Genomic DNA, 56,209 nt, shown 5'->3' with positions numbered 1-56,209 from the left:
CGCTTCGGGTTCGAGTTGGCGGTCAAGCAGCAAGACGATCCGCTGGACCGAACTGTGCGAGTGAAGGCGACGCAGCAGCGGCAGCAAGTCTTCGCGCAGGGTGCAGGAGACGCAGCCGTGCGCGAGCTCGAGGATCGTCTCGCGTTCGGACACCGTGCCGGCAGACCCGGTGCCCCCGGTCATCGAGGTGACCGTCCGCCGGACCACCCCTTCACGGACGTGGCTCAGGTCGTGGTGAACCAGAACAGTTCCGGTTCGCAGCAACGCTCGTGCGGTGTGTGGAGTGGATTCGCTCATGCCGGCGACCAGGACCAGCGGAGTCCTGCCGTCCAGGATCGTGTTCACAGCGGGCCTTTCTGGGAATGATTGTCATTACCGAGGTTGAACGCTACATTGATCTCACCGCATTGTCGAAAACGATTGTCATCTGCAAGTTGAAAGGAACACCCATGTCGGCTCACTGCCAAGTGACCGGACGTGTGCCGGGGTTCGGAAAATCCGTCTCGCACTCCCACAAGCGTTCGAATCGTCGCTGGAACCCGAACATCCAGCGCAAGACATACGTATTGCCCAGCGAGGGTCGTCGAATCACGCTCACCCTCTCGGCCAAGGGCATCAAGACGATCGACCGCGACGGCATCGAATCCGTCGTCGCCCGGATCCGCGCGCGCGGCGAGAAGGTCTGAGCAGATGGCACGCAACGAGATCCGCCCGATCGTGAAACTCAAGTCCACGGCGGGCACCGGGTACACGTACGTGACCCGCAAGAACCGTCGCAACGACCCCGATCGACTCGTACTGAAGAAGTACGACCCCGTGGTGCGCAAGCACGTCGATTTCCGAGAAGAGAAGTAGGCATGGCCAAGAAGTCCAAGATCGCCAAGAACAACCAGCGACGGGTCATCGTCGAGCGATACGCGGAGCAGCGATCGGCGCTCAAGGAGGCAATCCGCTCCCCGAAAAGCTCACCCGAGGAGCGCGCGAAGGCCCAAGCGACCCTGCAACGTCTACCACGCGACGCCAGTCCGGTACGATTGCGCAATCGAGACGCTGCGGATGGACGTCCGCGCGGCCACCTGCGGAAGTTCGGGCTCTCCCGGATTCGCGTGCGAGAAATGGCGCACCGTGGGGAACTGCCTGGCGTACACAAGTCGAGCTGGTAAGGAAGTCGGATGGCAGTCAAGCGTTCACCGTCGAAGAAGCCACGCCCCGTAGAGGGTCGTAAGCCCAAGAAGAACCCGTTGTTCGCAGCGAAGATCACGCATGTCGATTACAAGGACATCAACTTGCTTCGCACGTTCATCTCGGACCGCGGCAAGATCCGCAGCCGTCGCGTCACGGGCCTGACCCCGCAGCAGCAGCGTCAGGTCGCCGTTGCAGTGAAGAACGCACGCGAAATGGCGTTGCTCCCCTTCACCGCCGCACGGTAGTCATACGTGCTCGGTAGTCACACGTAGAAGTACCGAAGAGGTCGCGCAGTCAATCGGCTGCGCGGCCTTTTTGTTGCCCGGACTAAGATTTCCCGAAGTTATTCATTCCAGTCGAGAGGTGCCCGCAGCGTGTCGGGAGTTGTTGCGGGTTTCACCGTCATTTTTGTTGTCATCGCGGTCGGGTATCTGCTCGGCCGTCTCGGCACCCTCGGTAGCCAAGGACAGTTCGTTCTCGGTCGACTCGTCTTCTTCGTCGCGACGCCTGCCCTGCTGTTCACCACCCTCGCGTCGTCCGATCTGTCGGTGATCTTCTCGCCGACGCTCGCGGTTGCGTCGGCTACTGCCTTTGCCGTCGGCGCTCTGTACGTCGTCGTTGCAAAGATCTGGCTCAACCGGCCGCTGCCCGAACTGACTATCGGCGCGCTGTCGGCGTCGTATGTGAATTCGGCCAACCTCGGAATACCGATCGCGGTGTTCGTGCTCGGCGATGCCACGTTCGTCGCGCCGCTCCTGCTCTTCCAGATCGTCGTGTACTCCCCGATCGCCTTGACGATCCTCGATCTCACGGCATTGCGGGGCGAAGCCGAAAAACTGTCACTGATCGACACTGTCACCGCTCCGTTCAAGAATCCGATCGTGCTCGCGGGCGCTGCAGGGTTGATCGTGGCGTTGATCGGTTGGGTACCGCCGAGACCCTTGATGCAGCCTTTCGAATTGATCGGCGCCACGTCGGTCCCCGGCGCACTGCTGGCATTCGGGCTCTCGTTGTACGGCGTACGAGTGCTCGAGAAGGGCTCCAGTCCGCGCCGCGACGTCGCGCTTGCGTCGACCCTCAAGATCGTCGTCCAACCGGTGCTGGCTTACCTGATGGCGCACTTCCTCCTCGGCATCGACGGCCATCAGTTGTTCGCCATAGTGGTCGTCTCGACGTTGCCGACGGCTCAGAACGTCTTCATCTATGCAAGCCGATATCGGCGCGGAATGGTCCTCGCCCGAGACAGCGCCTTTGTCACCACTTTGGCGTCGATACCGGCGATTGCGCTGGTCACGGCGCTACTCGCTTGAGCAGGGTTACGGTGGATTCATGCGTGTACTAACCCTCGCCGTTCTGGCCTGCCTTGCTGTGGCCGGATGCTCCGTCGGGGCCCAGACAACGGGGCCGGTTGCCGCGCCGAATCCGATGGCGGCCAACGAAGCAAGTCCCGCCGACTGGTCGCTCGGAACCCCCGTTCCCGACGAGGTCGACGACAGCGAGATGGGCACGGAGTTCGACAGCCGCACCGACATCGTGGGTGCGACGGCCACCATGTTCGAATCGTGGTCCGAGGTCGACGATCACACGGTGGCAGTCCACTTCGTGACCGGCACTCCGGAGTGCTACGGCGCGTACGCAACCGTCGAAGAGACTGATACGACGGTGATCGTCACGCTCCGAACCGGAGCATTGCCGGAGGCCGCGGACAAGATGTGCATCTTGGTTGCCGTGTTCGGCAGCCTGGACGTTCCGCTGAGCCGACCGCTCGGCGATCGCCACGTCATCAACGGCTAGCCGCGCCTAAACGGCACAAGATCACCGATCGAACACTCCGTTTCGTCAGGTGTGGTGTGCGTCTCGTCGGGACAGACTGAAAACCGACACCCGTTCACTCGCTCGTCGGCAGCTTTCGACTCGAGCGGTGCTCAACATGAAGGAGCTCGCAAAGTGCCTACTCTCCAGAGAGACGTTGCAATCGTCGGCGCCGGCCCCTCTGGCCTGGCAGCTGCAACCGCGCTGCGCAAGGCCGGTTTGACCGTCGCTGTGATCGAAGCGCGCGACCGCGTCGGCGGCCGCACGTGGACCGACACCATCGACGGAGCAGTTCTGGAAATCGGCGGCCAGTGGGTCTCCCCCGACCAGACCGCGCTGATCTCCTTGCTCGACGAACTCGGCCTGAAAACTTTCGAGCGCTACCGCGAGGGCGAGTCCGTCTACATCTCGTCGGCAGGTGAGCGGACGCAGTACACGGGTGATTCCTTCCCCACGAACGACACCACGAAGAAGGAGATGGACCGTCTCATCGACGAGATGGACGATCTCGCAGCACAGATCGGCGCCGAGGAACCGTGGGCACATCCCCTCGCCCGCGATCTCGACACAGTCTCCTTCAAGCAGTGGCTGATCAATCAGTCCGACGACGCCGAGGCACGTGACAACATCGGCCTCTTCATCGCCGGTGGCATGCTCACCAAGCCCGCCCACTCGTTCTCTGCCCTGCAGGCCGTACTCATGGCCGCTTCCGCAGGCTCGTTCTCCCACCTCGTCGACGAGGACTTCATCCTCGACAAGCGAGTGATCGGCGGAATGCAGCAGGTATCGATCCGCATGGCGGAGGCCCTCGGTGACGACGTCTTCCTCAACGCACCCGTGCGAACGGTGAAGTGGAACGAATCCGGTGCAACGGTGTTGGCGGACGGCGATGTTCGCGTCGAGGCAAGCCGAGTGATCCTGGCTGTACCGCCCAACCTCTACTCCCGGATCTCGTACGATCCCCCGCTGCCGCGTCGTCAGCACCAGATGCACCAACACCAGTCCCTCGGCCTCGTCATCAAGGTGCACGCGGTGTACGAGACGCCTTTCTGGCGCGAAGCCGGCCTCTCCGGCACCGGCTTCGGCGCGTCCGAGGTAGTGCAGGAGGTGTACGACAACACCAACCACGAGGACGATCGCGGCACCCTGGTCGCTTTCGTCTCCGACGAGAAGGCCGACGCGATGTTCGAGCTTTCCGTCAAGGAGCGTAAGGCCACGATTCTGGCCTCACTTGCCCGCTACCTGGGCCCGAAGGCCGAAGAACCGGTTGTGTACTACGAATCCGACTGGGGCTCGGAGGAATGGACCCGCGGTGCGTACGCGGCCAGCTTCGACCTCGGTGGCCTGCACCGATACGGCGCGGATTCCCGCACACCCGTCGGCCCGATCCACTTCTCGTGCTCCGACATCGCGGCCGAGGGGTACCAGCACGTCGACGGTGCTGTCCGGATGGGGCAGCGAACCGCCGCCGACATCATCGCCCGCAGCAAGGCCTGACGGCCACTTTGCCAAGTCTCGATCATTGCCCGGCAGTCACGACTGCCGGGCAATGATCGAGAGCAGCAGTTCCGCACGAACTCTCGCTACCTCGAGTCGACAGTCGATCAAGCTCTCCACCTTCGCCATTCGGCTTCGCAGCGTGTGCCGGTGGACGCCCATCGTGATGGCTGCCGCTTCCCAGTGCCCGTTGGCCTCGAGGAATGCCCGCAGCGACGCCAGCAGTTCGGTGCCGTTGTCACGGTCGTAGTCCTCGATCGGTGTGATCATCGTTTCCGCCAGCGTGTTGAGCACTTCACGCGTCGAATCGAAAGACAGCAGCACACTTCCGGTCAGCGCCGCGAATTCCAAAGGCTCGCCACCGATTTCCGCCGCAGACGCACACAGCTGGGACTGTTCGACGGCGACCGCCAGCGCTGCGACCACCCGCCGCGCGCTCAAGCCGACTCGAAGCGCGCGAAGATCCGACCTCGATACCCCGCCCAGTAGCTCTCGGGCGAACTCGACGTCGTCGGTTCCACGCAGCAGCACTGTGACGCGAGTGTCGTTGATCCGCGAAAACAACTGCCGCCCTGCCTTGTTCATGAACTCGGCAATCTCGATTCCGACGCGTCCCGCCACGTCGGACGTGTCGGCACGAACTGTCAATCCTCGGATCATTCCCTCGCCGTCGGCGGCCTGCCGGATCTGTTGCCACGCCGGTGCCGGGTCGCGGTCTTCGGTGAGCAGCAGCCCGAGGGCATGCGAATTCAACTGATCCTGAGTGGCGCGCAAGCGCGCAGGTTTCTCGAAGTCCAACGCCAGCAACGAGTTCGCGTGACCGAGCAGTATCTGATCGACGTAGCTGAGCGCCGAAGCACTGATCACCGCCAGGTATCCGTACGGCGTTCGCCCGACGCTGATCTGCTGCACCGCGATCGACGCTCCAGACCTTGCAAGCGTCACGCTGCTGGATGCGCCGCCCCCGAGAGTTGCTCGCAGTTCGTCGATCACGTCGTCCGTCGGCAGTTGAGGTGAGCTCTCGAGAACTCGTCCGGCGACGTCGAGAAGAAGCACCGTCGCCGAGGTTGCGATCGCCAGTTCACGCACGGTTGCGGCAGTTCCGCCGGAAATGACGGCACGCGTCATCCGCGGTTGCGCCCGCGACGCCCGGAGGACAGCTTCATATTCCTGCTCTGCCAACCGGCTCATAACGCGCTTGACGACGGCAGCAAACGGCGTCGGCAGCGGCACCTCGATCAGCGGGAGTCCGATCTCGTCGGCGACGGCCACCAGATCGGCCGGGACCTCGGGGTACGAGAGCCCGGTTCCGAATCCCACCGCCGCTACACCCGCCGCATCGAGCATCCGGAGATAGCGGCCGCGCTTTTGCTGAGTGGACGGCAATCGGATGCCGGTGGTGAGGATGAATTCGCCGCCGGTCAACCATCGAAACGGGTCGAGCAGCTCCGTGGCGTGCGCAAATGTGATTTCGCGACCGACACCCTGCGCCCCACCTTTGAGTTCCAGCGCGAGATCCGGCTGCGCCAACATCCACCGCACAGCGATCGTCATGGGCAGGACTGTACAACTCGGCGCGTCGGGGATCAAAGATTTCACCTTTTTGGCAGCTGCCTTTACTTGTGAGTCAGCGCACACTTGCTCACACACGCCCCACAAAGTGCGAGTTCCGTGCTGATCACCTCGGCCGGAACTCGTTCGACCTCGAGAGGAACCGGTACCGATGTCGATCGTCGTACTCGAGAACTACATCAACGGTGAATTCGTCGCCTCGGCCGCGACGGAAACACTCGACCTGATCAACCCCGTGGACGAGAGTGTGGTCGGGCGTACGCCGGTCTCCACCAAGGAAGACGTCGACGCCGCCGTCGAAGCAGCACAGCGCGCATTCGAGACCTGGGGTAAGACGACACCAAGCGTGCGGCAGGCCGCACTCCTCAAACTCGCCGACGCCATCGAAGCGCACAGCGACGAAATCGTCGCAGCCGAAAGCGCCAACACCGGCCAGGCCCACCAGATGATCGCCGACGAAGAGGTCAAGGTCGGAGCCGATCAGATGCGGTTCTTCGCCGGAGCCGCACGACTTCTCGAGGGCAAGGCGGCCGGAGAGTACATGGAGGGTTTCACCTCCTACGTCCGTCGTGAGCCGATCGGCGTCGTCGGTCAGGTCACTCCGTGGAACTACCCGTTCATGATGGCGCTGTGGAAGATCGGGCCCGCCCTCGCAGCCGGCAACACGATCGTCCTCAAGCCCAGCGACACCACACCAGGCAGCACGCTGGTCCTGGCGAAGCTCTCGAAGGGCATCCTGCCGGACGGCGTGTTCAACGTCGTGCTCGGCAACGGCGGAACCGGCGCGACGTTGGTGGAGAACCCGGCCCTCGGTCTCGTCTCGATCACCGGTTCGGTGCGGGCGGGCATCGCTGTCGCCGTGTCCGCAGCGCAGCAACTCAAGCGCGCGCACCTCGAACTGGGCGGCAAAGCGCCGGCGATCGTCTTCGGCGACGTCGACATCGAGAAGACCGCCACCGGCATCGCCGAGGCAGCGTTCTTCAACGGTGGCCAGGATTGCACCGCGGCCACTCGCGTGATCGTTCACGAGTCCATCCACGATCAGCTCGTCGAAGCCCTCGTCCGGAACGCCGAGAAGCTGCGCCCCGGCGCGCCTTCCGATCCTGACGCTTTCTACGGCCCGCTCAACAACATCAACCACTTCAACGCCGTGAGCGACAAGATCGCGAACCTGCCGGCGTCGGCCAAGATCGTTACCGGCGGAAAGCGTTCGGGCGAAACCGGATTCTTCTTCGAGCCGACCGTCATCACCGGCGTCGCGCAATCAGACGACATCGTGCAGGAAGAGACTTTCGGTCCCATCCTCACCGTCCAGAGCTTCTCCGACGAGAAGGAGGCGATCACGCTTGCCAACGACGTTCGGTTCGGCCTGGCCTCGAGCATCTGGACCAAGGATCACGGTGTCACGCAACGCGTCTCCGCCGCTCTCGACTTCGGTGCGGTGTGGATCAACTGCCACATCCCGCTCGTTGCCGAGATGCCGCACGGCGGCTTCAAGTACTCCGGCTACGGCAAAGATCTCTCGGCATACGGAGTCGAGGACTACACCCGTCTCAAGCACGTCATGAGCTCGCACGACTGAGTTGCCGCCCCTCTTGCTGTGCGCCTTTATTAACCCCCCGCGGTTAATAAAGGCGCACAGCAGATTCCTCCAATCCGGAAAAGAGCCACCATGCGCCTTATCGTCGGATACCTCGCCACACCCAGCGGTAAAGACGGGCTGGTCCTCGGGGCCCAGCTCGCGCGCAGTCTCGGCGCGCAACTCGACATCTGCATGGTCCTCCCACCGGATCGGACACTGCCGGCCAAGGTTCCCTCGGAAGCCTGCTACGACGACATTCTCGCCGCACGTGCACACGACTGGCTCGCCGAGGCGAAAGCATCGGTGCCCGAGGACATCCAGGTGGAAGTACACCTGAGCTTCCACGAGTCGTTTGCTCAGGGCCTGCTCGACGAGGTTGATCGACTGAGCGCGCTGGCGATCGTGGTGGGAGCTTCCGGCGACGGTCTGCTCGGCCGTCACGCGATAGGTTCGGTCTCGACCGAACTGCTGCACTCCGCCCACGTCCCGGTAGCACTGGCGCCTCGGGGAACGCGGCATTCGGCGGCTACCGCAATACGAGAGGTCACCTGCGCGCTCGGTACCCGCGTCGGCGCCGACGTCGTCTTGAACACCGCCGTACGTACCAGTGAACTGATGCAGGTTCCGCTGCGACTGGTCTCGCTCGTGGCACTCGACCCCCAGAACGATCTGCGCGATCACCGCGACACCGCCGAGTCCGCCAGGGAGCGTGCACGAAATCACGCTCAGGACACGCTTGACATCGCAAGAGCGGCGCTCCCCGCCGAGTTCCCCATCGAGGTCATCATCGCCGACGGTTCAACAGTGGAATCGGCAGTGCGTCAACTGGACTGGCAGGACGGCGACCTCGTGATGGTCGGTTCCAGCCGTCTCGCGCAGCCCCGAAAACTCTTCCTGGGCTCCACCGCCGCCAAGATGCTGCGCGTGCTGCCCGTTCCCATGGTCGTAGTGCCCAAGCACGAATTCACCCAGCCGGAGGCACTGTCATGACCAGCACCGAACTGAGTTCCAAAGGCCTCGCCACCGGCAAGATCGGCATGATCTCAGGCGCAGTACTCGGAATCTCCTCCGTGGCACCGGGTTACACCCTGACCGCCAGCATCGGATTGATCGTCGCAGCGGTCGGCCTCAAGATGCCCGCCATCTTCATCGCCGGCTTCATCCCGATGTTCCTCACCGCGTACGCGTACCGCGAGCTGAACTCCGACACACCTGACTGCGGCGCGTCATTCACTTGGTCCACCAAGGCATTCGGGCCGTACGTCGGTTGGATGTGCGGCTGGGGCATGGTGATCGCCACCATCATCGTGCTCTCGAACCTTGCTGCCATTGCCGTCGACTTCTTCTATCTGTTCATCGCGCGAGTGGTCGACAATCCGTCGATCGCCGATCTGCCGGGCAACAAATTTGTCAATGTCGGCACCACACTCGTCTTCATCGCCCTGGCCACATGGATAGCGAGTAGAGGAATCACTACCAGCGAGCGCGTGCAGTTCGCACTCGTCGGCTTCCAGATGGTGCTGCTGGTCGTCTTCGCCGTCGTTGCACTGGTTCACGTTGGCGCCGGCGATGCCCCGGCCGGATTGTCCTTCGACCTGAGTTGGTTCAACCCGTTCAGCGGACTCGCCATCGGTGCGTTTGTCATCGGACTCACCGGATCGATCTTCGCGTTCTGGGGCTGGGATACCTGTCTCACGCTGGGCGAGGAGTCGAAGAACCCCAAGAAGACCCCGGGCCGCGCCGGTTTGCTCTGTGTCGCAACCATTCTCCTGACCTACCTGCTGGTCGCCGTTGCCGCGATGATGTACGCCGGCGTCGGTGAGGAAGGCCTCGGCCTCGGCAATCCCGACAACTCCGAGAACGTCTTCGGCGCTCTGGCCGACCCGGTCCTGGGCAACTGGGGCGGAATGCTCCTCTTCCTCGCAGTCTTCGTGTCTTCCGTTGCGAGCCTGCAGACCACGTTCCTGCCCGCCGCCCGAACCATGCTCGCCATGGGCGCATACGGAGCTTTCCCCAAGAAGCTCGCCGAGGTCTCGCCTCGGTTCCTGGTGCCGTCGTACGCCACCGTCGTGGCCGGCGCGGTGACGGCAGTGTTCTACAGCGTCGTCACGTTCCTCTCCGAAAGTGCGCTGCTCGACACAATCGCCGCCCTCGGTATCATGATCTGCTGGTACTACGGCATCACGGCATTCGCGTGCGTGTGGTACTTCCGCAAGACGCTCTTCGAGAGCGTACGAAACTTCGTCTTCCGGCTCGCGTTCCCACTCATCGGTGGTCTCATGCTGCTTGCGGTGTTCGTCATTTCGGTTCAGGAGAGTATGAATCCGGACAACGCCAGCGGAGCATCCATCGGCGGAATCGGCCTGGTCTTCTTCCTCGGCTTCGGAATCCTCATCCTCGGCGCGGTACTGATGATGGTCATGCGAGTGCGCAATCCCGAGTTCTTCGAGGGCAAAACCCTCAACCGCGACACAGAGGCTCTGCGCGACGAGAACGACCTCAGCGTGTCTTAGGAGACAGTAGGTTCGGGGGCCTGAGCGATCAGGCCCGCCATCAATACGCGCAAGCCGAATTCGAAGGCGGCGTCGGCACGTTCGGGATTTTTCCCGGATGTTGCCAACGCCGCCTTCATCGCGTCGTTGGCCTCGGGCCCCGATGCCCACTGGACATCCGGCGCCGCCAGATCCAACGCCGAACCGAGAACAAAACTGTCGACGGTTGTGATTGCGTGCAGCGTTTGAGCCGGGTCGAAGCCACCATCGGCGAATGCCTGCGCCAACGCGTTGTACAGGGTGAACGCCACACCGGCCTGCACCGTCTGGGCGGTGAAGAGCGGAATCAGGCGAGGATGTGCTGCGTAGCTTCGCCGGTACTCGGCTGCCAGCGCAGAGACGGTCTCGCTCCAGGATCCCGAGGCCGACTCCACGTCGATTCCCGCCATCAGCTGAGCCCTCATCAGTTCGACGATCTCGGCCCGTCCGGAAACGTGGTTGTAGAGCGACGACGGTCGCACCTTCAGTCGTGCGGCGAGTCCCGGCATGGTGAAGTCGCCGGATTCGTCCACCGACTCGATCGCTGCCTCGGTGATGATCGCCGGTGAGAGCAGTCGTTGCGATGGCCGCGGCATATGTCCTCCTGTAGTGATCCACACCGTTCGGGGCGCCGCAAAAAACAATTCCTCGAAAGTCCTTGATCAATCAGCGCTCACCCACCATACTTAACGAATCACATTCGTTTTACGTTGAACGTCGAATACCCGAGCACCGAGGAAACCCCATGCTGACGATCACCGCCCTCACCCCACCCGAGTCTCTGGCCGCGACTACGCCGTCCACGTCCACACCTCTGCGTGTAGGTCTCGTGCAACATCGCTGGCACGAGGACCAAGACGACCTCTACACCGAATTGAGCGAGGGCATTGCGTCCGCAGCGAAGCTGGGCGCTTCCGTGGTCTTTCTTCCGGAGCTGACGCTCAGCCGCTACCCCGCCTCCACCCCGGCCGGCGACAATCCCGGACGCGAAGCGGAAGACCTGCTCACCGGACCCACTCTCGCCTTCGCCGCCAAAGCCGCCGCCGCGAACCAGGTCCTCGTCCACGCATCGCTGTACGAGCGCAGTGAGGCCGAGGACGGACTGGGATTCAACACCGCGATCCTCGTCTCGCCCGAAGGTGAGCTTCTCGCCAGAACCCGCAAGCTCCACATTCCGGTGACGGCCGGATACTACGAGGACACGTACTTCCGCGGCGGTCCGGCGCAGGACGCATACCCCGTCCACGAGGCACTCGGCGCGAAGTTCGGCCTCCCGACATGCTGGGACGAGTGGTTCCCGGAGGTCGCACGTGCATACTCCCTCGCCGGCGCCCAGGTTCTGGTGTACCCGACGGCGATCGGCTCCGAGCCCGATCATCCGAACTTCGACACCCAACCGCTGTGGCAGCAGGTGATCGTCGGAAACGGTATTGCCAACGGCACCTTCATGGTTGTTCCCAATCGCCACGGCAGTGAAGGTCTCATCACCTTCTACGGTTCTTCCTTCATCTCGGATCCGTACGGACGCATCCTCGTTCAGGCTCCCCGCGACGAATCAGCAGTGCTGGTCGCCGATCTCGATCTTCGGCAACGTGAAGACTGGCTTGCACTGTTCCCGTTCCTGGCCACTCGCCGACCCGACACCTACTCGGCTCTGACCGCACCGGTGAACACTGTGGGAGCCAACCGATGACCTGGCGAATGCCCGCGGAAAGTGAACCGCACGAACGCACCTGGATGGCGTACCCCAGCGCCGGATACTCCCTCGGCGGCACCGCCGAGGAACAGCACGAAGCGCGCTCGACGTGGGCGGCCGTCGCCCACGCCGTCGCCGAATTCGAGCCGGTCACCGTCGTCGTCGATCCCGCCGAAGTCGAAGAAGCACGAAAGTATCTGTCCGAGAAGGTCGACATCGTCGAGGCGCCTCTCAACGACGCGTGGATGCGCGACATCGGGCCGACGTTCGTCCTGTCCGACGAAGGCCGTCTCGGCGGAGTCGACTGGGTGTTCAACGGCTGGGGCGCACAGGAGTGGACGCAGTGGGACAAGGACTCGAAGATCGGCGCATTTGTCGTCGAACAATCCGGTGCCCAGTTGATCGACTCACCAATCGTCAACGAGGGCGGCGGTATTCAGGTCGACGGTCTCGGCACCGTCTTGGTCACCGAAACCGTCCAACTCGATCCGGGACGAAACCCCGACCTGACGAAGGCCGACATCGAGGCCGAACTCGCCCGCACCATCGGCGCCAAGCACGTGATCTGGCTTCCCCGCGGGTTGACTCGCGATCAGGAGACCTACGGAACGCGCGGACACGTCGACATCGTCGCTGCCATCTCTTCCCCCGGAGTGGTACTCGTCCATGACCAACGCAATCCGGTGCACCCCGACTACGCCGTCAGCAAGACGATCATCGAGTTGTTCGAAAGCTCGACGGATGTCGGCGGCCGGCCGTGGAAGGTAATTCGGGTACCCGCTCCCGAAATCCTGCGCGACGACGAGGGATTCGTCGACTACAGCTACATCAACCACCTCGTGGTCAATCGTGGAGTGATCGCCTGCAGCTTCGACGACCCGGCCGACGCCGAAGCGGCCCGGATCCTGGCAGCCGCTTACCCCGGACGCACTGTCGTCACCGTCGACGCCAGACCGTTGTTCGAACGTGGCGGCGGCATCCACTGCATCACCCAGCACCAGCCCGCTGAACAAGACTGACGGCGGCAGAATTAACGGCGACCTCGCATGTAGTCACTCACGACGGCTGCGCCGAGGCCGTCCAGGTCCGGTGCGATGACGCGTCCACCCACCCGGTGCGCCATCCGGTCGACCACCCTGGCCAGACCTGGATCCTCACCGAGGCGGAAGAACGTGACCTTGGCGCCCAGCCTGGCCACGGCGTCGAGTGCTCGAACCGTCAAACCGAGGGTTCGCGCACTCGGCGGGTAGTCGAACCTGGCTTCTCCGTCCGCTTCGAGATGAGCCGTCGGCTCACCGTCCGTGACGATCAATACCACCGGCTGCGCATTGGAATGGCGTCGAAGGTGTCTGGCCGCCAACAACAGTGCGTGGTGCAGGTTGGTTCCCTGGTCCCACGCGCCGTCCAAACCGGCGAGCTCCGACGGGCTCAGTACGTGCGCGTGGCGTCCGAAGGCGATCAACTGCAGCTCGTCGCTGCGAAACCGCGTGCTCACCAGATGATTGAGTGCCAGAGCGGTGCGCTTCATCGGCACCCAGCGATCCTCCATCACCATCGAGAACGACGTGTCCACCAACAGAGCCACAGCAGCCTGACTACGCTGCTCGGTTTCGGCCACCTCCACATCGACGACGCTCAGCCGCACCGGCATTCGGCCCGGGTCACGTAGGACGGCGTTGGTGATGGTTCTCGTGACGTCCCACGGTTCGGTGTCCCCGAACTCCCATTCGCGGGAAGCTCCGGTCGGTTCGCCCATCGCACCTGCCCGACGCGTATCGCGTTGACCGGTTCGCGACGACAGTTGCCCGGCGACGTCACGCAGAGCGGTCTGTCCGAGCTGTCGCATGGCTTTGGGCGACAAGCGCCATTGACCGTCTGGTGCGCGATCGAAGAAACCCTCTTCCTGCAAAGCCTTTTCGAGATCGGCCAGGGTGCGAGCATCAGCGGCGGCTTCGTCGCCGAGTTGCCGCGCAAGTAGCTCGGGGTCGATGTCGTCGAGCGCTGCGCCGGCATACTGCTGCGACAGTTGATCTGCCAGCGATTCCAGCTCGGCGATGTCCTGCAGGGCACCGGTCCCCTCACCCAACCCCATTCCGTTGTCGCCGCGGAACTGTTGCGAACCTTCCCAGTCCTCACCCGGCCGAGCCGCCTGAAGGAACTGGTCGAGTTGACTCAGCTCACTCATCAGGCTCGGATCGCCGAACGCCTGCTGCGCCAACGCATCCAACTCGTCACGCTGCTCCTGCGAGAGCGAGTTACGCAATCGTTGTGCGGCCGCCGCGCGCTGCGCCAACGAATCCAGAAGTTCGTCGACGTTGCGCGGGTTGTCCGGGAAATACTGCCCGTGCTTGTCCATGAACTCCGCAAACTGCTCCGGAGTGTCGACGCCCCGAGAGTGCGCATCGAGCAGTTGATTCAGATCTGCCAGCATCTGGCGAATCTGCTCACGATCCTCGTCGGTAGCGCCCTCGAGTGCCTGCTTCATTCCCGAGAAGCGTTGATCGAGGACCTCACGTCCGAGCAGATCACGAATCTTCTCGTAATCCGCGCGAGCCTGTTCGCTGCGCCAGTTGTAGTCGGCCAGATCTTGCACGGCCTGAGCTGTGGACGGTGGCAACTCCTCGATCCGCATTTCGTTGAATCGTGCGTCGTCGTCGAGAGCACGTGCCAGTTCTTTGCGCTCTTCGAGCACCGCCTTGTCGAGAAGCTTACGAACCTCGTCGAGCGTTCCGTCGAGATTGTTGCGGCGTAGCAGCTCACGTCGACGCCGGTTCGCCTGGGCAGCAAGGTCGTCGAGCCCGCGCATGTCTCGGTTTCCGCGGCGCAGGAGTTCCCGGAGGGCATGGCGCGGCGACGTGCCTGACAACACGTCGTCGCCGATTGCTGCCAAGGCATCGCGCAGATCTACCGGAGGCGCCAGCGGATCGGGACCACCGTCGTACGGCCCGTACCGCGGATTGTGGATCATCACTGCCCCTTACGAATACACCGAGCGGCCGCCCGGGCCTTGATCTTTGGAGATCCGGCGCGCGAGGTAAAGCCCTTCGAGGGCAAGTTCGGCACCGGCGGCACGCTCGCCGTCGGATTGCGCGCCGAGGCGTTCGGCTACTTCGTCCAGGACCTCGAGGTCCGGAAGCTCGTCGAGAAACGCCTTGGCCGTGACAGATTCACCGGTGACGATCGTATTGCCCGTCTCCACAGCAGCAACCAACATCCCGAGGTCGATTCCGCCGAGTCGTACCCGAACCGTATCGGCGGTCGCGCGACGCAGCAGGTGCTCGAGCACCTCCAGTTCCCGTCCCTCTTCACCGGATTCGAATTCGACCTTGCCGCGAAGAACCTCGACCACGGACTCGAGATCGACGGGCCGTGCAACAGGATCGGCCTCGCCGAGCACCGCCGCGCGTCGTACCGCCGCTGCACTGACGGTTTCCGCGCCGGCGACGGCAAATCGTGCCGACACACCCGATCGCTGATCCACCGAGGTGGATTCGCGTAGCAAGCGCGTGAACCTGGCAAGAATTTCGAGAAGGTAGTCAGGCACCTCCGCGGCCAGGTGCGCCTCCTGCTCGATCACCGCGATCTCGCCCGCCAACTCGACGGGGTAGTGAGTGCGGATTTCGGCGCCGAAGCGGTCCTTGAGCGGTGTGATGATGCGCCCGCGGTTGGTGTAGTCCTCAGGATTTGCGCTCGCGACCAGAAGGACGTCCAACGGAAGCCGAAGCGTGTATCCGCGGACCTGGATGTCCCGCTCTTCCATCACGTTGAGCAAGGAGACCTGGATGCGCTCGGCGAGGTCGGGAAGCTCGTTGATGGCCACGATTCCGCGATGCGCGCGGGGCACGAGACCGAAGTGAATGGTCTCCGGATCGCCGAGGCTCCTACCCTCGGCCACCTTGACCGGGTCGACGTCGCCGATCAGGTCGGCGACCGAGGTGTCCGGCGTTGCCAGTTTCTCGGAGTACCGCTCGCTGCGGTGTCGCCAGGCGATCGGGAGGTCGTCACCCAGTTCCTTGGCTCGACGTATCGAAGCCGGTGTGATCGGCTCGTACGGGTGCTCCCCCAGTTCCGAGCCTTCGATGACGGGCGTCCACTCGTCGAGCAGGAGCCCGAGGGTGCGAAGCAACCTCGTCTTTCCTTGACCGCGTTCGCCGAGCAGAACCACGTCGTGGCCGGCGATCAGCGCCCGCTCGAGTTGCGGGGCGACCGTGTCCTCGAACCCGACTATCCCGGGCCAGGGGTCACGGCCGTCCCGCAACGCGGCGAGAAGGTTCTCTCGTAGTTCTTCCTTGACACTTCGCTGTACGTGTCCGGAGGCGCGTAGCTCTCCGAGGGTTTTTGCGACAGTCACCACTCCACGCTACGAGTGTTTGCGGGGTTTCGCCTCTCGCCGAGGAAGTTCGGTCGCTCAGCCCTCGATGTTCTCGGGATTCATCCAGATGATTTCCCAGATGTGGCCGTCGGGATCCTGGAAGCTGCGGCTGTACATGAAGCCGTGATCCTGCGTCGCGTTACCTTCGGAACCGCCGGTCGCGAGCGCCTTGTCGACGAGGGTGTCGACGGCCTCACGGGTCTCGGCCGAGAGACCGAGCAGCGCTTCCGTCGACGTCGAGGTGTCGGCAATGCCCTTGGTGGTGAAGGTCTTGAAGAAGGGCTCGGCCAACAGCATCACGACGATGGTGTCACTGATGACCATCGACGACGCATTCTCGTCGGAGAACTGCGTGTTCTTGGAGTATCCGAGGCCCTCGTAGAAGGTGGTGGCCTTGCCGAGGTCCTTGACGGGCAGGTTGAGGAAGAACATCGGCTGCGGGTTTGTCGCCATGAAAGGTCCTTTCCGAGACTTTGCTGTGCGCCTTTATTAACCGCCGGCGGTTAATAAAGGCGCACAGTAGACCTAAACTCCACCCATGGATACCTGGGTGTTGCCCGCCATGCTCGGTCTCGGACTCGCCGCAGCGTCCGGAATGCGAACCTTCCTGCCGTTGCTGATGCTCAGCGCTGCCGTCCACTTCGAACTGTTCGGAATCACCGTCGGCGAGTCGATGCGGTGGGTCGGATCCACCGGAGCGCTGGTGGCATTGGCAATAGCCGCGGTGGTCGAACTGGGTGCCGACCTCATTCCCTTCGTGGACAACGCATTCTCGGTGATCGGGAACGTCACCGGACCCATCGCCGGAGTGATCGCGGCCTGGGCGGCCTTCAGCCATCTCGACCCTGCGATGGCCGCGTTGGCGGGCATCATCGTCGGAGCGCCGACGGCGCTGACATTCAGCGCCGCCCAGACCGGCACTCGCGCGGTCAGTACGGCCACTACCGGTGGACTGGCGAATCCCGTCGTCTCCGTCATCGAGGATGTGCTGACTTTCTTCACCTCCTTGATCGCGATGATCTTGCCGCTCCTGATCATTCCGCTGCTCGCCGCACTCTTGTGGTTCAGCTGGCGCGGATGGCGACGTGTCCAGAGTCTGCGCACCACCTGAACCTGCGGACCTGGTAGACAAGTCGTCATGTCCGACACCGAGATCTCGTTCCAATCCGGCGACGTCACCCTGTACGGGAGTCTTCGCCTGGCAGCCTCACCCGACTCCCCGGCGCCGGCCGCGCTGATTCTGGCCGGCAGCGGCCCCACCGACCGAAACGGCGACAGCGCACTCCTCGAAGGCGACATCGGAACTCTGCGGTTCATCGCGGATCTTCTTGAAAATCAAGGCATTTCAAGCCTGCGTTACGACAAGCTCGGCAGCGGCGAAACCGCCCTCGGCGACTACGAGATCGAGGACATCGCCGATCTCGGCTTCAACACATTCGTCGACGCCGCCTCCGACGGACTTGACTACCTCGCCGGACAACCCGGCGTCGATCCCGAGCGACTGTTCGTCGTCGGACACAGCGACGGCGCCGTCGTCGCGCTGGCACTTGCCACCGCGAAAGAGGGCACAAGAGTCAGCGCCCTCGCACTGCTCGAGCCACTGAGTGTCCGGCTTCTCGATCTACTCACGACGCAGATTCACCGCCAGCTCGACGCCGTCGTCGGCGCCGGACAGTTGCCGGTCGAACTGGCTGACGAACTGCGCGTCGCGCTCGCCGACGCCGTCGAGTCTCTTCGATCCGAGGGCACAGTTCCGGATGATCTACCCGAACCGCTGCAGAACGCGGGACTCGTTCACGCCAATGCCAAGGCACTCGCCGAGGAAGACGCACTGGACCCAGTTGCGCTCGTAGCGGCACTACCGGCAGGCATGCCCGTTCTCACCAGCTGCTCGGACAAGGACATCCAAGTAATTCCCTCCGACGTCGCGGCACTCGACGCCGCGCTCTCACATACCGCGCTGACTTCAGTGCGGATGCGCAACGCCAACTTCGTACTCAAGGACATCGGCGAAGAACAGTCCACCGGGGCCGACTACGTCGCTCCGCTTCCGTACTCGGCAGAGTTCGCGGAGCCCTTCACAGCGTGGGTCCGCTCGTTCTCCTGATCACGTACAGACCGAACGTCCTCTTTTTCGGGTAGAAAGTTCCCTCCGCGAACCATCGCGGAGGGACTTCTGCTTTCTACGCCCGACCTGCAACAAAGGCTCTCTCAATCCAGCGAACCCGGGGACAAAAGTCACCCGGAGTTTACGTTCGCGGCGCTTTTTATTGGTGCGAACCCTCGATCCGTGCTGTACGGTCATCCATTAACCAGCAACGCCACACAGAAAGGAACGGACGTCATGTCGCTACACCCGAACTTTGCATCCGTACCTTCGTGGCGCAGCTGCACCGCAGGCAAGCACATTTTTTCGGCCGCAATGTCGGCCAAGCACATGGGCAACAAGCGCGGTGTACCCCGAGAATGATCCCCAGTTTCACCGGATTCGTTCTCGGGCACCCAGGGCAAACGCCTCGGGTGCCTTTTCTTTTACCTTTCACACGCAGGAGCACCACATGAAACTTCGAGTCAACCAACTGTCCATCGCGCCGCCGTATGTCGATCTGCCGGGTGACCTCACCGGATACGCCGTCACCCTGGATCTTTCGCACTCCGATGCTGCCCACGAAGCCACCCTCGGCGCACTGATCAGCGAGATCCGCAGTCGCGGAGCCTCACGCGTCGTCATCACCGGCTCACCCCGCGAACTCCAGGGCACCCACAGCAGCGCAGCCTGAAAGAACGGGCAGCCTGAAAGCAGAACGGGCCCCGAACTCCCGTTGAGGAGTCGAGGCCCGCTACCGAAGCAGAAAGTCAGTGCGCGAAGTGGCGCGCACCGGTCAGATAAAGAGTGACACCGGCTTCCTTGGCTGCGGCAATCACCTCGTTGTCGCGAACCGAACCACCCGGCTGCACAACAGCCTTGACGCCGGCGTTGAGAAGAACCTGCAGACCGTCGGGGAACGGGAAGAACGCGTCCGAGGCCGCAACCGACCCTACGACGCGGTCACCGGCTCGCTGAACAGCAAGATGCGCTGCATCGACGCGGTTGACCTGGCCCATACCGACGCCGACGGACGCGCCGCCGGAGGCCAGCAGGATCGCGTTTGACTTCACCGATCGGCTGGCACGCCAAGCAAATTCGAGGTCAGCGAGAGTCTCGGCATCTGCAGCCTCACCGTTGGCGAGAGTCCAGTTGGCCGGGTTGTCGCCGTCAGCGTCCAGAACGTCGCGCTGCTGGAGCAAGGTACCGCCAGAGATCGGACGCAGTTCGATTCCGGTAGCGGTCGGAGCCGCAGCCTTCAGAACACGAATGTTCTTCTTACGCTGCAGAACCTCGACAGCCCCGTCTTCGTACGAGGGCGCGATGACAACCTCGGTGAAGATATCGGCGATCTGCTCTGCCAGTTCGACGGTGACCTCACGGTTGGCTGCGATGACACCACCGAAAGCACTGACCGGATCGCAAGCATGCGCCTTGCGGTGGGCGTCGGCAATGTCGGTCCCGATGGCGATGCCACACGGGTTGGCGTGCTTGATGATTGCGACGGCCGGATCAGTGAAGTCGTACGCTGCACGCCACGCTGCGTCGGAGTCCGTGTAGTTGTTGTACGACATCTCCTTGCCGTGCAACTGCTCCGCCTGAGCCAAACCTGCAGGCGCAGCCGGGTTTTCGTACAACGCAGCGTCCTGGTGCGGGTTCTCGCCGTAGCGAAGGACAGCGCTGCGGTTCCAGGTAGCACCGACCCAGGCCGGGAACAGCGAACCGTCCTCGTCAGCTGCGATCGTGCTCGTCATCCAGCTTGCAACAGCGACGTCGTACGACGCAGTGTGCTGGAACGCCTGCGCCGCAAGCACAGTGCGCTCACGCAAGGTGAATCCGCCACCGGCAACGGCAGTCAGGACATCGGCGTAACGAGCCGGATCGACCACGACGGCAACCGACGGATGGTTCTTGGCTGCAGCACGCACCATCGACGGGCCGCCGATGTCGATCTGCTCGACGCACTCGTCCGGGCTAGCGCCCGAGGCAACCGTCTCGGTGAAGGGGTACAGGTTCACGACGACCAATTCGAAGGTCGCGATGCCGAGTTCCTCGAGCTGAGCGAGGTGATCCGGCTTGCGGGTATCGGCGAGAACGCCGGCATGGACGCGCGGATGCAGCGTCTTCACGCGGCCTTCGAGGCATTCCGGGAATCCGGTCAGCGCCTCGACCGGCGTCACGGGGATTCCGGCGTCGGCAATCTTCGACGCGGTCGAACCGGTCGAGACCAACTCGACACCGGCCTCGTGCAGGCCCGTGGCCAGCTCGATCAGACCACTCTTGTCGTAGACGCTGACAAGTGCACGGCGCACAGCCTTGCGTTCACTCACTGGGGATCACGGCCTTTCGTCCATCGGAAACCACTCCGCGCGTAGCAACAGCGGCGATGACGTCCGCCAACAACCGTCGCTCCACAATTTTGATGCGTTCATGCAACGAAGACTCGGTGTCGTCGTCATGCACCGGCACAGCTTCCTGCGCCAAGATCGGCCCGGTATCAACTCCGCCGTCGACGAGATGCACCGTGGAACCGGTGACCTTCACGCCGTACGCCAGAGCGTCGGGAACCGCGTGCGCGCCGGGAAAGGCAGGCAGCAACGCGGGATGAGTGTTGATGATTCGGCCGCCGAAACGCGCGAGAAAGCTGGGGCCGAGGATTTTCATGAAGCCTGCACTGACCACGAGATCGGGTTCGTGCTCGGCCACCGCTGCTGTCAACGCCTCGTCCCAGGCGGCACGATTTTCATAAGTCTTGATCGAGACTTTGAAGGACGGGATCTTCGAATCCGCAGCGTGCTCGGCGGCGAGGCAGTCACGATCTACCCCGACGGCAACGATCTCGGCCGGGTATCCCTCGGCGTGCGAAGCCTCGATCAGCGAAGTCAGCAGGGTTCCCGCGCCGGAAGCGAGTACGACTACCCGCGCGATCGAGTCGCGAAATTGGACCCCGTCGGGCATTGTCGGCTGCGGATTGTCGGCCGAGGCAGTCAGCGCACTACTCCTGAGAACTGGAAGATGATGCGGCCGGAGTATCGGCCGCATGACAGCCTAGTCGCTGGACTTCTGCGGCTTCGAGGGCAGGTCGGTCTCCGGCTCGGCCCCGGCTGCGGAGTCGGCTGTGGGGTCCGCCTCGGGTGCCGCGACAACCTCGGCGTCGACTACTTCGATCTCGACGGTTTCCTCTGTCACTACCTGCACGGGTTCGCCTGATTCCTCGACGATTTCCGCTTCGACGACCTTGGTGACAACGACCGCAGATTCCTGGGCCAGCACTTCGCCCGTATTCTCGTCGTCCTCGTCTTCCGGTGTGGCCGCAGCCGTGATCGCAAGTTCGGGCTCGACTGTTCGAGCCGGTTCAGCCGTCGGGGGCGCAACCTCGTCCTTCATGTGTCCGCGGTGTGAGAACCACATCGCGAACAGCGCCGAGACGGTTCCGAACAATCCCAGCCACGCAAAAGTCAGAAGACCGAAGCCCCACCACAGCACCTCGACGGTGCCGAACTGCCCGAGGTCTCCCCCGGCAGCAAGAGCGAGCAGCGCCATGACGACGCCGGCACCAGCAGCTGCCGTCAGCACTGCGAGCACGCTGTCCTGCCCGGCGATGCGTCGAGCGCAATCACGGCCGAGCATCATGCCCACCGCTGCCGGAACGATCAACAACACGGGCCAGATTCCACCGGCGACGCCTTCCGGAATCGCTCCGAGAAGGGGCAAGGGTGGCAGGTCACCGCCGATGTTGCCGAACACACTGATGGAGACATTGCCGAAATCGGCCGTCGATCCCGTCATCACCGCGGCTGCGCCGACCACGAGGTTCGGCAGGTAGAGCAGCGACAACACCGTCAATCCCAGTACGCCGACAAACCCGTTGCCGCGCGCGAGTAGGTCACCGACCGTCGACCACGACACGAGTAGTGACACCACGACGGCCACGGCGCCCGCAGCCAACAGCGCTGCCGACGCAGCCGTTGCCGGTCGAAGAGCGGCAGATGCCCACGGCGGAATCTCGGCGACGACGCGATCCCAGTGCGCAGCAGCAACACCGACGGACGCGGCGATCAGGTGAATCCCGGCGACCCAGCCGAAAGCGGCCAACGTGTTGGGGCTCGACAGCGGAATGGCTGCGGAGGCGTCGGCGACCACGGCGAGAGCGATTGCCGTGATAGTCAACGGTCCGGCCACCGCGGCCCCCACCAGGCGGAGGGTGTCGTCACGGGAGTCGGTGTGCACCGCAGTCGACGCGCATCGGCGTGCAACCACCCACATCATGACGGCCGTCGGAAGCAATGGCAGTACACCGAGTTGGACGCCGCTGATAGTCGCCGGCACCTGGTGGATGACCAACCATGTGGTGGCAATGGCGCCGAAGGTTCCGGTCAGGTCGCTGCTCGCCGATACCAAGGTGACCACAACGACAGCCGCGATCAGCAGCATCGTCAGACCCGACGGCCGGAAGGCGACCGTCAGCAGCTTGCGCGCCAGGTCCGGGTTCGGTGCCGGGCGACCGCCGCCGACGCGGCCGCCGCCAGTACGACCACGTCCGGGTCGTGAGGACGTGGGACGGGACCGGGTGCCATCAATCAAAGAACTCATCCCCTCGAGGGTTTCACTCGATAGTGCGCCGCGCACTCAGGCGCGCCGTCGGGCTCACGGAATGTGGCCTCCACCCGCAGCGGGTCGGAGGCCACATTCATGTTCGTGAAACGAAGTAGTACTACTGCTGACGCTCGTCGGGGTTCTGCGACCCGAAGACCTTGGTCTCGGCCGCGGAATCGCTGCTGCCCTGGTCAGGCTCAGCAGACGGCGTCGGCGCTTCGAAAGTGGGCGGCTCGAAGCCCGTCGGCTGCTCGGTCGAGCCAGTCTGCTGCTGGTTGTACGGCTGGCCGTAACCGCGCGGAGCGGTGAACTGATCCGACGAGTAACTCGGGTTCGGCTGACTCGCGGGCTGCGAGGTCAGCGGATAGTAAGACGACGTCGTCGCGGCCGAGTCGGTCTGTGCGGGATTCTGCACCGGGTTCTGACCGTAGGGAGACGCAGTCTGGCCGTAAGGCGGCTGCGAAGCAGTCGGGTCGGCGGGGGCGGCGTGCGCTCCCCCGTATCCCTGCTGCTGCGCCTGCCCGTACTGCGGGTTCTGCTGGTACTGGCCCGGCTGCTGAGCCTGCTGCGGCTGGCCGTACTGAGCCTGTCCGTATCCCTGCGGCTGACCTGGCGCCTGCCCCGGCGCCTGGCCCTGGGGCTGGCCATAGCCCTGCGGCTGACCGTACTGCTGAGCTACCGGACGCGGCGCGGGAGCCTTCAGGATTCCGATCTCGAACAACAACGCGGCGACTGCGACGACCGTCTGCACGAACGAGAGGATCAGCACGATGATCAGACCCCAACCGAGGCTGATGTCGACGTAGTCGCTGGTACCTACGGAGAACGCGGCGAACACCAAAGCGAAGAAACCCGTGAGGGTGAGCGCTGCGGCAATGCCTGCATACGACTGCTTCGGGAGGAGCGATACGCCTGCGACCACACCGCCGGCGAAAACGAATCCGAGGCCGTAGATGCTCGACTCGAAGAAGCTCGAACTGGTGTCCAGACCGCTACCGATGCCGCTGCTGCTTCCACTGATCGACGTGAAAGGCGCAAAACCGAGTAGGAAATTGATCAGGCCGAGTGCCGCGACGGCGATGAGCAGGATGAATCCGAGATTCTTGGTTCCACCGCCCGCTGCCGGCTGATTCGGTGGCCCGAAGCTGGGCCCTTGCGGCGTGAACGTCATGACTTCTCCTCGTAGACGGTCTTCGATGGTTACCAGCGTATGTGTCTCGACTTCGCACGCTAACACCGACAGGAGACAATGGGCAGATGCCCTTCACCCTCGCGCCCGGCGCCGACCATGTCGTCGAAACCGAGGTGAAGCACTCACGATTCATCGCCGCGCTTCGCCGGATCGACGACGCCGAGGCCGCCACGGAGTTCGTCGCGGAGCAGAAGTCGCTGTATCCCGATGCGCGCCATCATTGTTCGGCTTTAGTGATCGGATACGAAGCGAACTCACGCGTCGAACGTGCACACGACGACGGCGAACCAGGCGGGACAGCTGGGGTGCCGATGCTTCAGGTTCTCAAGTCTCGAGATCTGGTCGATGTGATTGTTGTCGTCACGCGCTACTTCGGCGGAATCAAGCTCGGCGCCGGTGGATTGGTCCGCGCGTATTCGGGAGCCGTCTCGGTTGCTCTCGATTCGGCCGAGCTTGTGGCCAGGGAGAGGAGGATCCTGCGCACTTTGGCGATCCGGCACTCAGAGGCCGGTCGGGTGGAAGCGGAGCTGAGAGCGCGGGGCGTCTCGGTGCTCGGAACTGCGTACGGATCGAAGGCGGTGATGACGCTCGCCGCCGGTGACGCCGACGATCTCGACTCGATCGTCGCATCCATCACATCCGGTGCCGGGCAGTTGGAACCTGCCGGGTCGATGTGGGTCGATACCACTGTGCGTGGTTAAGGAGTCCGGAGACTCCCTAACCACGCACGGGGGCGAAGCCCCTTACAGGGACTGAAGAATCTCGCGAGCGAGAGCAGCAGTGGCGGACGGCGTCTTGCCGACCTTCACGCCTGCAGCTTCGAGAGCTTCCTGCTTTGCCTGAGCCGTTCCCGAGGAACCGGAGACGATGGCGCCTGCGTGGCCCATGGTCTTGCCTTCGGGAGCGGTGAAGCCAGCCACGTAGCCGACGACCGGCTTGGTGACGTTGGCCTTGATGTAATCGGCTGCACGCTCTTCCGCGTCGCCACCGATTTCACCGATCATCACGATGACCTTGGTCTCGGGATCCTTCTCGAACGCCTCGATGGCGTCGATGTGGGTGGTTCCGATGACCGGGTCGCCGCCGATGCCGATGGCGGTGGAGAAGCCGAAGTCACGGAGTTCGTACATCATCTGGTAGGTCAGGGTGCCCGACTTGGAGACCAGGCCGATGGGGCCGGTGCCTGCAATGTTGGCGGGCGTGATGCCGACGAGGGCCTCACCCGGGGTGATGATGCCGGGGCAGTTCGGTCCGATGATGCGCGTCTTCTTGCCCTTGGACTCGTTGTACGCCCAAGCGTAAGCGGAGTCCTGAACCGGGATGCCCTCGGTGATGACCACGAGGAGCGGGATCTCCGCGTCGATGGCCTCGACGATGGCGTCCTTCGAGAAGGCCGGGGGAACGAATGCGATGGAGACGTCTGCGCCGGTCTCCTTGATTGCCTCTTCGACCGTCGCGAAGACGGGGAGCTCGACAGGGGAACCGTCAGCAGCAACGTGCGAGACCGTGGTGCCGGCCTTGCGAGCGTTGACGCCGCCGACGACCTGGGTGCCGGCCTTGAGCATCAGAGCGGTGTGCTTGGTGCCCTCGCCGCCGGTGATGCCCTGGACGATGACCTTTGAATCCTTGGTGAGGAAGATTGCCATTGTTCTGTGAGTCCCTTACTTCGCTGCGTGAGCGAGTTCGGCGGCCTTGTCGGCGGCCTCGTCCATGGTTGCGACGACCGTGACCAGCGGGTGGTTGGCCTCGGCGAGGATGCGACGACCCTCTTCGACGTTGTTTCCGTCCAGGCGAACGACGAGCGGCTTGTTGGCCTCGTCGCCCAGGGTCTTCAGTGCGCCGACGATGCCGTTGGCAACTGCGTCACACGCGGTGATGCCGCCGAAGACGTTGACGAACACGCTCTTGACCTGTGCGTCGTTCAGGATGACGTCGAGGCCGGCAGCCATGACTGCAGCGGAAGCTCCGCCGCCGATGTCGAGGAAGTTGGCGGGCTTGACGCCACCGTGGTTCTCGCCGGCGTATGCGACGACGTCCAGGGTGGACATGACCAGGCCTGCGCCGTTGCCGATGATTCCGACCTCACCGTCGAGCTTGACGTAGTTGAGGTCGTTTTCCTTGGCCTTGAGCTCGAGGGGATCGGTAGCGTCGCGATCCTCGAATGCCTCGTGGCCGGGCTGACGGAACGCCGCGTTCTCATCGAGGGTGACCTTGCCGTCGAGGGCGAGGATCTGATCGTCAGGCGTGCGAACGAGGGGGTTGACCTCGACGAGGAGTGCGTCCTCGTTGATGAAGACCTCCCACAGCTTCTGGATCGTGACGGCCGCTGCGTCGAGCACCTCTGCGGGCAGCTTTCCTGCCTCGGCGATGCTGCGCGCGAACGCGAGGTCGACGCCCTTGACTGCGTCGACGGGGATCTTGGCGAGGGCGTCGGGGTTCTCCTCGGCGGTGACCTCGATCTCGACGCCACCCTCTACCGAGCACATGGCCAGGTAGGTGCGGTTGGTGCGGTCGAGCAGGAAGGAGATGTAGTACTCCTCGGCAATGTCACTTGCCTCTGCGACCAGCAGCTTCTTGACGACATGGCCCTTGATGTCCAGGCCCAGGATTGCCTCGGCGTTTGCCACTGCGGCATCCACGTCGGGCGAGTACTTGACGCCACCGGCCTTGCCGCGGCCGCCTACCTTGACCTGTGCCTTCACCATCACGGGCTTACCGATTTCTTCGGCAATCTCGCGTGCGCCGGCGACTGTGTCTGTAACACGTCCAGCCGAAGTCGGCACTCCGTGCTTGGCGAAGAGTTCCTTCGCCTGGTATTCGAAGAGATCCATCTGCTCACCGTCTCGTCTGCGTTGTCACCCGCTCGAGGGGTAGGAGCGGGTCTGTTCTGGACTTTAACCAGTTGCCGCGTTCGGTTTGCGCCCGCACTGATGCTATGTGGCCCAAGTCACGCGCAAATGCGCAATGAGGCACGCCTCACCGATCGAGCAAGGTGGCCACACCGAATTTGTCAAGCATCAGTCTCACTGATTCTTGCGCTCGAGAACGCTGCAACGAGAAGCAACACTATGCCCGTGGCCGCTGTGATCGCACCCACCCCCACGGTTGCGTCCGATATGCGCGATGACGTGAGCGGCCACTCACTGACGTACACCAGAGCTGCCACGGCAGATCCGATCAGCAATGCCGCGCCTCGAGCCGGCCGCGCAGACGCTGCGATCACCGCGGCGATCACGACGGTGACGCCGACGAGCAGTTGCCCCCAGACGTCAATTCCCCACGGCCACTCCAGAACTGACGCCGCTGTGTAGGCGTCACCCCGATAGAGGGGAAGCGCGGTCCCGATCAGGACAGCGACTGCGCCGATCCCACCGACGAGAAGCACCAGCCCTCTCGAACCGCCGTCTACCGACGTGTCGACGTCTTCACGTTCTGCGCTTCCCGCCAGCCAGACGAGCAGTCCCGTCGCCGCAGCGAGGAAAGCCGAGCCGCAGAGCACGAAGGCACCGGCTCCCAACCCGACGCCTGGTACGTCCGTCGCGATGACCGCCGACTGCATGACAGCGGCGACTCCCATCACGACCGTGGTCCACAACACTCCGACGGCCGGACGCACCACGGCGGCGCGGCCCGGGGCAAACAGGCCCAGCGCGGCGAGGAGCAGTACGGCAGCCGAGAGCAGGACAACTCGAGACGACAGCATCGACGGTTCGGGAATGTTCTCCGGCAACGACAGGACCGGAAGTGCCACGCCCAGGGCTGCCACTGCTGCGGTGCCAACTGCGCCGATACCGGCAACGCGGTGAAGTCTGTTCACCCGCGCTTGCGCCGCCCGGGACTGAGCCACCATCGCTGCCTTGAGCGCACCCTTTGTTGTCTTCGCAGGCGCGCGGACCACACTTTCAGCGGGAATCGCATCCGTTTCACGCCTGGATGCGAGGTAAGGCGCTGAAACTCCGATCACGACGATGACCACGGCGGCCAGTGCCCCGACCACGGATCCCGAACCGACGCCGATCCGATCGCCGGCCGCGAACCCAGCCATCACCCTGGTTCCACTGACTGCGAGTGCGCCGAGACCGACACCGATCAGGGCCCCGCAGCCCACCGGTAGGGAGATGGACGTCAATGCCGCCGCGACCGCAACGAGCACCGCGACGCCGACCAATCCTGTACCGACGGCGGTGGCCGACACCGAGTCGACGAGCGGTTTGACCAGAAAGATCGGATCCTGCGAACTGAAGGAAGGACCGAACAGGGAGAGCACGAACACCACTGCGGCCAGAATCAGCAGCGCTGTCGGCCACGCGCCGATCCGTCCGCCAACCGATCGCCCGTCGAATTCCGCGGCGCGAGCGCTGCCGTATCCGTCCCGTTCCGATTCACGATGGACAGCGACAAGTCCGAGCACCCCGGACAGGACAAGAAGGCAGTGTCCCGCGAGCGCGAGATAAGCGCCAGGACCCGCATCGATCGAACCCGCCGAAATCGGACGGAAAAGGTCCAAGCGGTTTGCATCGATTGCGTCGACGAACAACTGGACGTCGAGAATTGCCGCTCCGAGCGACACCGCCCCGATACCGGCCAGGAGTCCACCGGCCAAGGCGGGCCTGCGGCCCGAGGTGAGCACTGCAACCAACGGCACGATGATCGTGCAGACGGCCGCGAAGAGAGCGGCAGAAGCAAGAGCCCCCGTCGTGTCGACCCCGCGGCCACTCCCGACTCCGACGACGGGACTGGCCGCCACTCCGACGGCACCGAGCAGTCCGATTACCGCCGCGAGTGGCGCCCCGGACTTCACTCCGGGGTCGTCGAAACGCGCCTGCGACGTAGTTCCAGGTGTTGTGGACACTCGATCGACGGTAGTGCCTGAATGGACCGGTGATCCGGTTGTGACACGCGTGATCACGAAACGAGATGATTCGTCCGTTTTGCCCGTATCGACATATTCCCAGGTCAAGCTGTGAGGCACGTCACATAATCGGACAGGTTTCCGCTACGGCTTGCGCCCATCGCAATCATTTCGTTACCGTCAGTCGGTCTAAGTCACGGGCTGATCACGAACTCGAGGAGAGAACCGGCATATGCATCACCGCAGCCAGTTCACCGCTAGTAGGTTCTCGAACTCAGCTCCAGACGAGGTCACGACCACTTATCCAACGCACTCGGCCAGGCGTTACACCGAGACCAAAAGTTCTGAGATCTCTACCGATATGTTCACTCGAAATTCATCCTCCACGTCGTCAGATTCCGACTCTCACGAGTTCGTCGAGTCCGACGTGATCAGCACCCCCACTTACGCCTCTTCCGCACCGACAGTCGATGTCGAATCTCCGGTTCGCCGCAGCGGTGCTCACCGACTCCCCACCCCTCCCTCTGCTCTCAAGGGCCGCGCCGCCGTTCTGGCAGTTGCAGCCGGCGCAGTTGTCGCCGCGGGCCAGGCAGTTGTCAACGACGGTTCCTCTTCCGCCGCCGACCACTCGGAAGTTGCACTCGCCAACGAGTCCTCCGCGATCGGCACCACCGCAGAACCGCAGGCCGCTCAGTTCGCTCCGGCCACCTCCACGGCAGCCACCACCGAGGCCGACGCTCCCCAGGTCCTCAACGTCGCAGCACCGACCGACCTCTCCCAGTTCAGCAACCTGCTTGCCAAGGGCCAGCGTTTCAGTGACGAGCGCGCAGCACGCGAAGCAGCTGCCCGTCGCCCGCTGTTCGTCCTGCCGGCAGTCGGCACGTTCACGTCCAACTTCGGCACCCGCTGGGGCACCCTGCACGCCGGCGTCGACATCGCCGCCCCGATCGGGACGCCCATCGTCGCAGTCGCCGACGGCAAGGTCATCGATTCAGGTCCGGCTTCCGGATTCGGCATGTGGGTACGCCTACAGCACGCAGACGGAACGATCACCGTCTACGGCCACATCGACACGTCCACCGTCACCGTCGGTCAGCAGGTCATGGCCGGCGACCAGATCGCCACTGTCGGCAACCGCGGCTTCTCCACCGGCCCCCACCTTCACTTCGAGGTTCACCTCGCCGGCGAGAACAAGATCGACCCCCTCCCTTGGCTCGCATCACGCGGCATCAGCCTCGGTATCGAGCAGGACTGACCGCAAGCCCAACGCTTCTGACAAAAATTTCCGGCCCGCACCTTTCCAGGTACGGGCCGGAAATTTTTTGTCTGTCTTCTACAGCTTGACCATCGGCACACCGCCGATGAGCATCAACCGCACCTTGCCCGCGCTACCGAAGTCGATGGTGACCGTCGCGGTGGGTCCGGTGCCCTTGGTTTCCAACACGGTGCCCAGACCGTACTTGTCGTGACTGACGCGGTCACCCGTGGCAAGGACCAGAACGTTGTTGCGGCCACGCGCGGCACCGAAACTGGGAGTCGACGCAGCCTTGCCGGACCCTCCCCCGTAGTTCTGCCCGCCACCGTATCCCTGGCCGCCCTGGCTGCCGTATCGGCTTCCGCTGCCGTAACCCGGCCTGCCGCTTCCGAATCCACCACCGGTGCCCGGATCCTCACGGCGCCAATTGATCAGGTCCTCCGGGATCTCCTGGATGAACCGCGACGCCGGGTTCTGGATCGGTTGTCCCCAAGCCGAACGCATGATCGCGCGCGTCAGGTACAGGCGCTGCCTGGCACGGGTGATGCCGACGTAAGCGAGTCGACGCTCTTCGGACAGCTCTGCCGGATCACCGAGGGCGCGCATGTGCGGGAACTGCCCGTCCTCCCAACCGGTGACGAAGACGACCGGGAACTCGAGGCCCTTGGCGGTGTGAAGCGTCATCATCGTGACGACGCCGTCGTCGGAGTCCGGCAGTTGATCGGCGTCGGCGACAAGCGATACCCGTTCGAGGAAGGCGGCAAGCGAACCCGGATCGGGTTCGCCTTCACGCATTGCTGCGGTTTCCTCGTCGTCCGGATCGATCAGTCCGGCCGCGTTTCGTGCGTCGGAGCTGAATTCTCTTGCCACGCTGACGAGTTCGTTCAAGTTGTCGAGCCGCGCGCCGTCCTGTGGATCGCTGCTGGCCGCAAGCTCGGCGCGGTAGCCGGTGCGCTCGAGCACCGCCTCGGCGACCTCACCGATGTCACCGAGTTCGAAGGGTTCGTCCTCGTCGGCGGCCGGTGTCGGCAGCAGGGCCCGCAGCCCGTCCATCATCTCGAGGAACGACGCGATGGCCTTCTGTGACCGCGTATTGAGCAGCGCCACTTTGCCTTCCGCGCCGTCGCGCAGTGCGGCGGCGAAGCTGATGTTGCGATGCTCGGAGTGCACGGCGACGCAGGCTTCGGCTCGATCACCGATACCGCGTCGTGGCGTGTTGAGAATGCGTCGCAGGCTCACGGTGTCGTCTTCGTTGGCGAGGACGCGCAGATACGCGACGATGTCCCGAACTTCCTTGCGCTCGTAGAAGCGAACGCCGCCGACCACCTTGTACGGCACTCCGAGTCGAATGAAGATCTCCTCGAGCGCGCGTGAGGAGTTGTTGGTCCGGTAGAACACCGCGATGTCGGCGAACTTGGTCTCGCCCTGGTCCACCAGCCGATCGATCTCCGAGGCGACAAAAGATGCTTCGTCGTGCTCGTTGTCTGCAACGTAGCCGACGATCAGTTCACCTTCACCCGAATCAGTCCACAGACGCTTTTCACGTCGGCCGGTGTTCTTGGAAATCACGGAGTTGGCCGCAGACAGAATGTTCTGCGTCGAACGGTAGTTCTGTTCGAGAAGGATGGTCCGAGCGTCCGGGTAGTCGCGTTCGAACTCTTCGATGTTGCGGATAGTGGCTCCGCGGAATGCGTAGATCGACTGATCGGCGTCACCGACGACGCACAATTCGGCCGGGGCAACGGCATGGTCGGACTCTCCGGCACCGCCGACCAGTTCACGCACCAGCATGTACTGCGCGTGGTTGGTGTCCTGGTACTCGTCGACGAGCACGTGACGGAAGCGGCGGCGGTAGTACTCGGCGATCTGGGGAAACGCCTGGAGAAGCGCAACGGTCTCACCGATGAGATCGTCGAAGTCGAGTGCGTTCGCCGCACGCAACCGCTGTTGGTAATGGCCGTAGACCTTGGCGATCAGTCGCGGCAGTTCGGCCGGATCCTGATCGGCTGCGACAACCGCCTCTTCCGGTCCGACGAGTTCGTTCTTCAGGTTGGAGATGTGAGTGGCGAGAAGCCGCGCGGAGAATCGTTTGGTGTCGAGCTCGAGGTCCTTCGAGATCATCGTCAGCAGTCGACGCGAATCGTCGGAATCGTAGATCGAGAAATTCGAGTTCAAACCGGGCAGGAGCGCCGCCTGTGCTCGCAGGATGCGCACGCAACTGGAGTGGAACGTCGATACCCACATGGCGTTGGCACGCGGTCCGACAAGGGCTGCCACACGCTCGCGCATCTCGGCCGCAGCCTTGTTGGTGAACGTGATGGCCAGGATTTGACCGGGGGTGACACCCCGCTCGGCCAGCAGATAGGCGATGCGACGCGTCAGTACTGCCGTCTTGCCCGAGCCGGCGCCCGCGACGATCAGCAACGGCGAACCGGCATGGACCACGGCCTCGCGCTGTTGCGGGTTGAGACCCTCGAGGAGGGCGTCCGAACCCGCGCCATGTCCCCGCGCGCCGCCCCCGTCGTGCTGGGAATGTCCGTCGTGCTCACCGAGTGCTGGGTACGTGTTCATCGCCTGTCCACGCTACCGGCGTCCACCGACACGGTCGTCAGTGCGTCCACCTGCTGGTAGAGGCACTTGGATTACCTGTGTCGAGCATGGCAAACTGGACGCTATGTTCAGCATTTCCGTTCGCGACAACACGGCCGACCCCGTCGGCCCGCTGTGGCGTTACTTTACGTGCCCCGGACCTCGGTGCACGTGATCTGAACAGCTCACCCGCCCCTGGTCCGAATCGGATCCGGGGCATTTTCGTCAGTGTGCCTGGATCGGTAACGACCCGAGCCGAGACCACGATCCACGCAGTAGGAAGAGGAGACGAATAGCAATGAGCACCCAGGCTGCAGCCCCCAATGGAAATACTGTAAATACTGTAAATACTGCTCCGACAGACGTCGAGATCCCCCAGAGTGAGGCGGAGATCGACGAACTACGGAAAGAAATCGACCGTCTCGACGCCGAGATCCTCGCGGCCATCAAACGCCGCTCCGAGGTCTCCCAGATCATCGGCCGTACCCGGATGGCATCGGGTGGTCCGCGTCTGGTGCACAGCCGAGAGATGAAGGTCCTCGAACGGTTCAACGAGCTGGGCCAGGAAGGCCACACCCTCGCGATGCTGCTCCTGCGCCTGGGCCGCGGACGCCTGGGCCACTAGCGCACACCCAGATCACTTGCGAACGGCTACATCGGATGCCTCTGGCAGTCCCGATGTAGCCGTTCGTGTGTGTATCAGTTCTCGAGCGCGATGTACTTCGTGTTCAGGTATTCCTCGATCCCCTCGGTCCCGCCCTCGCGGCCGAATCCGGATTCCTTCACACCGCCGAACGGCGCTGCCGCGTCCGAGATCACTCCTCGGTTGACGCCGATCATTCCTGATTCCAGTGCGTCGGAGACCCGAAGCGCACGGTCGAGATCCCTCGTGAAGATGTACGCAGCCAATCCGAACTCGGTGTCGTTGGCGGCCGCGATGCCTTCGGCTTCGGTGTCGAAGCCGGTGATCGCGGCAACGGGTCCGAACACCTCTTCCTTCAGTATCCGCGCGCTCGCCGGAACGTCGGCCAACACCGTGGCCGGATAGAAGTAACCCTCACCACCTGGCGCTTTACCGCCCAGTCGAACCTTCGCCCCGGCATCCACCGCATCTGCAACCAACTCTGCGACCGTGTCGAGCTGGTTCTGGTTGATCAGCGGGCCGAGCTTCGTCTCCGGGTCGGTACCCGGTCCCATCGTGAACGCCGCCATCTTCTCGGTCAGCTTGGTCGTGAACTCCTCACGCACGGCGTTGGCGACATGGAACCGGTTGGCGGCGGTGCAGGCTTCGCCTCCGTTGCGAAGCTTGGCCAGTACCGCACCCTCGACTGCCTTGTCGACGTCCGCGTCGTCGAACACGACGAAGGGCGCATTGCCACCCAATTCCATCGACGTGCGGAGCAATCGCTTCGCGGACTTCTCCACCAGCATCTTGCCGACGCCGGTGGACCCGGTGAAGGTGAGCTTGCGCAGTCGAGGGTCGTCGATGAGAGGGCCGGTCACTTCACCGGATTTCGATGTCGGCAACACCGAGAGGACTCCGTCGGGCAGCCCTGCTTCGGCCATGAGCTGAGCGAGCAGCAGCATCGTCAACGGGGTCTCCGAGGCGGGCTTGACGATGATCGTGCAGCCGGCGGCCAACGCCGGTCCGATCTTGCGGGTGCCCATCGCCAACGGAAAATTCCAGGGAGTGATGGCCAGACACGGTCCGACCGGCGCCTTGGTGACAAGGATCCCGCCGTTGCCCGCCGGCGCCGGCGTGTAGCGCCCGCCGATGCGAACGGCCTCCTCGCTGAACCACCGGAAGAACTCGGCGCCGTATTTGACCTCGGCACGGCTCTCGGCGAGTGCCTTGCCCATTTCGAGGGTCATCAGCAGCGCCACGTCCTCGGCGCGCTCGGTGATCTTCTCGAAGACGGCTCGCAGAATTTCACCACGCTCGCGCGCAGGTGTGCTCGCCCACTTCGACGAGACGGCCACGGCTTCGTCGAGAGCGCGCAGCGCGTCCGCGGGGCTCGCATCGGCGACGTCGGTCAACGATTTTCCGGTCGCCGGATCCGCCACCGGGAAGGTCGCGTTGTTCTCCGCGGGCTCGAACCGGCCGCCGACGAACAACTGGGTGGGAACTGATCGAATGAATTCGAATGTGTCCATGGGTTCCATGATGCTCGTCGAAGCCGCGTCCGTCTGCCCGCGAGCGAGACTCACGCGGAAGTTTCCAGCTTGTGCCACTAAAGTCGATGATCGTGAGCACTGACATCACCGGAACCTCAGCCTGGCAGAAACTGCGCGCTCATTACGCCGACATCGAAGGCGTTCACCTGCGAGAACTCTTCCAGGACGATCCAGCCCGCGGGCGAGAGCTGACGATCGACGCCGGTGATCTTCACATCGACTACAGCAAGCATCGCGTCAGCCGCGAGACTCTCGCGCTACTCGTCGAGTTGGCCCGCGAGGCCGGCGTCGAGGCACGACGCGACGCGATGTTCGCGGGCGATCACATCAACAGCTCGGAAGACCGAGCCGTGCTGCACACAGCACTGCGTCTGCCGAAGGATTCTGCTCTGACCGTCGACGGTCAGGACGTCGTCGCGGACGTTCACGAAGTTCTGGACGCGATGGGCGCTTTCGCGGATCGGGTGCGCAGTGGCGAGTGGACGGGCGCCACCGGCAAGCGCATCCGCACCATCGTCAACATCGGCATCGGCGGTTCCGACCTCGGGCCCGTGATGGTCTATCGCGCGCTACGGCACTACGCGGACGCCGGGATCAGCGTTCGGTTCGTCTCCAACATCGACCCGGTCGACCTGGTCGGGCAGCTCGACGACCTCGATCCGGAGACGACGCTCTTCATCGTCGCGTCCAAGACGTTTTCCACCCTCGAGACGCTCACCAACGCGACGGCGGCAAAGCGTTGGCTGTTCGCCGGTCTGGGCAGCGAAGACGTCTCGGCCGTAGCCAAGCATTTCGTCGCAGTCTCCACCCATGGTGATCGCGTGGCGGAGTTCGGCATCGACACCGCGAACATGTTCGGATTCTGGGATTGGGTCGGCGGGCGCTACTCCGTCGACTCGGCGATCGGACTGTCGGTCATGTGCGCCGTCGGACCCGTTCGTTTTGCCGAATTCCTCGACGGTTTCCACCAGATCGACACGCACTTCCGAAACCAACCGCTCGAGCAGAACGCGCCGGTTCTCCTCGGGCTCATCGGGCTCTGGTACTCCAACTTCTTCGGCGCTCAGTCCCGCGCAGTGCTGCCCTACTCCAACGACCTGTTGCGCTTTCCCGCGTACCTGCAGCAGCTGACCATGGAGTCCAACGGCAAGTCGGTTCGCGCCGACGGCTCACCGGTGACCACGTCCACCGGTGAGATCTTCTGGGGCGAGCCGGGGACCAACGGCCAACACGCGTTCTATCAGCTCCTACATCAGGGCACGTGGCTCGTGCCCGCCGATTTCATCGGCTTCGCGGAATCCACCGACGATCTGCCGACGGCGGACGGCACCGGATCCATGCACGATCTGCTCATGAGTAACTTCTTCGCTCAGACAAAGGTTCTCGCGTTCGGCAAGACCGCCGAAGAAATCGCTTCAGAGGGCACGGCCCCGGAGTTGGTGCCGCACAAGGTGATGCCAGGCAACCGGCCTTCGAGCACCATCCTGGCCAAGGAATTGACGCCCTCGGTCGTCGGTCAGTTGATCGCACTCTACGAGCACCAGGTATTTGTCGAAGGTGCTGTGTGGGGTGTCAATCCGTTCGATCAGTGGGGCGTCGAACTCGGCAAGACGCAGGCACTGGAACTGGGACCTGCACTCTCATCCGAAGAGGCACCCGGCGACCTCGGCGACACGTCCACCGACGCACTCGTGCACTGGTACCGCAAGGAGCGCGGACGGGCCTGATTCACGCGGCAGCAGGGCCGAACCAACTCTCCGTCGCGTACACACGTCCGGATCGGTCGACGAGCCGAGCGCGAAGCTCTTGCTGTTCAACCCATTTGATGGCGCTGATACCCCGGATCAACGCTGCTTCGCTCGCGGCGTACGCCCACACCGCGTCGTCCGCGATCACCGAGACTTGCGCCCACTCCGTGGAGGGACGCTCCTGGTTCGGCTCCCAGGAGGGCAGCTCTACCGCCCGCGCCGTCGCCATCGCGGTTCCGTTGATCAGTTCGACTTCCTCGCTGCCCGGTACCGGAATCTGCCAGCCACCGGCCGGTGCATGGCCGGCCGTGGCGATCACGTCGCCGATCCGTACGGCAACACCACATTGCAGTTCGGCAGCCACGATCTGCGCGGCGCGATCGACGGTGTCTGCCTTGGCAACTCCGGTGATGTCGAACGACGCACCCCAGGGCGCGTACACCACGTCGCCGTCGAGCTGTACGTCCTCGAACGTCGGGGTCGGGTGGACCGGAGGGATGGACTCGTCCTCGGAGTAGTTGTCGGCAAGCGGATTGACTGCGCCGCCGGTCATACGAGCCGCCCACAGCGCCGACCGCAAGAGAGCAGACATACGCCGAGTCACTTTGACCGGAGTTCCCTGAGCGAGGTTGACGGCGTGAATCTCGGCGTCGCCCCGGCGAAGGTCGCACACCGCCTCGGTCTCGTCGATGGCAGCTGCGATCAACGCGTGCGCAGTGGGCAGCGCAGCGCCTTCGGTGACATCCACCTCCACGGCGGAATCCCACATCGCCCACTTCTCGACACTGACCATGTCAGTCCTGCCCTTCGAACACACCGCGTTGTAACCAGTATGCGCCGGTCAGCAAGCCCCGTGCCATAAGCCGCTTCCGAGGCCGAGGCACGCATCCTGCAGGAGGAGCAGCGCACGGCAGGGGCTGATGGTAGATCTGTGCGACAGAATTGCCGCCCGGACTGTCGCCCTCCGTGTGCAAGCCGCGTAGTCCTTCGAAGGGTCCTGACACGCACCCGACTGCGACGGACGCCGACTACTACCGGCGCAGCGGGCTATTCCGATCCGAAAGACGCAGAGGCGACGCTCGACATGTCGTGCCGGGGCGCTGCGCCTCGAGCTCGGTCTGCCGCAAAACACGTCCGGGCGACGCTGGTATCACCGCAGGAGATAGCGGCGACTGACGAGAAGCACTGTGTTCCAACGTCGATGACATACCAATCGGCCGCTTTCGACGCGCGTGACTTTCGACAGGTCGACACACCTGCCCGCTCACTCTCGAGTGCCGAGAAAAATACGCGCCCATCACTACGCGCGAGCGTCGAGCAGAGCACCGAGAAGGAGTTCCGAACACGCGGCGCGCCAACCGCCGGAGAGAGTGACGCCCGGCGCCCGGCGGCAGTGCTCGCACGTTACAGACAGGGCCACGATGCATCGACGCAGCTACATAGGACCGGCCGAAAGAACCTGCAGCGCAACGGCGTAACCACCGACATTTTGCTTATACGCCACCCGCACGCCCGTTGGCAAAACGAACGGTCAGTACGCGGCGTAAATCACATACTTTACAAAGTCTTTGGAATCTCTCCGCGCCAAATATCCGCAGGTGAAAGGACTTTCGACCGGAGTCCAGAATAACCGTGTCGTCTACTATGTGAAAACTGCGAAGTAGCTGTGACGCTGGGTCACGCTCGAGGGAGGAATTGTGACCGATTCATTCAAGGACCGCTTGAACGCCTTGTACCCGGCCACAGCCCCGAGACTCACCAACGCACAAGTTGTGGAAGCCCTTTCACAACGCGGATGCAAGATTTCGACACCGTACCTCTCTCAGCTCCGGAGCGGTGTGCGCACAAATCCGTCAGAGCAAGTCGTTTTGGCATTGGCCGATTACTTCGGCGTAGCAGCAGAGTACTTCTTCGGCCCGACGCCTCGCCAAGATCCCGAACTGATTCCGGAAGAAGACCGTTCGGTTGTCGAAGAGTTCCACGACAGCGAATTGCGTTCTCTGGCTATGAAAGCGGTCGATCTCTCCCCTGAATCGCAGGACTTACTCTCGTCGATTGCGGAGAAACTTCGCTCGTCCGAAGGACTCCCGGCCGTACCTCCGGATTGCAGCACGTACGCCCCACCGTTCACTCGTGACTGATCCAGTGCGAAGATCAGCGAGTCAAGCGGCCCAATAGTGCCGAGGCGGTGACGATTCCGAGCAGCGCTGCCCCGATCAGCACGCCGAAGTCGACGACATAGTTGGTCGGCATTCCGATGAGTAGACCGCGCAGTGCTGACACCTCGTAGCTCAGCGGGTTGATGCGGCTGAGCCACTGAACCCACGTCGGCATGAGTTCGACCGGGTACAGCGCGTTGGACGCAAAGAACAATGGCATGGTGATTGCCTGCCCGATGCCCATCAATCGATCTCGTTTGAGCACGATTCCCGCGATCGCAACCGACAAGCAGGCAAAGAACGCTGAACCCAGGACAACGACCAATACGACCCCGAGCAGTTTGAGCGGGTTCCACGTCATACTCACGCCCAACAGCGCCGCCACGATGACGACCACCATTGCCTGGGCGACTGCGCGGATCCCGGCGGCGAATGCCTTACCTGTCACCAATGCTGCGCGCGGCGTCGGCGTGACCATCAATTTGGTGAGGACTCCCGCGTCACGCTCCCAGATGATCTGGATTCCGTAGAAGATCGCAACAAAAAGAGCGGACTGCGCAATGATGCCGGGCGCGAGAAAGTCGAGATACGGTACGTCGCCAGTGGGGATCGCTCGGATATGGCTGAACGTCTGGCCGAAGATCACCAACCAGAGGATCGGCTGGATTGCGCGCGTGACCAATTCAGATCGGTCGTGCCGCAACTTCTGAACTTCCACGAGGCAGAATGTGTAAATTCTCGAGAGCAATCGAGCAAAACCGTTGGTAGTGGGATCAGCCCAAGCGGCGCGCTGTGCGACGGGCACTGCGGACATCGCGGAGACCTCCTGACTTGTCGCCGGTGAGATCGTCGCCGGTGTAGTGACGGAACACGTCTTCGAGAGTGGCCTCCGGCCCCAGTTCGGCGGCCAACTCGCTCGGCTCGCCCACCACCCGAAGTTCACCGTGATGCATCAACGCAACACGATCACACAGCTCCTCGGCCTCTTGCATGTAGTGCGTCGTCAGCAGCACAGTCATGCCGTACTGCTTCTGCATCTCCGCCACTCGCTGCCAGACGGATTCGCGGGCAATGGGATCCAGCCCCACCGTCGGTTCGTCGAGTACCAGCAGCGACGGTCGGTTCACCAGCGCCTGTGCAAGTTCGAGCCGTCGCACCATACCGCCGGAGAAACTCGACGCCAGGCGATCGCCTGAATCGAGCAGGTCCACCATCTCGAGCGCCTGGTCGACGCGCTCGCGTCGTTCGGACCGCGGAACGTCGTACAGTCGCGCGAACCAGGTCACGTTCTCGCGCGCGGTCAATGCGCTTTCGATCGAGAGCTGTTGTGGCACGTATCCGAGGTAACGCCGAATGGTCATCGCCTCGGTACGAACTGAGCGACCGAGAATCCGAATATCACCGTCTTGCAGAGGAAGTAACGTGTTGAGCAATCTGATCGTCGTAGTCTTTCCTGCACCGTTGGGACCGAGCAGGCCGAAGCACTCCCCCGCGTTGATGACCAGACTCAGGTTGTCCACCGCGCGGTGGTCGCCGAACTTGTATGTAACCGAGTCGATCTCGACCGCGTGTGCGCCGGGGTCGGGTGAACCTGCCGCTCGGCTCTTCCACCACTGTGTCAGCATCTCACTGCCCCTCACCTTCTGATCCGGCTGCTGCCAGAGCGCTCGCCAATCGCGACAGGGCTGGTAGCGCAGCCTCGATCCTCGCCCTGTCTTCTCCGGTCAGACTCGACAATGCCTGACCGACAATCACACTCCGGCGATCACGCCACACTTCGACGCGGGCGCGCGCCTCGTCCGAGAGGACCAATCGCGCGACGCGTCGATCAGCCTCGTCGGCAACCCGTTCGATCACTCCATCGTCGACGAGCTGCCGAACCAGGGTGGACACCGTGTTTGCCGCGACACCCAATCGCCCGGCAGCCTCAGCCACCGACAGACCCGGGTTGCGCCGTAGCAGCCTGACGAGTTCGATTTGGGCGCCGCCGAGCGGTCGTTCTGCAAATGGTCGCCCCGATGCCTTCCTCGTGCCCCGGCGCAATTGCCCGAACGTCTCCAGGACATCATCCGAAAGCCTGTGATCTGCTCCGATTTCATCCACACCTCACAATAGCTCTGTAACAGAGCTATTGTCGAGGAGTCAGGACGCCCGGCGTTTTCAGCTCGTCCGCAACGGGTATCCCCGATTGCTTGTCCCGAGCACTCCCGCCCAGAACGGAGACGTCATGCGCAGACAGTGGTTGTTCGCGACGGTTGCGAGTAGCGCCCTGATCCTCACCGGTTGCTCGCCCGACGCCCTCGATTCCGGGGACAGCGCAGACAACGTCACTGCCATTGCGACGTCGCTGTCGCCACCCGCCGCCGCTGATGCACCCCTGCTGAAGACCGCCGACTCCCCACTCGGGACGATCGCCGTCGACGGCGAGGGCATGACCGTCTACGTCTACAACCCGGACGAGGAGAACTCACAAGCAGGGTCGTGCGACGAAGCGTGCCTGCGTTACTGGCCGGCGGTCACCTCGGTCACGGATTCGCCGATCGTCGAAGGAATCGACGCCGTCATCGACACTGTCGACGGGCCTGAAGGATCTTTCCAGATCACCGTCAACGGCAAGCCCGTCTATCGGTACCTCGACGACAAGGTTCCCGGCGACATGCTCGGACAGAGCGTCGGCAGCCTGTGGTGGATGATCGACGCCGCCGGAAACCCCGTGTTCAAGACTGAGTAACCCTCAGTTGTACGGCTGCCGCGCGGTTTCGGGGTCGCCGTACGTGATTGCCCGTTCCCGACGCGTTTTCGACGCCAGGGTTGCGCCCCAGTTCAGCACCGTGCTGGCGCGATTGCGGAAACCCGCGAGGAACGCGATGTGGATGATTCCCCATGACACCCATCCGATGAACCCGGACAACTGGACCGGCCCTGCCTGAAGCAACGCGTGGCGTCGCGAAATGTAGGCCGCAGTTCCAAGATCGCGGTACTTGAACGGTTTTCGGCTGGGCACGCCGTTTTCCACGGTTGCAGCGATCCGGGCACCGGCGTGCCGACCACCCTGCATCGCGACCTCGGCCACCCCGGCAAGTTTGTCCCGCGACATGAGGTCGCCCACCACGTAGACGTTCGGGTGGCCGGGAACGGTCAGATCGGCTTCCACCTCGATGCGGCCACCGCCGACCTGCTTCACACCCAGCGCCGTGGCCAGTGCCTCGGCGAACGGCACTGCTTCGACGCCCGCGGTCCACAGAATCGTGCGGGTCTCGTACTGCCGCTTCTCTTTTGTCTTCTTGTCCGTCGTCTCGATGCTGGTCTCGCACACGTCGGTGACGTGCACGCCGAGGTGAGTCTCGACGCCGATCCCGTCGAGAGTACGTTTGGCGGCGGCCGAGAGCTTGCGACTGAACGAAGGGAGCACCCGATCGTCTCCGTGGAAGAGCAGTACCCTTGCCTCGTCCGGGTCGATGGACCGGAACTCGTTTGTGAGCGCGTGCATCGCCAATTCGCGGATCTGTCCGGCCAATTCGACGCCGGTGGGTCCGCCGCCCGCCACGGCGAATGTCAGCCACGGTCGACGTTCTTCCGCTGTCGGGAGCGATTCGGCCATCTCGAACGCAGCAATGAGACTGCGTCTGATCGCCAAAGCGTCGTCGAGGGTTTTCATGCCGGGCGCCCATTTGATGAACTCGTCCTGGCCGTGGTACGACTGGCGCATTCCAGCCGCCACGATCAGGTAGTCGTACGGCAATTCGAAGGTCGACCCGTCGAAGCGACTGGCAGTCAGTATCCCGGCGTCGGCGTCCACCGACTTGGCCTCGCCCAGAACGACGTTCGTGTTCTTGTTGTCCTCGAGCAGATGTCGCAGCGGACTTGCGATCTGCCCTTCGGAGAGCAGACCCGTGGCGCACTGGTAGAGCAGGGGCTGGAAGACGTGGCTGGTCCCTCGGTCGATAAGAACCACCTCGACGTCGGCCTTCTTGAGTCGTCTCGCTGCGTACAGTCCACCGAAGCCGCCACCGACGATCACTACGCGGGGCTTACCGTTCGAGATGTGGATGCTCATCAGACAAACCTCGCTGTCACGGAGTTGGGCAGGAATCGTAGGGCCGCATCTATCCCTTGCCACTTGAGGCCGGGTAGCGCCGCTCGGGTGGTTTCCTTCTCGATGGCGTCGACCATGGCACTGACGCCTTCGTCCAAACTGGCCATGAGCGCTGCGTCGTCGCCGGCGCCGGCGGACATGTCGGTCTTGATGAAGCCCGGCAGCAGGGTGGTGACGCGAATAGGTGTGCGCGCCAACTCGATACTGAGCGCCTCACCCAGAGCCGCTACCCCGGCCTTGCTTGCCGAATAGGCCGCTTTTGGCCCTGGTAGCCCCCGATCCGCGCTGATCGAGGACACGAGAACCAGGTGTCCGGAGTCCTGCGCGCGGAAGATCTCGAGCGCAGCTTCACACTGCGACAGCGCGCCGACAAAATTCGTCCGCGCTGTTGCAAGATTCGCGTGCGCTTTTCCGGTTCCGATCTTGGCGCCCTTGCCGAGCCCGGCGTTCACGATCACCCGGTCCAGGCCACCCAACTCGTCGCGCAGCTCACCGAAAACCCGGACGACGGAATCGTGTTCGGTCACATCGAGTTCGCGCACTGCGACGCTGATCGACGGGTACTGCGCCACCAGCTCCCCACGCAGCGTGTCGAGACGATCCGTCCGCCGGGCACACAACGCGAGGTCGCGACCGGCCGCGGCGAATCTCCTGGCCATCTCCTCACCAAGACCAGAACTGGCACCGGTGATCAAAATCTTCTGCCGCGTCATGGGTGCAACTGTAACCATCTTCGAGTTCTCGTACCCGGCGGTAACCGAGCGAACTCGGACCGATCCGACATACCGTGGAGCCATGACCGACGAATTCGATGTCATCGTGATCGGCGGTGGGCCCGCCGGCGAGAACGCCGCCGCGTACGCCATCGCCGGAAGTAATCGCACCGCCGCAATCGTGGAACACGAACTGGTCGGCGGTGAATGCTCGTATTGGGCCTGTATGCCCAGCAAGGCGCTACTGCGCCCGGGGCAGGTCCTCGAGGCGGCCGACGCCTTGCCCGGGATCCCGGCCGGACCGCTGGACGTCGACGCCGTTCTGAAACGGCGCGACTCGTTCACCCACAACCACGACGATTCGTCGCAGGTCGACTGGGCCACCTCCGCGGGCATCACCGTGATCAAAGGCCACGGGGTGATCGACGGCGAGCGCGCTGTGACCGTCGACGGGACCCGTAAGCTCCGCGCCCGCCAAGCCGTTGTACTCGCCACGGGCACAACTGCCACTGTCCCGAAGACGCCGGGGTTGCGTGAAGCACTCCCGTGGACGTCGCGCGATGCGACCAATCTCCACGAGGTTCCGTCGCGGGTGGCGGTCATCGGCGGCGGAGTCGTCGCAACGGAGTGCGCAACGTGGTTGTCGTCGTTCGGCGCTCACGTGACACTGCTCGTGAGAGGCGATGCTCTGTTGAAATCGGCAGAACCGTTTGCCGGGACGATGGTTGCCGAAGCACTCGGCGCCCGCGGCGTCGACGTTCGACTGAGCACCGCCGTCAACTCGGTGTCGCGACCCGACGCCAAGGACACCGGTGAGGGCCACATCCACGGTGGACCCGTCAGCATCGAGACCTCTTCCGGTGTGATCGAGGTCGACGAGGTCATCGTCGCGGCGGGCCGCGGGCCGACATCTGCCGATCTCGGCTTGTCCGTCATCGGCCTCGAGGACGGCAAGTACGTCACCACTGACGATCACCTCTGTGCCCAAGGTGAGTGGCTCTACGCCGTCGGCGACATCAACGGTCGCTCTCCCCTCACCCACATGGGCAAGTATCAGGCGAGAGTCTGCGGAGACGTCATCGCCGCGCGGGCCGAGAGCCGCGGACTCAGGGGACCTCGGTACACGGCGTCGGCGGACAACGGACAGGTCCCCCAGGTGGTGTTCACCTCACCCGAGATCGCCTGGGTGGGACGCACCGAGAAGAAAGCTCGCGACGACGGCTACGACGTCGAAGTCGTGGAGATTGAATTGGCCGTCGCAGGATCCTCGCTGTTGCGCGACGACTACTCCGGGCGCGCGAAGTTAGTCATCGACAAGGCCACCGAGGTGATCCTCGGCGCTACTTTTGCCGGGCCCGAAGTATCCGAACTGGTGCACGCGGCGACAATCGCGGTCGTCGGCGCCGTCCCACTCGAAACTCTCTGGCATGCGGTGCCCTCGTATCCGACGGTCAGTGAGGTCTGGCTTCGATTGCTGGAGGCTCGCCGCTGACGCGATCCCGAAGTACGTATAGTCGCGACATGGCGTCCGACATACTTGTGACCACGGCCGACGGCACCCTACGCGGCCGCCGGGTGGGAAAACTTCGTGCCTGGCGCGGAATTCCCTACGCCCGGCCGCCGGTCGGAACACTGCGTCTGACGCGGCCACAGCCGGTCACACCATGGACCGGAGAACGCGACGCGACCAGGTTCGGCGACGCCTCGGTCCAGCACAAGAAGGGGCTGCTGCTTTCGCCCGGGAAGTACCAGCCGAGCAGCGAGGACTGTCTGACACTCAACGTGCTCGCTCCAGCGAACGCCGGTAACACCCCGCTTCCGGTCATGGTCTTCATCCACGGTGGGGCAAACACCATCGGGACCTCGGCTACCGGCTTGTACTCCGGTGCGTCCCTCGTCGAACGCGGCGACATCGTCTACGTCTCGATCAACTACCGCCTCGGTGCTCTGGGGTACCTCGATTTCACACCCTTCTCCACGGCCGAGCGGGCATTCGATTCCAACCTCGGACTGCGCGATCAGGTCGCGGCCCTGCAATGGGTGCAGCGCAATATCGCGGCCTTCGGTGGGGATCCTGAAAAAGTCACGATCTTCGGTGAATCCGCCGGAGCCACTGCCGTCACCACCTTGATGGCTACTCCGGCTGCCAAGGGACTGTTCGCTGGTGCGATCGCCGAGAGTTCGGCTCCGGATCTAGTCTCGAGCACGCAGCGATCGCACGCCTGGGGTGCGCGTTTCGTCGAGATCCTCAATTCCGGTCTACCGCCCGCGAAGGCTTTGACCTCGGCGACTGCCGTCGAATTGGGCCGAGCAGGCAGCAGACTCGGTGCCGAGGTACTGGCGAACACGCCTGGACTACATCCCTTCGGTCCAGTCGTCGACGGCGACTTCCTGCCGCGCTCCCCCTTGGACGCATTCAATGAAGGATCGGCACACCAGGTTCCGATGATCATCGGCACCAACAGACGGGAGGGAACGCTGTTCCCGAAGGTGCTCGACGCACTCCCGACCAACCCGTCGCGCATCGACACCATGTTCGCTCTCACCGATCCCGAGGCCGGAAAGCGCATCCTCGCAACCTATCCCGGCTATCCCGACGAGCAGTCCGCGATCGATGTCGGTGGAGACGTCACGTTCTGGCACCCTTCAGTGGAGTTGATGCAGGCTCACGCACAATCGGCGCCGACGTACGCCTACCGATTCGACTTTGCGCCGACGATGATGCGTTGGCTCGGCCTCGACGCCACTCACGGTTTCGAGATGTTCGCGGTCTTCGGTATCGGCGACACCCTTGTCGGGCGCGGCCTCACCCTTCCCGGCGGTCGGCGCGGACTGCGCGCAGTCACCGAATCTGTTCAGGGACACTGGCTTCACTTCGCCAAGCACGGCTCGCCGCGTGGGTCGTGGCCGCGTTACGACGCGCAGGAGCGTCGGACCATGATCTTCGACGAGATCGTCCGCGTCGAGAACGATCCCAGACGTGAACAACGCTTGGCCTGGTCGGGTTACAGCGGTTACCGTAGCCACGGCACCGACATCTCCCTACCGTGACGAGCCCCCTCGAGATCACTCTCGATTCCGGGGTCGTACGCGGGCGCCTCGATCGAGGACTGCGCACCTGGCGAGCAATCCCCTACGCAGCGGCCCCGACCGGCCGCTCGAGATTTCGCACACCACAGCCGGTCGAGGCTTGGAATGGTGTCCGCCCGGCGGAAGCATTCGGCTCTCCGTCTCCGCAGCGCAAGAGCAACTTCGACGAGAACTCACTCTTCGTCAATGTCGTGGCCCCGCAGGTACCGTCGGATTCGTTGCGACCGGTCATGGTCTTCATTCACGGCGGCGCGTACAACGGCGGGAATCCGTCGACGCCCATGTACCGCGGAACGAGCCTGGTCGAACGTGGCGACATCGTCTACGTCTCGATCCAATATCGTCTCGGCGCGTTGGGCTACCTCGATTTCAGTGAGTATTCCACTGCTGAACAATCATTCGACACGAACCTCGGATTGCGCGATCAGATCGCCGCGCTGACGTGGGTCCAGCGCAACATCGCCTCCTTCGGTGGCGACCCGAACGCCGTCACCGTCTTCGGTGAATCGTCCGGCGCCAACGCTGTCACCACTCTGATGGCAACGCCCGCGGCCCGAGGGTTGTTCGCTCGGGCCATTGCTCAAAGTCCGCCGGCTGCTTCGGCATACGGAAAGGATCGAGCGCAGCGATGGGCGCGCGAGTTCCTCGAGATCGCAGACGCACCGGAAACCGATCCTGCCTCGTGGCTGCGCTCCGCTTCGGTGAAGGAACTGGTCGACGCCGGCGAAGAACTTGCGCGACGCGGCGCGGACGAAGAACCCGGAACACGGGCATTCGCCCCTGTAGTGGGTGACGACATTCTTCCCGAACACCCGCTCGACGTGTTCGCCGCCGGACGGGCCCACCCCGTTCCGCTGCTCGTCGGTTCGAATCTCCATGAGGGGCGGATCTTTCCGCGCGTTCTCGACATCTTGCCTACCAACCCGGTTCGGATCGAGAAGATGTTCTCCCACACCACCCCTGAAGTGAAAGCACGTGCGCTCGCGGCGTATCCCACGTATCCGCATCGTTTCGCTGCCGCCGATCTCGGCGGCGACATCACCTTCTGGGAACCGGCAATACTGTGCGCACAGGGCCATTGCCAGGTAGCTCCTACCTACAGTTACCGCTACGATTTTGCGCCTCGCCTGCTCAGACTCATCGGCATGGGCGCTACCCATGCCACCGAATTGCTTGCGGTCTTCGGCCGTTCGGATGCACTCACCGCGGCCTTGACCGCGGTCGGTGGACGTCGCGGACTGGCCGCGGTGACCTCCACCGTGCAGCGCCACTGGATCCATTTCGCCCGACACGGAGTGCCGGACCAGGATTGGCCCGCCTACTCCGTCCCGGAGCGGCAAACGATGATCTTCGACGAGACGTCCAGAGTGGAGAACGACCCGATGGGTGAGCGTCGACGCGCCTGGATCGGCTACGAGCACCGACACTGAAGCCCGGTCAGAAGAACTGGCCTTTCACGAAACCTGCGAGCAGGACCGCGAATCCGCCCACCTCACCGAGAATCAGCAGGAACATTCCGAGGTGCAGGGGCGGACCGGCGGACTCGAACTGATTGTCGGTGTCCTTCATCGCACCGTGAGCGATGTAGCTGAAAATCGCTGCGAGAAAGAAGAACACGACCACTGCGGCACTGGTCAGGTTGATCCACGTCGGCCACGCACTGAGTTCGACGAACACCGCGATCAGCAGCGTCGCAAACGAGTACATCAGGGCTGCGCGGTGGGCGATGTCGACATACGGATGGGCGAGGTGATTATCCGAGGTGGCCATCTGTCGGTACTTCCAGATTCCCAGGCACAGGGAGAGAAGGAAGATCAGACCGGCCGCGAGCAGCGTCAGTGTCGTGTCGATCCCCAGGGTCATCTGCTCACCCCGCAGTGCGCTTCCAGTGAGTCACCGCTGGGTGATCCAGTCGAAGGATTGTCGTAGACGACAACCAGCACCACCGCACGATCTGCCGACACCGATCGCATCCGGTGTGGCGTATTCGCGTCGAAATACAGGCTGTCGCCGGCGTCGAGGTGCATCGTCTGTCCGGGGATTTCGAATTCTACGGATCCGGAGTGCACGAACACGAACTCCTCTCCCGTGTGGTCCATGAACTTGGGACCCATCACCGACGCCGGATGAACCACGAACGGCTGCATGGCCTTTCCGACCATGGAGGGCGCGATCGGATCGTAGACGGAAGACTGCACGGAGGAAGCCGGGTCGATCACGCGGTCCTTGGCGCGCACGATCGTCATGGCATTGCCCTCCATACTGTCCGAGAACAGTTGTCCCACATCGGCATCGAGCACCCGTGCAATTTTGAGCGCCACCGCGATCGACGGGGTACTGATACCCCGCTCGACCTTCGAGAGATAGCTCTTCGTCAGACCGGTCTGCTCGGCCAGGCCCTCGAGCGTCAGACCGGCGCGACGCCGATGTGTTCGCAAAAACGCTGCCATTCGGTTCCCCTCACGAGACTTTGTGTCATCACCCTACCAACACATTGACCTGCGACGATCAGCGACGCTCGTACTGAGGGTTGCACATTTCCGTCCTATATGACACTTTGTGTCCTATAGGTGACTGAATGTCATTGATTCCGGGCCCCGAGAAAGGCACACCCCATGACCGACACGATGCATGCGAGCAAGCAAGAACTCATGGCCACCGCCGAGACGAAAATGCTCACCGAAGTAACCACAGGCAGTTGGACCCTTCGACAGAAGATCGCACTGACCTGCCGCGCACTGTCGGACGCCGGCCACGATTCCGGTCTCGCCGGCCAGATCTCCGCCCGCGGTGAGCAGCCTGGCACGTTTGTCACCCAGCGACTCGGCCTCGGGTTCGACGAGATCACCGAGGACAACCTCCTGCTCGTCAACGAGGACCTCGAAGTCCTCGACGGGGAGGGCATGCCGAACCCCGCCAACAGGTTCCACAGTTGGATCTACCGCGCCCGACCCGACGTCAACTGCATCGTCCACACACACCCACTGCACGCGACGGCGTTGTCGATGCTCGAGATTCCCCTCGTCGTCTCCCAAATGGACATCGCGCCCCTCTACGACGACTGCGCATTTCTCGCCGACTGGCCCGGAGTTCCCGTGGGAAACGAAGAGGGCGAGATCATTTCGGCTGCGCTCGGCGACAAGCGGGCAATTCTGCTCGCCCACCACGGCCAACTCGTCGTCGGCAACACGGTCGAAGAAGCATGCTCCCTCGGGCATCTGATCGAGCGGGCCGCGCGGCTGCAGTTGCTGGCAATGGCTGCCGGCGACATCAAGCCGCTACCGCCTCGCCTGGCGAAGGAGGCTCACGATTGGACACTGACCCCTCGGCGCAGCGAGGCGAACTTCGCGTACTACGCCCGTCGGGCTCTCCGCAATCATCCCGACGCACTGACCAACTGAATTTCGTTTCCCACCAACAGAACAGAGAACCCCATGAGCAGCACAATCAAGGGAATCGTCGCCTACCCCATCACCCCGTTCGACCGGGACACCGGAGCATTCGATCCCAAGCCGCTACACACGCTCCTCGACAGCATGATCAGCAGTGGTGTCGACGCGATAGCCCCACTCGGCAGCACCGGCGAGAGCGCCTATCTCGACGACGCCGAATGGGAGTCGGTCGCCCGGGAAACTGTCGACTACGTCGACCGACGAGTCCCCACCGTCGTCGGAGTGTCGGATCTGACGACGGCGGGAGCACTCCGCCGAGCATCGATCGCGGCAGACGCCGGTGCCGACGCAATGATGATCCTCCCCACGTCGTACTGGCATCTGGGTGAGCAGGAGATTCGTGAACACGTCAGTGCGGTCGCCGATTCCGTCGACATTCCCACGATGATCTACAACAATCCCGCGACCACAGGGATCGACATGTCGCCGGAGTTTCTCGTCGACCTCGTCTCCACCGTCGACGGCATCACGATGATCAAGGAATCCACCGGCGACATCACCCGCATGAACCGCATCAACGAACTGAGTGGTGGCACTATCCCCTTCTTCAACGGCAGCAATCCTCTTGCACTGCAATCTTTCTCTGCAGGCGCAAACGGATGGTGCACGGCAGCACCGTGTCTGGCCCCCGAACAGGTGGTGCACTTCTGGCGTCTACTCGAATCCGGTGATCGGTCGGGTGCCGCCGCTGTGTTCGAACAGATCGAGCCACTACTGAAGGTCCTCGTCAGTCGCGGACTGCCGTCGACGGTCAAAGCCGGGTTGGAATTTCTCGGCGTCGACGCCGGCCTTCCCCGCCGGCCCCTGCTGCCCCTCGACGACAACACCAGGACAGCATTGTCCGACGCTCTGTCGGTGGCTCGCGGTGTAATCGTCGCGTCGTGACCTGACGTGGGAGCGGGTTCCGGCAAGATGGGATGCAAACCGACCGAAGGAGGGGCACCATGTCCGTAGATTCACGGTCTGCGAGGATCGCCGTCACCGGCGCTACCGGTCATATCGGCGGACTGGTGGCCCGGTCGTTGGCCGACGCCGGTGTCCCGCAGCGACTGATCGCACGGTCGGTCAACCGATTACCGCAGCTCCCCGGTGCCGATTCGGCCGAGACCACGTACGGGGATCAGGAGAGCGCTCTCGCGGCTCTGGCCGGAATCGACACCCTCTTCATGGTCTCGGCGGCCGAAAGCGCAGATCGCCTGGATCAGCACCGCACCTTCATCGACGCCGCAGCGGAGGCCGGGGTCAGGCACATCGTCTACACGTCTTTCCTCGGTGCCGCTCCGGACGCGACGTTCACGCTCGCTCGCGATCACTGGATCACCGAAGAACATATCCGCGCTTCCGGACTCGCATTCACCTTCCTGCGCGACAGCTTCTACCTCGATTTCCTACCCGCTCTCGCCGGTGAAGACGGTGTGATCCGCGGACCCGCAGGTGACGGTCTTGTCGGCGCGGTAGCGCGGTCCGACATTGCTGCCGTCGCCGTGTCGGTTCTGCAGGATCTGGATTCTCATGTCGGACAGACGTACAACCTGACCGGACGCGAGGCACTGACGCTCTCCGAGGCCGCGAGCATCATCACCGAGGTCACCGGCAAGCGGACCACGTACGTCGAGGAAACGCTCGAGGAAGCCTACGAGTCGCGGGCGTCGTACAACGCACCCGATTGGGAGCTCGATGCTTGGGTGTCGACGTACACCGCAATCGCGCAGGGTGAATTGGCGATGATCACGAGCACCGTGGAGGACCTTGTCGGCCGGCCTGCGCTCACGCTGCGTGAATTCCTCACAGCAGAAACCGCCTGATGCCACCACGCAAAGCAACCACGGCACGCAAGGCTGCCGCAAAGAAAGCTGCACCGAAGAAGGCTGCTCCCAAGAAGAGTGCAACCAAAAAGACCGCCGCAAAGAAGACTGTCGCAAAGAAACGATCACGCGCTGTGATGCCCGACGTTCCGACAGCCGCTCCGGGCGAACGAGTCTGGCTTCTCGACGTACCCTTTCGGACGCCGGCGCCTGGTGCGCAGTTCGTCAAGAAATGGAAGAGCTACGCGTGGGTCGGCACGGAGTTGCCTGTAGAACTCGCTCCGTTCAAGGCACTCCCCTTCTCATATCAGCAGTGGGTCGAGGACGACATCAATGACAGCACCGGCGAACGCCCGGTTGCTGCACCCAAAATTCCTCGGCCCGAGCAGGTTTCGGGGGCTGCGGCCGTCGTCGACGCTGCTCGGGCCGGCAAACGCGGATTTCTGTTGGCAGACAATGCCGGCCTGGGTAAGACGCTGATCGCAGTGATGTCGGCCAAGACGATTGCCGAGGAACGCGGCGAAACCAACATCCTCGTCCTCGTCGATCGACCCGCACAGATCACCATTCCGCATTGGCGCTATTCCATCGCCTCGGTGGGCGACGGCGGATTCCGCTGGCTGATCATGTCGCCTGACCAATTGAAGAAGCTGATCGCGCGGAACGGCCGTCCCAAGTACACCTTCGGTGTGGTGATCGCGGACGAGGCCCAGCTGTACAGCAACGACACACAGCGCACAGCTGCCTTCGAGAAGGTTGCGCGCTTTTCCAATTCACACGAGCAAGCGCCGTTCGTCCTGTCCGTGACAGCAACACCGGGACATACGCCGGCAGATCAGCGTTACCTGGCGCCGCTTTTTGCGCAGCTGCATTCAGAACCTTCGGAGTACTGGTCCGACCTGGGTGCCAGGCTTGTCGAGTCCGGCATTCCGCTGGACAAGTCCTACGGGAAGTGGACGTGGAGCGCAGAGGCGAAGGAATCAGCGACCCTGCAATCCCAGGCGCTCGAGACCGTGCGTGGATGGATGTCGAACAGCAAACCGCCCTTGATGATTCATCGACCGACTCCGTGGGGACCCGTTCCGCTCGACGGTATGCCGATCGACCTCACGCATGCCCAGCGCGCCGAGTACGAGACCGAGTGGGCCGAGTACGCCTACGAAATGGGATTGGCCCGCAAGAGCCGCAACATCGCGCGGGGCCGTGCGCTTGTTCTGCGCTATCGACAGAAGGCGGGCATGATCCGCGCCGAATCGACGGCCCAGTGGGCGCAGGCGCAGGTCAAGGCAGGCAAACAGGTGTTGGTGGCCGTCGAATTCGTCTCCACGGCAGGCGATCCACTGGTCGAGATGATCGAAGACGCCGGGATCTCGGTGGCAAAACTGTTCGGCGCGGTGCCGGACAAGGAGGGTCAACGTCTGCGGTTTCAACGCGGGGATGCACCGGTCATCGTCTTCAATGTCACGACCTCGATCTCGCTCCACGCCAACGAAGCACTCCCCGACGGCACTCACGCGTCCTCGTTGCCACGGACGGGAATCTTTCATCAACCGCGATACTCAGGGATCGCGGCAGAACAGACATTCGGTCGGTCACACCGCGACTACCAGACGTGTCCATGGGTCATACCCTTCGGCGTGGGCACCAAGGAAGAGGACGTCGCTACGGTCATGTTGCGCAATCTCAATTCGGTCACAGGTCTGAAAGGTGGTGATCGATCCGGTCTGCGGTCGCTGTCCGAACTGCTCGGCGTCGAGTGGCTAGAGCCCGATGTCTTGACCACGGAGGCTTGACCTCGGAGGCTTGACCTTCCAATGGCCGTCCAACGCGCGCACACGAACGGTTTCGGAGGTATGCCCCAATTCCACTCCACCAAAACCGAATTCGGCTGACCGCTTCATTCCTTTCGGGACCTTGGGACTCAGGTATCTGTGACCTGACGTGGCAGACTCTTTCGAGTCGAGGTGCACCAGCCTCGAAACAGTGCCGAGAAACCGAGGGGTCCTATGCGCAATATCTACCGGTCATTGATGCGCAATGTCGGCCATACACAATGGTTCTCGGATCTCGGCAAGGATCTGGTTCCGCTCGACCGAGCAGTGCAGAGAGTGTCGGGCGGCAAGCTCTCACTCGTCGGCGAGAACACCGTGACCCAGCTACTGCTCACCACCACTGGCCGCAAGACCGGCCGTTCTCGCACCACGCCACTTCTGTACGCACCCGACGGCGATGCGTTTGTCGTCGTCGGATCCAACTGGGGGCAGGATACGCATCCAGCGTGGACACTCAATTTGATGGCAAACCCCACCGCAATCGTGACAGTGAAGGGCGTCGAAATACCGGTCGGTGCGAGTCTGGCGGAGGGCGCCACGCGTAAGAAGTTGTGGAAGCTCGCGACCACAACGTGGCCGCCGTACGAAACCTACGCCGATCGAGCATTCGGGCGCCAGATCCGCGTATTTCGACTCCAACCTGTCAAATAGCTGCTGCCGAGCGCAGGATGGGAAGGACCACCCTGCCGATCTCAGGAGCATTCGCGAATGTCCACAGCACTGACTCACGCAGAAGACACACAGATCACAGCATCCAACGGGCGGATCGCACTGGAGCCGAACCCCCGCCGAATTCGAGCATTCTTCGCTGGTCACGCCGTCGCGGACACCACTCGTTCGGTGTACCTTTTCGAACGCGGCCGCCTGCCGATGTACTACATCCCTCGCGCGGACGTTCGCACCGAATTCCTCGTCCCGACGTCGACGACCACCCATTGCCCCTGGAAAGGTGACGCCATCTATTGGACGATCAAGATCGGGGATCGCCGGGCCGAGGACGCCGTCTGGTCCTACCCCGAACAGTTCGACGGTTCCCTGGACCTGAGTGAGTACGTCGCGTTCTACTGGGATCGCATGGACGCCTGGTACGAGGAGGATCAACAGGTCTTTGTCCACGCCCGCGATCCATACGTACGTATCGACGCACTCCCCTCGTCCCGACACGTCCAGGTTTTTGTCGGCGACGTACTGGTCGCCGAGACGACACGACCCAGACTGCTGTTCGAAACCGGACTGCCCACGCGGTACTACATTCCGAGAATCGACGTTCGCAGCGAGTACTTTGTGCCGTCCCCGACCACCACGGCCTGCCCGTACAAGGGCACTGCGTCGTATCTGTCCTTCACCGGCACAACCGAACTCGCACCGATCGAGGATCTGGCGTGGTTCTATCCGTTCACCACCGCCGAAGCGTCCGGGATCGACAACCACGTGTCGTTCTATCCCGAACGCGTCGGCAAGATCTTGGTGGACGGTACCGAAATCTGACAGGTGCGGGGATCCGAGAAGGTGCGGGGATCCGAGAAGGTGCGGGTTCCTATCCCACCGAGACCAGCGATTCCGGGATTCGCAGTTCAGCCTTTTCCAGCCGGCGATCGTGCATCCACACCAACGCCGTTGCAACCGAGAAGACCAAACCGGCGATGCATACTCCGTTCCAGCCGTACGACTTCCACACCATCGACCCCACAGCCGAGCCCACGGCGGCACCCACGAAGTAGGTGGTCATGTACACCGAGTTCACACGCGAACGCGCTTCGGGGACAAGGGCGTAGATCACGTTCTGGTTGCTGACGTGCACTCCCTGCAGCGCGAGGTCGGCAAGAACGATGGCAACAAGAAACCACACTATATGCGTGGCACCGGAGGCAAAGGGAAGCCACGACACCAACAGAATCGCGATAGCTCCGCCCGTCGCCACCTGACCCAGTCCCCGATCGGCCAGTCTGCCCGCCACGGTCGCCATCAACGCTCCCGCCACGCCGAGTAGTCCGACCAGGCCGATTTGAGTATCGCTGTAGCCGAATTCGCCGGAGAGAAGAAAGGCCATTGTCGTGAAGACTGTGCTGACGGCAGCAAAAGCCAGCCCGCCCATGGCCGATCGAGTTCTCAGGCGCGGCAAGGTCGCAGCCAACTTCCCTACCGACACGAGCGTTGCGCCGTAGCTTGCCTTCGGTCGATCGGCGGAATCGGAAGGCAGAGATCGCCACAGTGCCACGGCCATCACCACCATCAGAACCGCCGCAACCTTGTAGACCGTCGACCACCCTCCCAGTCCGGAGAGCACGCCGGCAACACTGCGCGCCAACAGGATTCCGATCA

54 protein-coding genes (2 of these 54 only partly in view) are annotated in these 56,209 nt (G+C 63.2%); 30 read left to right on the top strand and 24 right to left on the bottom strand.

The window, feature by feature from the left end; genetic code table 11:
- On the bottom strand, nucleotides 1–345 hold the beginning of the coding sequence (locus FEZ59_RS19030; protein WP_172933037.1) for a GTP-binding protein. The gene continues 909 nt to the left of window position 1, outside the view; the window shows 345 of its 1,254 coding nt (coding positions 1–345); the start codon lies at nucleotides 343–345; the stop codon falls past the left edge of the window.
- A gap of 104 nt (nucleotides 346–449) precedes the next feature.
- Here FEZ59_RS19030 and rpmB point away from each other — a divergent pair, with 104 nt between their 5' ends.
- From rpmB to FEZ59_RS18995, 7 genes are all read left to right on the top strand, one after another.
- Nucleotides 450–686, top strand: coding sequence for a 50S ribosomal protein L28 (rpmB, locus tag FEZ59_RS19025; protein WP_172933036.1), 237 nt, complete (start codon nucleotides 450–452; stop codon nucleotides 684–686).
- Between the two features lie 4 nt (nucleotides 687–690).
- On the top strand, nucleotides 691–855 hold the full coding sequence (gene rpmG / locus FEZ59_RS19020) for a 50S ribosomal protein L33 (protein WP_019744734.1): 165 nt from the start codon (nucleotides 691–693) through the stop codon (nucleotides 853–855).
- Between the two features lie 2 nt (nucleotides 856–857).
- Nucleotides 858–1,163, top strand: coding sequence for a 30S ribosomal protein S14 (gene rpsN / locus FEZ59_RS19015; RefSeq protein WP_019744735.1), 306 nt, complete (start codon nucleotides 858–860; stop codon nucleotides 1,161–1,163).
- Between the two features lie 9 nt (nucleotides 1,164–1,172).
- A complete protein-coding gene (rpsR, locus tag FEZ59_RS19010; protein ID WP_003946414.1) occupies nucleotides 1,173–1,430 on the top strand; it encodes a 30S ribosomal protein S18 in 258 nt (85 codons plus the stop codon).
- 129 nt (nucleotides 1,431–1,559) lie between these two features.
- Nucleotides 1,560–2,495, top strand: a complete 936-nt coding sequence (locus FEZ59_RS19005; protein WP_019744736.1) for an AEC family transporter — start codon at nucleotides 1,560–1,562, stop codon at nucleotides 2,493–2,495.
- Between the two features lie 19 nt (nucleotides 2,496–2,514).
- Complete coding sequence (locus tag FEZ59_RS19000; RefSeq protein ID WP_007727550.1) at nucleotides 2,515–2,979, top strand: hypothetical protein; 465 nt, start codon at nucleotides 2,515–2,517, stop codon at nucleotides 2,977–2,979.
- 153 nt (nucleotides 2,980–3,132) lie between these two features.
- Nucleotides 3,133–4,494: an NAD(P)/FAD-dependent oxidoreductase gene (locus FEZ59_RS18995; protein ID WP_029536859.1), complete on the top strand. Its 1,362-nt coding sequence runs from the start codon at nucleotides 3,133–3,135 to the stop codon at nucleotides 4,492–4,494.
- Between the two features lie 36 nt (nucleotides 4,495–4,530).
- Here the strand turns inward: FEZ59_RS18995 and FEZ59_RS18990 are convergent, their stop codons facing one another.
- Nucleotides 4,531–6,048, bottom strand: coding sequence for a PucR family transcriptional regulator (locus FEZ59_RS18990; protein WP_019744738.1), 1,518 nt, complete (start codon nucleotides 6,046–6,048; stop codon nucleotides 4,531–4,533).
- Nucleotides 6,049–6,217: 169 nt separating this feature from the next.
- Between FEZ59_RS18990 and FEZ59_RS18985 the strand changes: the two genes are divergently transcribed.
- The 3 genes from FEZ59_RS18985 (at nucleotide 6,218) to FEZ59_RS18975 (ending at nucleotide 10,161) form a co-directional block, all read left to right on the top strand.
- Complete coding sequence (locus FEZ59_RS18985) at nucleotides 6,218–7,648, top strand: gamma-aminobutyraldehyde dehydrogenase (RefSeq protein WP_003946421.1); 1,431 nt, start codon at nucleotides 6,218–6,220, stop codon at nucleotides 7,646–7,648.
- Between the two features lie 90 nt (nucleotides 7,649–7,738).
- A complete protein-coding gene (locus FEZ59_RS18980; RefSeq protein WP_172933035.1) occupies nucleotides 7,739–8,638 on the top strand; it encodes a universal stress protein in 900 nt (299 codons plus the stop codon).
- Entirely contained in the window at nucleotides 8,635–10,161 is a 1,527-nt protein-coding gene (locus tag FEZ59_RS18975) for an APC family permease (protein ID WP_007727566.1), read from the top strand. Before FEZ59_RS18980 ends, FEZ59_RS18975 begins: the two co-directional genes overlap by 4 nt.
- On the opposite strand, the gene FEZ59_RS18970 is transcribed toward FEZ59_RS18975, so the two are convergent.
- Complete coding sequence (locus FEZ59_RS18970; RefSeq protein ID WP_019744741.1) at nucleotides 10,158–10,775, bottom strand: TetR/AcrR family transcriptional regulator C-terminal domain-containing protein; 618 nt, start codon at nucleotides 10,773–10,775, stop codon at nucleotides 10,158–10,160. The two genes, FEZ59_RS18975 and FEZ59_RS18970, sit on opposite strands and share 4 nt — an antisense overlap.
- Before the next feature lie 149 nt (nucleotides 10,776–10,924).
- On the opposite strand from FEZ59_RS18970, the gene FEZ59_RS18965 reads away from it, so the two are divergent.
- Entirely contained in the window at nucleotides 10,925–11,872 is a 948-nt protein-coding gene (locus tag FEZ59_RS18965; RefSeq protein WP_029255930.1) for a nitrilase-related carbon-nitrogen hydrolase, read from the top strand.
- Complete coding sequence (locus tag FEZ59_RS18960) at nucleotides 11,869–12,894, top strand: agmatine deiminase family protein (protein WP_172933034.1); 1,026 nt, start codon at nucleotides 11,869–11,871, stop codon at nucleotides 12,892–12,894. The genes FEZ59_RS18965 and FEZ59_RS18960 overlap by 4 nt, the downstream gene beginning before the upstream one ends.
- Before the next feature lie 11 nt (nucleotides 12,895–12,905).
- Here the strand turns inward: FEZ59_RS18960 and FEZ59_RS18955 are convergent, their stop codons facing one another.
- From FEZ59_RS18955 to FEZ59_RS18945, 3 genes are read right to left on the bottom strand one after another with little or no spacing between them, the layout of a single operon-like run.
- Nucleotides 12,906–14,843 (bottom strand): VWA domain-containing protein, encoded by a 1,938-nt coding sequence (locus FEZ59_RS18955; RefSeq protein WP_172933033.1) that lies wholly within the window; start codon nucleotides 14,841–14,843, stop codon nucleotides 12,906–12,908.
- A 9-nt stretch (nucleotides 14,844–14,852) separates the two neighbouring features.
- Nucleotides 14,853–16,229 (bottom strand): ATP-binding protein, encoded by a 1,377-nt coding sequence (locus FEZ59_RS18950; protein WP_020908640.1) that lies wholly within the window; start codon nucleotides 16,227–16,229, stop codon nucleotides 14,853–14,855.
- A gap of 54 nt (nucleotides 16,230–16,283) precedes the next feature.
- The gene (locus FEZ59_RS18945) at nucleotides 16,284–16,700 is read right to left on the bottom strand and encodes a VOC family protein (protein WP_019744746.1); all 417 of its coding nucleotides are present in this window, start codon (nucleotides 16,698–16,700) and stop codon (nucleotides 16,284–16,286) included.
- An 85-nt stretch (nucleotides 16,701–16,785) separates the two neighbouring features.
- Here FEZ59_RS18945 and FEZ59_RS18940 point away from each other — a divergent pair, with 85 nt between their 5' ends.
- From FEZ59_RS18940 to FEZ59_RS18930, 3 genes are all read left to right on the top strand, one after another.
- Nucleotides 16,786–17,358, top strand: a complete 573-nt coding sequence (locus FEZ59_RS18940) for a DUF4126 domain-containing protein (RefSeq protein WP_172933032.1) — start codon at nucleotides 16,786–16,788, stop codon at nucleotides 17,356–17,358.
- A 27-nt stretch (nucleotides 17,359–17,385) separates the two neighbouring features.
- Nucleotides 17,386–18,354 carry an alpha/beta fold hydrolase gene (locus FEZ59_RS18935; protein ID WP_029255933.1) on the top strand — a complete coding sequence of 323 codons (969 nt, stop codon included), beginning with the start codon at nucleotides 17,386–17,388 and terminating at the stop codon, nucleotides 18,352–18,354.
- A gap of 451 nt (nucleotides 18,355–18,805) precedes the next feature.
- A complete protein-coding gene (locus FEZ59_RS18930; RefSeq protein WP_003946391.1) occupies nucleotides 18,806–19,027 on the top strand; it encodes a hypothetical protein in 222 nt (73 codons plus the stop codon).
- A 76-nt stretch (nucleotides 19,028–19,103) separates the two neighbouring features.
- Here the strand turns inward: FEZ59_RS18930 and purH are convergent, their stop codons facing one another.
- From purH to FEZ59_RS18910, 4 genes are all read right to left on the bottom strand, one after another.
- Nucleotides 19,104–20,663: a bifunctional phosphoribosylaminoimidazolecarboxamide formyltransferase/IMP cyclohydrolase gene (gene purH / locus FEZ59_RS18925; RefSeq protein WP_003946407.1), complete on the bottom strand. Its 1,560-nt coding sequence runs from the start codon at nucleotides 20,661–20,663 to the stop codon at nucleotides 19,104–19,106.
- Nucleotides 20,656–21,291 carry a phosphoribosylglycinamide formyltransferase gene (purN, locus tag FEZ59_RS18920; protein ID WP_020908645.1) on the bottom strand — a complete coding sequence of 212 codons (636 nt, stop codon included), beginning with the start codon at nucleotides 21,289–21,291 and terminating at the stop codon, nucleotides 20,656–20,658. The genes purH and purN overlap by 8 nt, the downstream gene beginning before the upstream one ends.
- 90 nt (nucleotides 21,292–21,381) lie before the next feature.
- Complete coding sequence (locus FEZ59_RS18915) at nucleotides 21,382–22,926, bottom strand: DUF6350 family protein (protein WP_172933031.1); 1,545 nt, start codon at nucleotides 22,924–22,926, stop codon at nucleotides 21,382–21,384.
- 121 nt (nucleotides 22,927–23,047) lie between these two features.
- Entirely contained in the window at nucleotides 23,048–24,100 is a 1,053-nt protein-coding gene (locus tag FEZ59_RS18910) for a DUF5336 domain-containing protein (protein WP_021332301.1), read from the bottom strand.
- A gap of 86 nt (nucleotides 24,101–24,186) precedes the next feature.
- Between FEZ59_RS18910 and FEZ59_RS18905 the strand changes: the two genes are divergently transcribed.
- On the top strand, nucleotides 24,187–24,822 hold the full coding sequence (locus tag FEZ59_RS18905; RefSeq protein ID WP_046378990.1) for a YigZ family protein: 636 nt from the start codon (nucleotides 24,187–24,189) through the stop codon (nucleotides 24,820–24,822).
- Nucleotides 24,823–24,864: 42 nt separating this feature from the next.
- Here the strand turns inward: FEZ59_RS18905 and sucD are convergent, their stop codons facing one another.
- The 3 genes from sucD to FEZ59_RS18890 all read right to left on the bottom strand — a co-directional run bounded on the left by sucD (nucleotide 24,865) and on the right by FEZ59_RS18890 (nucleotide 28,973).
- Nucleotides 24,865–25,767, bottom strand: coding sequence for a succinate--CoA ligase subunit alpha (sucD, locus tag FEZ59_RS18900; protein WP_003946432.1), 903 nt, complete (start codon nucleotides 25,765–25,767; stop codon nucleotides 24,865–24,867).
- 15 nt (nucleotides 25,768–25,782) lie between these two features.
- Nucleotides 25,783–26,952 carry an ADP-forming succinate--CoA ligase subunit beta gene (gene sucC / locus FEZ59_RS18895; protein WP_019744753.1) on the bottom strand — a complete coding sequence of 390 codons (1,170 nt, stop codon included), beginning with the start codon at nucleotides 26,950–26,952 and terminating at the stop codon, nucleotides 25,783–25,785.
- 179 nt (nucleotides 26,953–27,131) lie between these two features.
- Complete coding sequence (locus FEZ59_RS18890) at nucleotides 27,132–28,973, bottom strand: hypothetical protein (RefSeq protein WP_346343237.1); 1,842 nt, start codon at nucleotides 28,971–28,973, stop codon at nucleotides 27,132–27,134.
- Between the two features lie 232 nt (nucleotides 28,974–29,205).
- On the opposite strand from FEZ59_RS18890, the gene FEZ59_RS18885 reads away from it, so the two are divergent.
- The gene (locus FEZ59_RS18885) at nucleotides 29,206–30,228 is read left to right on the top strand and encodes a M23 family metallopeptidase (RefSeq protein WP_020970357.1); all 1,023 of its coding nucleotides are present in this window, start codon (nucleotides 29,206–29,208) and stop codon (nucleotides 30,226–30,228) included.
- Between the two features lie 78 nt (nucleotides 30,229–30,306).
- On the opposite strand, the gene pcrA is transcribed toward FEZ59_RS18885, so the two are convergent.
- Nucleotides 30,307–32,799 carry a DNA helicase PcrA gene (gene pcrA / locus FEZ59_RS18880; protein WP_020908650.1) on the bottom strand — a complete coding sequence of 831 codons (2,493 nt, stop codon included), beginning with the start codon at nucleotides 32,797–32,799 and terminating at the stop codon, nucleotides 30,307–30,309.
- Between the two features lie 316 nt (nucleotides 32,800–33,115).
- Here pcrA and FEZ59_RS18875 point away from each other — a divergent pair, with 316 nt between their 5' ends.
- Nucleotides 33,116–33,442: a chorismate mutase gene (locus FEZ59_RS18875; RefSeq protein ID WP_019744757.1), complete on the top strand. Its 327-nt coding sequence runs from the start codon at nucleotides 33,116–33,118 to the stop codon at nucleotides 33,440–33,442.
- Between the two features lie 74 nt (nucleotides 33,443–33,516).
- Here FEZ59_RS18875 and FEZ59_RS18870 read toward each other — a convergent pair whose 3' ends face one another.
- The gene (locus FEZ59_RS18870) at nucleotides 33,517–34,971 is read right to left on the bottom strand and encodes an NAD-dependent succinate-semialdehyde dehydrogenase (RefSeq protein WP_172933029.1); all 1,455 of its coding nucleotides are present in this window, start codon (nucleotides 34,969–34,971) and stop codon (nucleotides 33,517–33,519) included.
- A gap of 92 nt (nucleotides 34,972–35,063) precedes the next feature.
- Between FEZ59_RS18870 and pgi the strand changes: the two genes are divergently transcribed.
- A complete protein-coding gene (gene pgi / locus FEZ59_RS18865) occupies nucleotides 35,064–36,719 on the top strand; it encodes a glucose-6-phosphate isomerase (RefSeq protein ID WP_021345178.1) in 1,656 nt (551 codons plus the stop codon).
- Nucleotide 36,720: 1 nt separating this feature from the next.
- Here pgi and FEZ59_RS18860 read toward each other — a convergent pair whose 3' ends face one another.
- A complete protein-coding gene (locus FEZ59_RS18860; protein ID WP_020970361.1) occupies nucleotides 36,721–37,533 on the bottom strand; it encodes an FAD:protein FMN transferase in 813 nt (270 codons plus the stop codon).
- Nucleotides 37,534–38,437: 904 nt separating this feature from the next.
- On the opposite strand from FEZ59_RS18860, the gene FEZ59_RS18855 reads away from it, so the two are divergent.
- The gene (locus FEZ59_RS18855) at nucleotides 38,438–38,881 is read left to right on the top strand and encodes a helix-turn-helix transcriptional regulator (protein WP_019744761.1); all 444 of its coding nucleotides are present in this window, start codon (nucleotides 38,438–38,440) and stop codon (nucleotides 38,879–38,881) included.
- 13 nt (nucleotides 38,882–38,894) lie between these two features.
- Here the strand turns inward: FEZ59_RS18855 and FEZ59_RS18850 are convergent, their stop codons facing one another.
- The 3 genes from FEZ59_RS18850 to FEZ59_RS18840 are packed head-to-tail and all read right to left on the bottom strand — an operon-like array spanning nucleotide 38,895 to nucleotide 41,002.
- The gene (locus FEZ59_RS18850) at nucleotides 38,895–39,713 is read right to left on the bottom strand and encodes an ABC transporter permease (RefSeq protein WP_019744762.1); all 819 of its coding nucleotides are present in this window, start codon (nucleotides 39,711–39,713) and stop codon (nucleotides 38,895–38,897) included.
- Nucleotides 39,673–40,524, bottom strand: a complete 852-nt coding sequence (locus FEZ59_RS18845; RefSeq protein ID WP_172933028.1) for an ATP-binding cassette domain-containing protein — start codon at nucleotides 40,522–40,524, stop codon at nucleotides 39,673–39,675. The genes FEZ59_RS18850 and FEZ59_RS18845 overlap by 41 nt, the downstream gene beginning before the upstream one ends.
- 1 nt (nucleotide 40,525) lies before the next feature.
- The gene (locus FEZ59_RS18840; RefSeq protein ID WP_172933027.1) at nucleotides 40,526–41,002 is read right to left on the bottom strand and encodes a MarR family transcriptional regulator; all 477 of its coding nucleotides are present in this window, start codon (nucleotides 41,000–41,002) and stop codon (nucleotides 40,526–40,528) included.
- A 124-nt stretch (nucleotides 41,003–41,126) separates the two neighbouring features.
- Here FEZ59_RS18840 and FEZ59_RS18835 point away from each other — a divergent pair, with 124 nt between their 5' ends.
- Entirely contained in the window at nucleotides 41,127–41,630 is a 504-nt protein-coding gene (locus tag FEZ59_RS18835) for a hypothetical protein (protein WP_019744765.1), read from the top strand.
- Nucleotides 41,631–41,633: 3 nt separating this feature from the next.
- Here FEZ59_RS18835 and FEZ59_RS18830 read toward each other — a convergent pair whose 3' ends face one another.
- A complete protein-coding gene (locus tag FEZ59_RS18830) occupies nucleotides 41,634–42,956 on the bottom strand; it encodes an NAD(P)/FAD-dependent oxidoreductase (protein ID WP_003946361.1) in 1,323 nt (440 codons plus the stop codon).
- Nucleotides 42,956–43,708, bottom strand: a complete 753-nt coding sequence (locus FEZ59_RS18825; RefSeq protein WP_021332292.1) for an SDR family oxidoreductase — start codon at nucleotides 43,706–43,708, stop codon at nucleotides 42,956–42,958. Before FEZ59_RS18825 ends, FEZ59_RS18830 begins: the two co-directional genes overlap by 1 nt.
- Nucleotides 43,709–43,790: 82 nt before the next feature.
- Between FEZ59_RS18825 and FEZ59_RS18820 the strand changes: the two genes are divergently transcribed.
- From FEZ59_RS18820 to FEZ59_RS18810, 3 genes are read left to right on the top strand one after another with little or no spacing between them, the layout of a single operon-like run.
- Nucleotides 43,791–45,200, top strand: coding sequence for an NAD(P)/FAD-dependent oxidoreductase (locus tag FEZ59_RS18820; RefSeq protein WP_172933026.1), 1,410 nt, complete (start codon nucleotides 43,791–43,793; stop codon nucleotides 45,198–45,200).
- Between the two features lie 29 nt (nucleotides 45,201–45,229).
- Nucleotides 45,230–46,759 (top strand): carboxylesterase/lipase family protein, encoded by a 1,530-nt coding sequence (locus tag FEZ59_RS18815; RefSeq protein WP_113683233.1) that lies wholly within the window; start codon nucleotides 45,230–45,232, stop codon nucleotides 46,757–46,759.
- On the top strand, nucleotides 46,756–48,228 hold the full coding sequence (locus FEZ59_RS18810; RefSeq protein ID WP_172933025.1) for a carboxylesterase family protein: 1,473 nt from the start codon (nucleotides 46,756–46,758) through the stop codon (nucleotides 48,226–48,228). Before FEZ59_RS18815 ends, FEZ59_RS18810 begins: the two co-directional genes overlap by 4 nt.
- Nucleotides 48,229–48,235: 7 nt before the next feature.
- Here the strand turns inward: FEZ59_RS18810 and FEZ59_RS18805 are convergent, their stop codons facing one another.
- A complete protein-coding gene (locus FEZ59_RS18805) occupies nucleotides 48,236–48,661 on the bottom strand; it encodes a hypothetical protein (protein WP_003946354.1) in 426 nt (141 codons plus the stop codon).
- Nucleotides 48,658–49,248, bottom strand: a complete 591-nt coding sequence (locus FEZ59_RS18800; RefSeq protein ID WP_020908662.1) for an XRE family transcriptional regulator — start codon at nucleotides 49,246–49,248, stop codon at nucleotides 48,658–48,660. The genes FEZ59_RS18805 and FEZ59_RS18800 overlap by 4 nt, the downstream gene beginning before the upstream one ends.
- 165 nt (nucleotides 49,249–49,413) lie before the next feature.
- Here FEZ59_RS18800 and FEZ59_RS18795 point away from each other — a divergent pair, with 165 nt between their 5' ends.
- The 6 genes from FEZ59_RS18795 to FEZ59_RS18770 all read left to right on the top strand — a co-directional run bounded on the left by FEZ59_RS18795 (nucleotide 49,414) and on the right by FEZ59_RS18770 (nucleotide 55,375).
- Complete coding sequence (locus tag FEZ59_RS18795) at nucleotides 49,414–50,199, top strand: aldolase (RefSeq protein WP_019744772.1); 786 nt, start codon at nucleotides 49,414–49,416, stop codon at nucleotides 50,197–50,199.
- A 33-nt stretch (nucleotides 50,200–50,232) separates the two neighbouring features.
- Nucleotides 50,233–51,135, top strand: coding sequence for a dihydrodipicolinate synthase family protein (locus tag FEZ59_RS18790; protein WP_172933024.1), 903 nt, complete (start codon nucleotides 50,233–50,235; stop codon nucleotides 51,133–51,135).
- A gap of 59 nt (nucleotides 51,136–51,194) precedes the next feature.
- Nucleotides 51,195–52,055, top strand: coding sequence for an SDR family oxidoreductase (locus tag FEZ59_RS18785; protein WP_172933023.1), 861 nt, complete (start codon nucleotides 51,195–51,197; stop codon nucleotides 52,053–52,055).
- On the top strand, nucleotides 52,055–53,848 hold the full coding sequence (locus FEZ59_RS18780) for a DEAD/DEAH box helicase family protein (protein WP_172933022.1): 1,794 nt from the start codon (nucleotides 52,055–52,057) through the stop codon (nucleotides 53,846–53,848). The genes FEZ59_RS18785 and FEZ59_RS18780 overlap by 1 nt, the downstream gene beginning before the upstream one ends.
- A 213-nt stretch (nucleotides 53,849–54,061) precedes the next feature.
- Nucleotides 54,062–54,538, top strand: coding sequence for a nitroreductase/quinone reductase family protein (locus FEZ59_RS18775; RefSeq protein WP_019744776.1), 477 nt, complete (start codon nucleotides 54,062–54,064; stop codon nucleotides 54,536–54,538).
- Nucleotides 54,539–54,595: 57 nt separating this feature from the next.
- The gene (locus FEZ59_RS18770; protein ID WP_172933021.1) at nucleotides 54,596–55,375 is read left to right on the top strand and encodes a DUF427 domain-containing protein; all 780 of its coding nucleotides are present in this window, start codon (nucleotides 54,596–54,598) and stop codon (nucleotides 55,373–55,375) included.
- Nucleotides 55,376–55,424: 49 nt separating this feature from the next.
- On the opposite strand, the gene FEZ59_RS18765 is transcribed toward FEZ59_RS18770, so the two are convergent.
- Nucleotides 55,425–56,209 carry the 3' portion of an MFS transporter gene (locus FEZ59_RS18765; protein ID WP_092763097.1) on the bottom strand. Its footprint extends 448 nt past the window's final position, so 785 of the gene's 1,233 nt are visible here — the last part of the coding sequence; the start codon falls outside the window, past its right edge; it ends in the stop codon at nucleotides 55,425–55,427.

Origin of the sequence: Rhodococcus sp. MS13, from assembly GCF_013277835.1 — a bacterium.
Classification (GTDB): domain Bacteria; phylum Actinomycetota; class Actinomycetes; order Mycobacteriales; family Mycobacteriaceae; genus Rhodococcus_F; species Rhodococcus_F erythropolis.
Note: the sequence above shows the minus strand (reverse complement) of the source record. Positions and strands in the feature narration are given on the sequence as shown.

Excerpts from the sequence above, each read along its gene's own strand:
- FEZ59_RS19000 (WP_007727550.1), top strand. The coding sequence starts at position 2,515 with ATGCGTGTACTAACCCTCGCCGTTCTGGCCTGCCTTGCTGTGGCCGGA.
- FEZ59_RS18875 (WP_019744757.1), top strand. The coding sequence starts at position 33,116 with ATGAGCACCCAGGCTGCAGCCCCCAATGGAAATACTGTAAATACTGTA.
- FEZ59_RS18945 (WP_019744746.1), bottom strand. The coding sequence starts at position 16,700 with ATGGCGACAAACCCGCAGCCGATGTTCTTCCTCAACCTGCCCGTCAAG.
- purN (WP_020908645.1), bottom strand. The coding sequence starts at position 21,291 with ATGCCCGACGGGGTCCAATTTCGCGACTCGATCGCGCGGGTAGTCGTA.
- FEZ59_RS18930 (WP_003946391.1), top strand. The coding sequence starts at position 18,806 with ATGAAACTTCGAGTCAACCAACTGTCCATCGCGCCGCCGTATGTCGAT.
- FEZ59_RS18905 (WP_046378990.1), top strand. The coding sequence starts at position 24,187 with ATGCCCTTCACCCTCGCGCCCGGCGCCGACCATGTCGTCGAAACCGAG.
- FEZ59_RS18965 (WP_029255930.1), top strand. The coding sequence starts at position 10,925 with ATGCTGACGATCACCGCCCTCACCCCACCCGAGTCTCTGGCCGCGACT.
- FEZ59_RS18845 (WP_172933028.1), bottom strand. The coding sequence starts at position 40,524 with ATGCTGACACAGTGGTGGAAGAGCCGAGCGGCAGGTTCACCCGACCCC.
- FEZ59_RS18870 (WP_172933029.1), bottom strand. The coding sequence starts at position 34,971 with ATGGACACATTCGAATTCATTCGATCAGTTCCCACCCAGTTGTTCGTC.
- FEZ59_RS18805 (WP_003946354.1), bottom strand. The coding sequence starts at position 48,661 with ATGACCCTGGGGATCGACACGACACTGACGCTGCTCGCGGCCGGTCTG.
- FEZ59_RS18915 (WP_172933031.1), bottom strand. The coding sequence starts at position 22,926 with ATGAGTTCTTTGATTGATGGCACCCGGTCCCGTCCCACGTCCTCACGA.
- FEZ59_RS18775 (WP_019744776.1), top strand. The coding sequence starts at position 54,062 with ATGCGCAATATCTACCGGTCATTGATGCGCAATGTCGGCCATACACAA.
- FEZ59_RS18785 (WP_172933023.1), top strand. The coding sequence starts at position 51,195 with ATGTCCGTAGATTCACGGTCTGCGAGGATCGCCGTCACCGGCGCTACC.
- FEZ59_RS18835 (WP_019744765.1), top strand. The coding sequence starts at position 41,127 with ATGCGCAGACAGTGGTTGTTCGCGACGGTTGCGAGTAGCGCCCTGATC.
- FEZ59_RS18820 (WP_172933026.1), top strand. The coding sequence starts at position 43,791 with ATGACCGACGAATTCGATGTCATCGTGATCGGCGGTGGGCCCGCCGGC.
- FEZ59_RS18860 (WP_020970361.1), bottom strand. The coding sequence starts at position 37,533 with ATGGTCAGTGTCGAGAAGTGGGCGATGTGGGATTCCGCCGTGGAGGTG.
- FEZ59_RS18885 (WP_020970357.1), top strand. The coding sequence starts at position 29,206 with ATGCATCACCGCAGCCAGTTCACCGCTAGTAGGTTCTCGAACTCAGCT.
- FEZ59_RS18850 (WP_019744762.1), bottom strand. The coding sequence starts at position 39,713 with ATGTCCGCAGTGCCCGTCGCACAGCGCGCCGCTTGGGCTGATCCCACT.
- FEZ59_RS18975 (WP_007727566.1), top strand. The coding sequence starts at position 8,635 with ATGACCAGCACCGAACTGAGTTCCAAAGGCCTCGCCACCGGCAAGATC.
- rpsN (WP_019744735.1), top strand. The coding sequence starts at position 858 with ATGGCCAAGAAGTCCAAGATCGCCAAGAACAACCAGCGACGGGTCATC.
- FEZ59_RS18830 (WP_003946361.1), bottom strand. The coding sequence starts at position 42,956 with ATGAGCATCCACATCTCGAACGGTAAGCCCCGCGTAGTGATCGTCGGT.
- pcrA (WP_020908650.1), bottom strand. The coding sequence starts at position 32,799 with ATGAACACGTACCCAGCACTCGGTGAGCACGACGGACATTCCCAGCAC.
- FEZ59_RS18770 (WP_172933021.1), top strand. The coding sequence starts at position 54,596 with ATGTCCACAGCACTGACTCACGCAGAAGACACACAGATCACAGCATCC.
- FEZ59_RS18935 (WP_029255933.1), top strand. The coding sequence starts at position 17,386 with ATGTCCGACACCGAGATCTCGTTCCAATCCGGCGACGTCACCCTGTAC.
- sucD (WP_003946432.1), bottom strand. The coding sequence starts at position 25,767 with ATGGCAATCTTCCTCACCAAGGATTCAAAGGTCATCGTCCAGGGCATC.
- FEZ59_RS18980 (WP_172933035.1), top strand. The coding sequence starts at position 7,739 with ATGCGCCTTATCGTCGGATACCTCGCCACACCCAGCGGTAAAGACGGG.
- FEZ59_RS18790 (WP_172933024.1), top strand. The coding sequence starts at position 50,233 with ATGAGCAGCACAATCAAGGGAATCGTCGCCTACCCCATCACCCCGTTC.
- FEZ59_RS18990 (WP_019744738.1), bottom strand. The coding sequence starts at position 6,048 with ATGACGATCGCTGTGCGGTGGATGTTGGCGCAGCCGGATCTCGCGCTG.
- FEZ59_RS18955 (WP_172933033.1), bottom strand. The coding sequence starts at position 14,843 with ATGATCCACAATCCGCGGTACGGGCCGTACGACGGTGGTCCCGATCCG.
- FEZ59_RS18815 (WP_113683233.1), top strand. The coding sequence starts at position 45,230 with ATGGCGTCCGACATACTTGTGACCACGGCCGACGGCACCCTACGCGGC.
- rpmG (WP_019744734.1), top strand. The coding sequence starts at position 691 with ATGGCACGCAACGAGATCCGCCCGATCGTGAAACTCAAGTCCACGGCG.
- FEZ59_RS18825 (WP_021332292.1), bottom strand. The coding sequence starts at position 43,708 with ATGACGCGGCAGAAGATTTTGATCACCGGTGCCAGTTCTGGTCTTGGT.
- FEZ59_RS18795 (WP_019744772.1), top strand. The coding sequence starts at position 49,414 with ATGACCGACACGATGCATGCGAGCAAGCAAGAACTCATGGCCACCGCC.
- FEZ59_RS18940 (WP_172933032.1), top strand. The coding sequence starts at position 16,786 with ATGGATACCTGGGTGTTGCCCGCCATGCTCGGTCTCGGACTCGCCGCA.
- FEZ59_RS18910 (WP_021332301.1), bottom strand. The coding sequence starts at position 24,100 with ATGACGTTCACGCCGCAAGGGCCCAGCTTCGGGCCACCGAATCAGCCG.
- FEZ59_RS18780 (WP_172933022.1), top strand. The coding sequence starts at position 52,055 with ATGCCACCACGCAAAGCAACCACGGCACGCAAGGCTGCCGCAAAGAAA.
- FEZ59_RS18985 (WP_003946421.1), top strand. The coding sequence starts at position 6,218 with ATGTCGATCGTCGTACTCGAGAACTACATCAACGGTGAATTCGTCGCC.
- FEZ59_RS18970 (WP_019744741.1), bottom strand. The coding sequence starts at position 10,775 with ATGCCGCGGCCATCGCAACGACTGCTCTCACCGGCGATCATCACCGAG.
- FEZ59_RS18960 (WP_172933034.1), top strand. The coding sequence starts at position 11,869 with ATGACCTGGCGAATGCCCGCGGAAAGTGAACCGCACGAACGCACCTGG.
- sucC (WP_019744753.1), bottom strand. The coding sequence starts at position 26,952 with ATGGATCTCTTCGAATACCAGGCGAAGGAACTCTTCGCCAAGCACGGA.
- FEZ59_RS18800 (WP_020908662.1), bottom strand. The coding sequence starts at position 49,248 with ATGGCAGCGTTTTTGCGAACACATCGGCGTCGCGCCGGTCTGACGCTC.
- rpmB (WP_172933036.1), top strand. The coding sequence starts at position 450 with ATGTCGGCTCACTGCCAAGTGACCGGACGTGTGCCGGGGTTCGGAAAA.
- rpsR (WP_003946414.1), top strand. The coding sequence starts at position 1,173 with ATGGCAGTCAAGCGTTCACCGTCGAAGAAGCCACGCCCCGTAGAGGGT.